The organism is Streptomyces sp. NPDC051963 (genome assembly GCF_044593495.1).
Classification (GTDB): domain Bacteria; phylum Actinomycetota; class Actinomycetes; order Streptomycetales; family Streptomycetaceae; genus Streptomyces.
On the sequence record NZ_JBIUCC010000005.1, the window covers coordinates 41,043 to 98,121 of the forward strand.

Sequence of the window (57,079 nt, forward strand, 5' to 3'; positions counted from 1 at the left end):
CGGTTCCGCCCGGGAGGACGGCATCGCGTCGGTCAGGCACCGCCTGCTGAGCTGAACCGCAACCGCCGCGGCCAGCCGTCCCGCCCGGGAGGACGGGATCGCATCGGTCGTCCAGCGCCCGCTGAGCCGAGCCCGCAACCGCCGTGGGCAGTCGTTCCGCAGGGCGGAACGGGTGGGCACGGCCTGTGGCGCCGCGCACTTACTACGTACCCCGGGCCGGAATAGCGGCCAAGTCCCAGTGACAACGTCTCGCGGAGGATGCACGGATCGAACGTGCGCGGGCTTTCCAGGCCCGACCAGGGCTTAGCAAGCCCGTGCCTTACCACTCGGCCAATCCTCCGGGTGGGCGGCCCACGCGAGAGCGACGTCGCGTGCTCGAAGCGGCCGCCCCGGGCAGCTCCCCGTGCGGAACGGGTTCGACGGTGGCGTAACTACACCGGAACCCGCCGCGGGCTGCCCTGTCGGGAGCTGTGCGTACTGCCGTGCATGGACATCGCTCAGCTCCTCTCCCTGAATGTGGCGCCGGAGTCGCCGTCCGGCGGGGTGGACACAACCATCGTGCCTGTACGACGAGTTGGGCGCCACTGATTAAAGGCGGCCGGGAGTTCGGGCTAGCGTCGCCGCCACCGCCGCCGGCGCTTGCTGAAGAACCACCCCGCGGGCGGCTCGTCGGACCGCCACGGCTGAGGCTCGGGCTCCTCCTTGCGCCAGCGGGCGGCGAGCATCCGGGCGCGGGCGGACGGCTCGGAGGTCTCGGCGGAGCGTATGAAGTCGTCGTCCAGGACCAGCTCGTCCCAGGAGTCGTCCGACTCCGGCTGTCCGCTGCCCTGCTTCGGCTCTCCTGCCATTCTCGTCCTCCCGGCCGTACGTCCCCGTTCTGCCCAGTGTGCCCGGACAGAGATGAAGCCCCTGTCAAGATCAGGGGCTTCTGACCTCCTACTCCTCTCCGGCCAGCGTCAGCGACCGCAGCTTCTGCCCGGCGTACCAGGTGGCGGCCATGGTGACCACCGCCAGCAGCACCGTCGCGGTCGGCAGGGCGACGTCGGACGTCACCATGTCCCCGCCCGCGACCTTCTGGGCCACGGCCAGCGCCCACTGCTGGACACTGAGCGTGCGCGCCCCGGACACCAGGGAGCCGAACAGGGCCTCCCAGACAAGTGCGTAGACGAGTCCGAAGACCACCGCGTGCCGCGACACCGTGCCGAGCAGCAGGAAGAGCGCGGCGTACGCGATGGAGGCGACCAGCGCGGCGATCGTGTAGGCGACGGCGATCTGCTGGCCGTTGCCGTTGAGGATGAAGCCCGCGATCAGCGTCGGCACCGCGGAGAACACCATCGTCACGGCGATGGCGACGATCAGCTTGGTGAAGATGATCGTGGGCCGTTTCACCGGCTTGGACAGCAGATAGACCACGGAGCCGTCGTCGATCTCCGGTCCGATCGCGCCGGTGCCCGCGATGACGCCGATGATCGGCACCATGGTGGCGAGCGCGAGCCCGCCCAGCAGGTCGGCCGCCGTCTGGTCGTCCGCGCCGACCAGGCCGCGCACGATCACGGAGATCACGATGAGCAACAGGGGCAGGGCGCCCAGGATGAGGGCCCTGCGACGGCCGAGCAGGGCTCGGTAGGTGAGTCGGGCGACTGTGGGGTCGTACATCTTTCGGCCTCCTACGCCGCGACCAGATACGAGAACACGGACTCGAGGGACTCGTCGGACGGCGAGACCGTCAGCAGACGGATCCCGTGGTCCCGGGCCACCCGCGGCAACAGGGCGGTGAAGCGGCCGAAGTCGACGGCCTGGATACGCAACGCGCCCTCCGCCAGGTCGACTTCGATGCCGGCCGTCGACGGATCGGAGATCAACGCGGCCGCGAGGCCGCGGTCGTCGCTGGAACGCACCAGGTAGCGGTGCGGACGGTCGGTCATCAGGCGGCGGATCTTGCGGAAGTCGCCGCTGGCCGCATGCCTGCCTGCGACGACGACCTCGATGTGGCGGGCGAGTTGCTCGACCTCTTCGAGGATGTGGGACGAGAACAGCACGGTGCGGCCCTCGTCGCCCATGCGCCGGAGCAGGTCCATGAGCTGCATGCGCTGGCGCGGGTCCATGCCGTTGAAGGGCTCGTCGAGCAGGAGCAGCGAGGGATTGTGGACCAGGGCGCTCGCCATCTTCACGCGCTGGCGCATGCCCTTGGAGTACGTCGAGATCTTGCGGTCCTGTGCGTACTCCATCTCGACCGTGGCCAGGGCCTTCTGGGCGGCCTTGGCGCCCAGGCCGTGCAACTCGGCGTTGGCGACGACGAATTCGCGGCCGGTGAGGAAGTCGTACATCGCCTCGCGCTCGGGGACGATGCCGATCTGCTTGTAGATCTGCTCGTTGCGCCAGGTCGGCCGGCCGTCGAGGGTGACGGTGCCCGTCGAGGGGGCGAGGAAGCCGCCCATCATGTTGATGAGGGTGGACTTTCCGGCGCCGTTGGGGCCGAGGAGGCCGGTGACGCCGGGGCCGATCGTCATGGTGATGTCGTTGACGGCGACCACATTGCCGAACCAGCGCGATACGTGGTCGATGGAGAGCGTGGTCACAGTCCGACCTTTCGGTAGCGGCGCATCAGCAGGCCGTAGGAGGCGGCGATCAGGCCCAGCGTGACGAGGACGTAGACCACGCCCTCCCCGTTGGACGGGCCGATGCCTCCGGGGGAGGCCGAGGAGGCTCCCAGGAACGCCGACTGCACTCCGTCGATGAGCGTGATCGGCGAGAACAGGCCGATCCAGGCGATGGCGTCCGTGGTGGCCTGTGCGTCGGCGATGGCCTGGAGCGTGGAGACGGCGCCGTACGAGATGGTCAGGACGGCGATCACGGCCGCGATGCCGAACCCGCGGCGCGGGGTGACCGAGGCGATGACGAGGCCGATTCCGGCGAAGAGCAGCGACAGCAGAGCCACGGAGACGAGTCCCTGGGCGAATCCCTTGGTCTGGTCGGCGAAATCGAGTTTCGCCAGCAGCGCGCCCACGTAGAGCACGATGAGCGGCGCCGCGGTGAGGATGAACATGGCCGAGGCGAGCGCCGCGTACTTGGCGCGTACGTAGTCGGCGGTCTCGATGGGCCGCGAGAAGTACAGCGGCACGGTCTTGAAGCGCAGGTCGCGCGAGACGGACTGGGGTGCCTGCGAGGCGACGTACAGGCTGATGACGGCCTGCATGATGACCGCGTAGCGGGTGTAGTCGACGGGCAGGTCGTTCGCCTTGGTGGCGACCGCGACGGCCACCATGATGGCCGCGGGCACACACATCACGACGAACAGCAGCATCGGCAGCACCTTGGACTTCACCGAGCGGCCGAGGCCGTAGGAGCCGCGCAGGGACTGCGAGTAGAGCGAGCGGGTGGCGTAGGAGCGGCCGAGGCGGGGGCCGTCGTAGTTGCGGTAGCCGATGTTGTGGATGCGGGTCTGGTCGCCCGGGGGTGCCGCTACGGGGTGCTCAACTGCCATGGCCGACGGCCTCCTTCCGCTGTGCGTCGCTGTCCTGGGAAGCCTCGTCGGTGAAGACCTCGGAGATGTGGTGCCTGCGCTGTTCCATACGGACCAGGCCGAGGCCGAGATCGGCGACGACGTCGCGGACGAGGTCGTACGTCTCCTCGCCCTGGGCGGTCAGCAGCAGGATGTGTCCGGCGCCCGGCAGGCCGCTCGCCGAGTCGAGGATGTCCACCCCGCGCGCGTGCAGCGCCTCGCGCACCGCGCGGGTGCCGTCCGGGTGCTCGTCGGTGTCGGTGACCTCGATCGCGAGCGTCGTCGTGGTCTGGGTGAAGTCGGTGGTGGAGCTGGAGCGCAGCAGCTTGCCGCCGTCGACGACCACGACGTGGTCGCAGGTGCGCTCGAGCTCGCCCAGCAGGTGCGAGGTGACCAGGACGGAGATACCGAAGTCGGTGTGGATGCGGCGGATGAGGCCGAGCATCTCGTCCCGGCCGACCGGGTCGAGGCCGTTGGTCGGCTCGTCCAGGAAGACCAGCTGCGGGTCGTGCACCAGGGCCTGGGCCAGCTTCACGCGCTGCTTCATACCGGTCGAGTAGCCGCCGATGGGGCGGTAGCGCTCCTCGTACAGACCGACATGGCGCAGTGTGTCCGCGGTGCGCTCGCGGGCGGCGGCGGGCGGGAGGCCGGACATGCGTGCCATGTGGACGACGAACTCGGTGGCCGAGACGTCGGGTGGCAGACAGTCGTGCTCCGGCATGTAGCCGACTCGCTCGCGGATCGCGGCGCCCTTGGTGGCGACGTCGAGTCCGAGCACTTCGGCACGGCCTTCGGTGGCAGGGGACAGACCCAGAAGGATCTTGATCAGTGTGGACTTGCCGGCTCCATTGGCTCCGACGAGTCCGGTCACACCGGGCCCGACGTCCACGGAGAGCCGGTCAAGCGCGGTCACCCGGGGGAACCGCTTGCTCAGGCTTTCGGTCGCGATCACAGTCACGAGTAAGACGGTAGTGACGCAAACCACTCCGGTCGTCAGACCGGAGAGCCGTCTTGGCGTCCCTCTCGAGTCGTACGGGGCCCTAAGGGTCACCCTGAGGTCGAACAACGGCCCCGGTGTTTTCCACATCGGCGCGGTTGTCCACAGGCGCACAGGGGCCTATTGACGCAGCCTCTAACAACTGTCACATTCACCAGTGTCAAGTTACGGGCACGTACCGCGGTCAGCGTGGACAGGGTGGGGCGGTGTCGGATGACGACGGCTGTTGCAGATGAACGCGCCGCGGGGCTGCGGAAGTTCCGGAAGGTGCAGCGCCTGGCGTACGAGTGCGCGGAGGCCGTCGCGGCCCGGCTGAAACCGGGGGTGACCGAGCGCGAGGCGGCGCGGATGCAGCGCGAGTGGCTGCGTGAGCGGGGTGTGCGGGACTGGTTCCATCTGCCCTTCGCCTGGTTCGGCGACCGCACGGCGTTCGTGAACTTCCGTGTCCCGCTTCAGTTCTTCCCCACCAACCGCCGGCTCGAGCCCGGGATGCCGTTCATCCTGGACATGGCCCCGGTCTTCGAGGGCTGCACGGCGGACATCGGCTACTCCGGCTCGCTCGGCATCAACCCGGTGCAGGACAAGCTGATGGCCGACCTGGAGGCGCACCGTGAGCTGATCCTGCGCGAGGTGCGCGAGCGCCGCCCGCTGCGGGAGATCTACGAGGACGTGGACCGCCTCATGGTCCGCCAGGGCTACGCCAACCGGCACCGCGCCTACCCGTTCGGGGTGATCGCCCACAAGGTGGACCGGGTCAAGGAGCGCCGCTGGTCACCGCATGTGTTCGGGTTCGGCACCCAGTCCCTGAAGGGTCTGGCGAGCGATGCGCTGCACGGCCACCGCGACGGCTGGTCGCCGCTGTGGTCGCCGTACCGCTTCTCCGACCACCCCCCGCAGCCGGGCCTGTGGGCGGTCGAACCCCACCTCGGCTTCAGGGGTACGGGCGCGAAGTTCGAGGAGATCCTCGTCGTCACCGACTCCGCGGACCCCGAGCAGAGCGCCTTCTGGCTGGACGACGATCTGCCGCACGTGCGGCGCTGGGCGGAGGACAAGTGACGGTGCTGAAGGGGGCGCGGGAGCGCCGGGTGCGGACCGGCGGGGTCGAGCTGTGCGTCGCCGAGCTGGGGGACCCGGACCGTCCGACGGTCGTCCTTGTACACGGCTACCCGGACAGCAAGGAGGTGTGGTCCGAGGTCGCCGCCGGCCTCGCCGACAGCTTCCACGTGGTGCTGTACGACGTCCGGGGCCACGGCAGGTCCACGGCACCGCAGCCGCTGCGCGGCGGTTTCACGCTGGAGAAGCTGACGGACGACTTCCTGGCGGTCGTGGACGCGGTCAGCCCGGACCGGCCGGTGCACCTGGTGGGGCACGACTGGGGCTCGGTGCAGTCCTGGGAGTTCGTCACCGTCAAGCGCACCGAGGGGCGCATCGCGTCCTTCACCTCGATGTCCGGGCCGTCCCTGGACCACTTCGGGCACTGGATCCACGCGCGCGTGAAGCGCCCCACCCCGCGCCGGGTCGGCCAGCTGCTGGGTCAGGGCGCCAAGTCCTGGTACGTGTATCTGCTGCACACACCGGTCCTGCCCGAACTGGCCTGGCGCGGCCCTCTCGGCAAGACCTGGCCGCGCATCCTGGAGCGCGTCGAGCGCGTGCCCGGCGACGGCTACCCGACCTCCTCGCTCCCGACGGACGCCGCGCACGGGGCATGGCTGTACCGGGACAACATCCGGCCGAGGCTGCGCAGGCCCCGCGCGGACGCCTACGCGCACGCGCCCGTGCAGCTCGTCACGCCGCTGGGGGACGCGTTCCTGTCGGAGAAGCTGTACTCCGACCTGGAGCAGTGGGCTCCGCAGCTGACCCGTCGCACGCTCCCCGCCAAGCACTGGATCCCGCGTTCCCGGCCCGACCAACTGACGGCGTGGATCTCCGAGTTCGTCACCGCCGTCGAGGGCGGCCGGTCCGAGGTGAGCGCCAAGGGCAGGCACGCCGACCGGTTCGGCGGGCAGCTCGTCGTGGTCACCGGCGCGGGCAGCGGCATCGGGCGGGCCACGGCGTTCGCGTTCGCCGAGGCGGGCGCGCGCGTGGTGGCCGTCGACCGGGACGCGGAGTCCGCCGCCCGCACCGCCGAGCTGTCCCGTCTGATCGGCGCCCCCGAGGCCTGGGCCGAGACCGTCGACGTCGCGGACGAGCAGGCCATGGAGAAGCTCGCCGAGAAGGTCGCCGCCGAGTACGGCGTGGTGGACGTGCTGGTGAACAACGCCGGGATCGGCCTGTCCGGCTCCTTCCTGGACACCACCCCGGAGGACTGGAAGAAGGTCCTCGACGTCAATCTGTGGGGCGTCATCCACGGCTGCCGGCTGTTCGGGAAGCAGATGGCCGAGCGCGGACAGGGCGGCCACATCGTCAACACCGCGTCGGCGGCGGCGTACCAGCCCTCCAAAGCGCTGCCCGCCTACAGCACCTCCAAGGCGGCGGTGCTGATGCTGAGCGAGTGTCTGCGCGCCGAGCTGGCCGGACAGGGCATCGGCGTGACGGCGATCTGCCCCGGCTTCGTCAACACCAACATCACCTCGACCGCGCGCTTCGCCGGGGTCGACGCCACCGAGGAGAAGCGGCGCCAGAAGAAGTCCGCGCGCCTGTACGGGCTGCGGAACTACCCGCCGGAGAAGGTCGCCGACGCGATCCTGCGGGCGGTGGTGAAGAACCAGGCCGTCGTCCCGGTGACACCCGAGGCGCGCGGCGCCCACCTCATGTCCCGGTTCACGCCCCGCGCGCTGCGGGCCGTCGCCCGGCTGGAGCCGCCGCTGTGACCGATCACGGGTACGCCATCACCCCACGCCGCGTGTCCTTCGACTGGACGCGTACGCCGCTGCACTGGATCCCCGGCGAATCGACCGCGACCCACGTCGTCAATGTGCTGCATCTGCTGCTGCCGGCGGGGGAGCGGTGGTTCGTAAAAGTCTTCAAGGAGGGTCTGCCGCTGGTCCGGGATCCCGAACTCCTGGCGGACGTCAAGGGTTTCATGGGCCAGGAGGCCACGCACAGCGTGCAGCACTCGCACGTGCTCGACCACCTCAAGGCACAGCAGCTGGACACCGCGGAGTTCACCAAGTACGTCGACTTCCTCTTCGAGCGGCTGCTCGGTGAGCGTCCACCGCTCGGCGCGCCGATACCGCAGCCGGAGTGGCTGCGCTGGCGGCTTGCGGTCGTCGCGGCGATCGAGCAGTTCACGGCGGTGCTCGGCGACTGGGTCCTGGCCGCCGACGGCCTGGACCGTGCCGAGGCCGACGAGGTCATGCTCGATCTGCTGCGCTGGCACGGCGCGGAGGAGGTAGAACACCGCGCGGTCGCCTTCGACATGTACGAGCACTGCGGCGGCCCCGGCACGCCCCGCTACGCCCGCCGCCTCGCCGCCATGGCCGTCACGGCACCGGTGCTGCTCTACCTGTGGGTGTGGGGGACGGCCTACCTCATACGTCGCGATCCACAGCTCGGCGGCCGGCTGCGCTACTCCCTCGCCGAGCACAACAGAGCCGTGCACAAAGGTCTGCTGCCGACGTGGCGGCAGCTGGGCGCGGCGATCCCCCGCTATGTCCGGCGGTCGTACCACCCTTCGCAGGAAGGGTCGTTGAGCCGGGCGGTCGAGTATCTGAGGAGGTCACCGGCGGCGAGGACGGTCGCGTGACCACCGAGCAGACCGGCCCCGGCTACCGGATCGAGGACCTCGCGCATCGCAGCGGCGCCACGGTCCGGACCATCCGCGCCTACCAGGACCGCGGCCTGCTCCCCCGCCCCGAGCGCCGCGGCCGGGCCAACGTCTACGGCGACGCCCATCTCGCCCGGCTGCGCCGGATCGCCGGTCTCCTCGACCGCGGCTACACCCTGGCCTCCATCAAGGAACTCCTGGAGGCCTGGGACGCCGGCCGCGGCCTCGGCGGCGTGCTCGGTCTGGTCGCCGAGGTCGGCGGCCCGTGGACCGACGAGGAGGCGGTGCGGATCTCGCGCGCGGAGTTGGACGAGCGGTTCGGCGGCTCCCCCGACGACGCGGCCGTCGCCGACGCGGTCGAACTCGGCGTGCTGGAGCCGGTGCCGGGCGACGACGACTCGTTCCTCGTACCCAGTCCCCAAGAGCTCGCCGTGGCCGTCGAGTTGCACGCGGCCGGAGTCCCCCTGTCCGCGATCTCGGGACATCTACGGGAGTTGAGAGGTCAGGTCGAGCACATCGCGGCCCGTTTCCTGGAGTTCACCACCGAGCATGTCTTCGCCCGCTACCTGGACGGACCGCACCGTCCGACCGACGCGGACGCGGCCGAGGCGGCCTCGCTCGTACGACGGCTGCGACCGCTCGCCCGCCAGTCGGTGGACGCGGAACTCGCGCGGGCGATGCGCCTGTTCGCGGTGCGGCACCTGCGGCAGCACCTCGGCGCGGACGAGGCTCCGCAGGCACGCGAGGAGACTCGCTCCGTGCCGATTCCGGCCGGGACAATGCACGCTGTGGAGAAGCTGGTTGGTCCAGGGAGAGCGGCCGAATTCATCGGACTGGCCGCCGAACGGGAGGTGCGGGCAAGGGCGTTGGACGACCTCGCCTCAAGTCACGCCCCATCAGTTGATCTTGACGAAACCCCTTGAATCGACGGCTCGTTGTCCACAGAATCGCCAATTCCCCTGTGGATAACTGCACTTGGTTGTGGATCAAACATCCGGAGTCAAATCATTCGCGTGATCCAGGTCTCTCGCGGCACCCTGAGGCCATGGATGAAAGACGCACCGTGAAGGTGTCGAAGTACCTCTCGAAGCATCTGCGCCATCAGCCCGAGAGGATCGGGCTCACGCTCGACGAGGGCGGCTGGGTCGAGATCGACACGCTCATGGCCGCGGCGGCCGCGCACGGCTTCCGGTTCACCCGGGACGAGCTGGATCATGTGGTCGCCGCCAACGACAAGAAGCGCTTCGCGATCGACGGCTCGCGGATCCGCGCCAGCCAGGGCCACAGCGTCGAGGTCGACCTCGGACTGCCCCAGGCGACCCCGCCGCCGTACCTCTACCACGGGACCGTGGCCCCGAACCTGGACGCGATCCGCACCGAGGGCCTCCGCCCCATGAACCGGCACGACGTGCACCTCTCGCCCGACCGCGAGACGGCGACCCGCGTCGGCGCCCGCCGCGGCCGACCCGTCGTCCTGTCCGTGGACACCGACGCCATGCACCGCGACGGCCATGTCTTCCACGTCAGCGCGAACGGCGTGTGGCTCACGAAGGCCGTGCCGCCGGAGTACCTGAGGTTTCCCGCAGGGCACTGAGGCCGGACCGTTTTCCCCACCGGCACGGACGCTGGATGATCTGTGCATGGACCACCTCCCCACCACCCAGGCCGCCGTCACCGCCCTCCGAGAGATCGCCGCCGAGTATGCGCTCGAGATCGAGGTGATCGACGACATAGGCGCCGACCAGACCTCGCGCCGCACGGCGGCGGGCATCGGCGTCACCACCGACCCGGACGGCTCCCTGCCCCACGAGGCCCACGTCGAGTTCGGCGGCCTGCCTCGGGTGAGCGTCCGCCTCTACCCCGAGGACGACGCGCTGATCACGGTCGAGGGCGTCGAGTGCCCCGACATCCCGCGCGACGACGTCCCGGCCTTCCTCCGCTCGGTATTCGGCGAGCTCGCGTATGTCACCGCACGCCGTTTCCCGCCCGGCTACCGCCTGGTCGTGCCGTTGCCCGGAGACCGTGCGCACAAGGAGTGGACGGCGATGATCTCCCTCACTCCGTGGCTGAGCAGCCGCGTACGGTGACTGTTTCACGTGAAACCCGATCGGCCGCACCCGCTCGACCCACGAGTCTGCGTCTGAGCACCGTGATCCTCCCCTACCGCCGCCGGCACGAGAGCGCCGGGGATCAAGCCAGCTGCGCCGGGGCCTCCATGGCGATCCGCTCGAAGACCTTCTCGTCGGCGGCGAAGTCGGAGTCCGGGATCGGCCAGTGGATCACGATCTCGGTGAAACCCAGTGCCAGGTGCCGGCCCGCGAAGTCGACGAAGGCACCGAGGGACTCCAGCGGACGCCCGCGATCCGGCGTGAAACCGGTCAGCAGGATCTTGTCGAGCCCGCTCACGTCCCGGCCGATCGTCGCGCAGGCATCTGCGAGCTTCTCGGCCTGTCCACGAATCGCCCGAACGGACTGTTCAGGAGTGCCGTTCTCGTACAGCCTGGGGTCGCCGGTGGTCACCCACGCCTGTCCGTACTGTGCGGCGAGCTTCAGCCCGCGCGGCCCGGTCGCGGCCACCGCGAACGGCAGCCGGGGGCGCTGCACACAACCTGGGATGTTGCGCGCCTCGTGCGCCGCGTAGAAGTCGCCCTCGTACGACACCCCGTCCTTGCCGTCCTCGGTCAGCAGCCGGTCGAGCAACGGGATGAACTCGGCCAACCGGTCGGCACGCTCCCGCGGCGTCCATGGCTCCTGGCCGAGCGCGGTCGCGTCGAAACCGGTGCCGCCCGCCCCGATACCGAGCGTGACCCGCCCGCCCGAGATGTCGTCGAGGGAGATCAGCTCCTTGGCGAGGGTGACCGGGTGCCGGAAATTGGGCGACGTGACGAGGGTGCCCAAGCGGGTGCGCTCGGTCACACCCGCGGCGGCGGTCAGCGTCGGGACCGCGCCGAACCACGGCCCGTCCCGGAAGGAACGCCAGGACAGGTGGTCGTAGGTGTACGCGGTGTGGAAACCGAGATCCTCCGCGCGCTGCCAGGCGGCGCGGCCGCCTTCGTGCCAGCGGCGGTACGGCAGGATCACGGTGCTCAGACGCAGACTCATGCCACCGAGCCTACGGTGACCCGTGAGGTGAGGCTCAGGCGCCGAGCCCCAGGCCGCCGTCGACAGGGATCTCGGCCCCGGTGATGTAGCGGGATTCGTCGGCGGCGAGCCAGAGCACGGTGTCGGCGATCTCATCCGGTTCCGCCGGGCGCTTGAGGAAAGTGCGGTCCAGGAGTTGCCGACGCATGTCCTCGGGCATGTCCTCCAGCATCGCGGTGCGGACGACACCGGGTGAAACGAGGTTCGCCGTGATGCCGTAGCCGGCGTATTCCCGGGCGATGCTGCGGGCGAGTCCGACCAGGCCCGCCTTGGACGCCGCGTAGTTGCCGGCACCCCGTCGGCCCGCCGCGCCGAGGACGGAGGAGATGAAGATCATCCGGCCGCGCCGGATTCTCACCATGCCGCGGCCGGCGCGCTTGGCGACCCGGTAGGCCCCGGTGAGGTTGGTGTCCAGGACGTGGCTGAACTGGTCCTCGGTCATGGCGGCCAGGGGGGCGGAGTGGGTGATCCCGGCGTTCGAGACGAGAACCTCCACCGGGCCGTGGGCCGCCTCCGCGGTGGTGAAGGCGGCGTTGACCTGCTCGGTACTGGTGACGTCGCACCGCAGGTTGAGGGCGCCCGGCAGCTCGTCGGTGCCGCGGTGGGCGACGGCGACGTGGTCGCCCGCCTTGAGGAAGGCTTCCGCGATGGCGCGGCCGATGCCGCGGTTGCCGCCGGTGATCAGAATGGAGCGGTTCATGGGGAGCCTTTCGCGGTCACCAGTGGAAAGCGATCTTGCCGACGACATCGCCTTCCAGGAGGCGTGCGAAGCCTTTGTGGGCGTCGGTGAAGGGAAGCTCGTCGGCGATGTCCGGGCGCAGACCGTGGCGGGTCATGAGGGCCAGGAGTCGGCCGAGTTCATCGAGGGTGCCGGAGGTGGAGCCGACGACTTTCAGTTCGTTCCAGAAGATCCGGTTCAGGTGGGCGATCGGGTCGGCGCCCGAGGTGGCGCCGGTGACGACGATGGTGCCTCCGGGGCGGACGGAGCGCAGGGTGTGGGACCAGGTGGCGCGCCCGACGCTCTCCATGACCGCGTCGACGGGTTCGGGCAGGGGCCTGCCCGAGGGGAAGGCGGCGTGGGCGCCGAGGCGTTCGGCCGCGGCTCGCTTCTCGGCGCTGCGGCTGGTGACCCAGACGCGGAAGCCGGCCACGCGGGCGAGCCGGGTCAGCGCGGTGGACACACCGCCGCCGGCTCCCTGGATGAGGACGGTGTCTCCCGGGGTGAGGCCGGACTTGGTGAACAGCATGCGGTAGGCGGTGAGCCAGGTGCCGGTGACACAGGCGGCTTCGGCGTGGGTGAACTCGGCCGGTTTGGGCGCGAGGACATGGCGGGGGACGGCGACGCGTTCGGCGAAGGTGCCGGGGGCTCCTTCGCTGAGGAGCGTGTGGGCGGGGTCGCGGACGGGCTCGTGGCTCCACCGGGGTGCGGCGATGACGGTGCCGACGATGACCTCGTTGCCTTCTTCGTCGGTGCCGCTGGCCTCGCCCCCGAGGATCATCGGGTAGCGGTCGGCGGGCAGTCCGGCACCGCGCAGGGTCCACAGGTCGTGGTGGTTCAGGCCGGCGGCCTTGACGGTGATGACGGCCCAGGTGTCGTCGGGGGCGGTGGCTTCGGGGCGTTCCCCGAAGCGCAGCACTCCCAGCGGGTCGTCGGACGAGGGATGTTGAGCGTAGACCGCGTGCATGGTCTGCCTCCGGGGTGTGGTCAGGGCCGGGCCGCGAGGCGTCGGCGGCGGATCTGCCGTACGAGCGAGAGCAGCGTCGTGGTGCCGCCGATCTCGGTGAACGTGGTGTCCGGGTCCCCGTCGAGGACGAGTTCGACGGACGGCGCCCAGAGGACGGGGTGGTCGATCTGGCGCGTGAGGTCCGTGACGATGCGCGGGATGCCGTGGGGCCGCGCGGTGTGGTTCGCGATGACCGGCACCGCGGGCTCGTGCCAGTGGGGGACGGCCATGAGGGTGGTGGCGAACTCCTCGGCGGCCCGGCTCATGTAGGGGGTGTGGAAGGGACCGCTCACCTTGAGTGGTGTCACGGCGCGGGCCCCGGCGTCGCGCAGTCGCGGGACGGCTTGGAGAAGTGCCCCTTCCGGGCCGGCGAGTACCACCTGGTGGGGCGTGTTGAGTACGGCGATGTGCAGGCTGGGCGACGCCAGTGGGCACAGCGTCTCCGTCAGCCTGGCGATGTCGATTCCGCTGACGGCGACCATGCCACCAGGGGTGGCGTCCATCAGCCGGGCGCGCTCGGCGACGAGTCGCAGCCCGGTGGGGAAGTCGAACACCCCTGCGGCTTCCAGGGCGTTGTACTCGCCGAGGCTGTGGCCGAGCAACACATCCGCGTGGGTCGAGCCGTCAAGGACATGCTGACGGTAGGCCAGGGCATTGACCGTGTAGACGGCGGGCTGGGTGAAACGCGTATGCCCCAGAACGCCGTCCGGATCCTCCAGGCACAGGCGGCGGAGCGAGTAGCCGAGGATCTCCTCGGCGAGCTCGGTCAGGCCGGGGAACCTCGTGAAGAGGTCCTTGCCCATGCCGATGTGCTGGGTTCCTTGGCCGGGGAAGAGCAGAGCGATGGTCACGGTGGGCCTCCCGCGTCGGGCTGCGGAGGGTGGAGTGGACTGGTCACGTGCTGGGGTAGAGCGTGCCGATACGGCGCCGGGCCTCAGGGGCACTCAAGGTGGCCATGTGGTGGGCGAGTTCTCGTTCCAGGGCCGCCAGCGCCTGGTCCCTCGCGGGTGCGGCGAGTTCCTGCTTGAGCAGCCGGAGCGTCGTACGGGGGGCCTGGGCGATCCGTCGGGCGAGGGCGTAGGCACGGGAGGGGACCTTGTCGTGCGCGACGATGTTCACCGCGGCACCGCGGGCGGCGAGTTCACGGCCGCGATAGGGGCGGCCGGTGTAGAGCATCTCGGTGCCCAGCGCCTGTCCGAGGGTCGCGGGGAGCAGGTGGGTGGAGCCCAGGCAGGGTGTGAAGCCGTAGGTGACGAAGTTGGCGGAGTAGCTGGAGTGATCACTCAGAACCACCGCGTCCGCGTAGAGCGCCAGGAGTAGTCCGCCGCCGATCGCATGGCCCTGTGCCGCGGCGACGACGGGCAGCGGACAGTCGGCGGCGGCCCGTACGAAGTCCCAGCCGGCCGGTGTGCGGGCCTCACCCTCGGCGGTCAGGTCCTCGCGGGTACCGCCGGAGCAGAAGACGTCGGACAGCCCGCTCAGAACGATCACGCGTGTGCCGGGATCCGCCGCCGCCTCCCCCAGAGCGGCGGGCAGGGCGGTACGCGCGGCGGGTGTGATGCGGTTGCCGTGGGCGGCGTCCGTCAAGGTCACATGGGCCAGGGGCGCTTCCAGATGAATCTGCACCGGGGCGGTCATGGCAGGAGCCCCTGTTCTGCGAGCAGGGACATCCGGGCGCGGCTGGCCGGGTCCTCGAGGCGCTCCCGCATGGCTTCTGCCACCTTCTCCAGGCTGCCGGTCTCGGGTTGGAGGGTGTTGCGGTACCGCTTGAGGGCCGCGACGGCCGCCGGGGTGGTGCGTCCCAGCTCGCGCATGATCCGTACCAGCTCGGCTTCCGGGTCCGGGGCCGCGCGGTCGGCGAGGCCGGCGCCGACCGCGGCGGCGGCGTCCAGCTGGTGTGCGGTCAGAGCCAGCGAGAAGGCGCGGTGGTGACCGGTGCGGCGGGCGACGACCGGGAGCAGGACGGCCGGCAGCAGCCCCACCAGCAACTCGGTGATTCTGAACGTGGCCTCGGGACCGGCGACGACCTGGTCGCACGCGGCGACAACGGCGACGCCGCCGCCGGTGACCTGCCCGTTGACGAGGGCCACAGTGGCCAGGGGGCTCCGGGCCAGACCCGTCAGGAGGTCTTGTGCCAGCGCGAGGCCGCCCATGATGTCGCTCGTGGGCCGGTCACCGCTCAGGGGCATCCCGGTGCAGAACGCCGGACCGTCGGAGGCGATCACGAAGGCGCGCACCCGGGGAGTGCGTTCGGCCCGTTCCAGTGCCGCGGTCAGGGCGATGACCACGTCCTCGCCGAGTACGGGACCGGTGAGCGTGGCCCGCAGTTGTCCGGGCCGGTGGGTCACGGCGACGGCGGTCATGACTGCCCTCCGGGGAGCTGGACGTAGTGGCGCTCGTGGCCGTCGACGCGCTCCAGCATCGTCAAGGGGTGGCCCGGGCTCAGGGCCGGCGCCACCTTCTGCGCGAAGGACAGATCGCCCTCGTAGTCCGCCACACCGGCGCACAACGGGTCGCACGCGTCGGCGATCTCGTCGTAGGCGGCGACGTCCAGGCGTGTGCGGGCGGCGAGCGCGTCCGCCACGCCCGAGGTGCCGGTCCGCGTGGTGGGGTTGAGCAGGTAGCTGCAGAACTCCGATGAGCACCCGGACCCGTAGGAGAAGATCCCGACCCGCCGGATGGCCGCAGCCCCGGGGTCGGTCTTGGCGTGGTCGAGGAGGCTGAGCAGGGCGAGGAGGGTGGTTCCGGCGTAGATGTTGCCGACCTGCGCGGGGTAGCGGATGGAGTCCTGGAGACGGCGGTCGAAGTCCTCGGCGATCCGCTGCGGAGGGATGCGCCCCAGGCTGCGCAGCAGGGATCGGTGTGCCCCGCGGACCGCTCCGGGGAAGGGGGTGTGGAAGACGAGGTGGTCGAAGGAGCCGAAGAAATCGGTGTCCGGGCGCCGCCGCACGTAGTCGCCGTAGGCGGTCCTGAGGCACTCGACGTACGACATGAGGGACAGGTCGGGGTCCCAGATGTGATCCGACGGAGTGGGGCGGCGCACGTCGGTCACGTCGAAACTGCTGTATCCGGCAGCACCCAACTCCGCTGTCGCCAGCGTGGGTTCGGGTGCGACGAGGACGGCGACCGCGCCCGCTCCCTGGCTGGGCTCCGCGGTGCTGCCGCGAATCAGACGCGGCACGTCACAGCCGATCACCAGGGCGCGGGCGTCCTCGCGGGATGCGGTCGCGATCTGTGCCGCGGCGAGCTGGAGTGCTGCCACGCCCGCGTAACAGGCTTGCTTGACCTCGAACAGGCGGCAGGTGCGGGGCAGTCCCAGGAGTTCATGGACCCAGGTCGCGGTCGCCTTGGACAGATCGATCCCCGACTCCGTGCCCACCACCAGCAGTTCGATGGTCGCCAATTCGCGTTCGCCGAGACGATCCAGGAGGGGGCGGGCGGCGTTGACCGCGTAGCTGATGACGTCCTCGCAGGGCAGCGCGACCGTCTTGCGCCGCATCATCAGGTTCGCCATGCGGGAGGTGTCCATGCCCCGCGCCCGGAACAGGTCGTCGACTTCGACGCAGGCCAGTCCGAGGTAGGCGCTGATGTCCTCGATGCCGACCGGCTTCATGGGCTGTCCTCCTCCGTCGTTCGCCCCAGGACGAGGCATGCGTTGATCCCGCTGAAGGCGAAGCTGTTGCTCAACCCGGCAGGCAGCGGCACACCCGTGATCGTGTCGGTGACGAACCTCAGGTCCGCCCGCACCGGTTTGGCCAGCCGGGGATTGGCATGGCAGTAGCCGCCGGTGAGTTGGAGCAGGGTCGCGACGGCCTCGACGAGCCCTGCGGCTCCCAGCCCGTGGCCGAGAAGGGCCTTGGTGGAGTTGATCCAGGGTCCTTCGACGGCCGCTTCTTCAGGTGCTGTCGCTTCGGTGACTGCTCGTTCGGCGGCTGTCGCTTCGGTGACTGCGCCTTCACCGGCGCCGAACACCGCGCTGAGGGCCGCGGCCTCGCTGTCGTCGCCGATGGCCGATCCGGTGCCGTGGGCGTTGACGTAGTCGATGTCCGACGGGGCGAGACCGGCGTCGGACAACGCCGTACGCATCGCCCGGATCTGGCCGTCGGTGTCGGGCTGGGTGCCCCGTCGGCCGTCCGTGCCCGTGCCGGAGCCGAGAATCCGGCCCAGCGGCCTGATGCCTCGCCGATACGCCTGGGACGCGGGCTCGATGAGCACGGCCGCCGCGATGTGTGCCGCGGCGAAGCCGTCGTGGCTCTCGTCGAAAGGGCGGCAGGCCGCGGTGGCATCCCCGTCGGCGGCGATGCGGGCCATGGCCCCGGCCTTCGCGAAGGCGCTGATCTCGACCGGGGAGAGGTCGTTGACGGGTGCGACGACCAGACAGCGGGGTGACTGCCCGGTGGCCACCATGCGGGTGGCATGGATCAGTGCGAGAGCGCCGGCGGCCGACGATCCGCCGATCGGCCATCCCTCCCCGCCGCATCCGGTCACTTCTCCTACGGCACCGAGCGCGTCGGTGTCGAAACAGTCGAGCAGATGCCCGGCGCGGATCACGGACGGGTCGGCGGCGTAGGCGGTGGCGGTGCGGGACTGGTGGGTCAGCGCCAGGTTGTTGCCCGCGATCACCACGCTCGTGTCACGGGCTTCGGCGCTGGTCAGCCGGGCGGCGGTACATGCCGACAGGGCGACACAGCAGGCCGTCTGCACGGGGAGGGTGGCCCGTGAGGCGACGCGGCGCAGTCTCCTGCGGCTCGGCAGGTCGTCGCAGTGGTCCTGGGCCCAGGACCGCAGGTCGAAGGCGTCCAGGTGGGCGGCCGGGATCGCAAGTTCCCCACCGGAGCCGGGTACGGAAGTGGCACGCAGCGCGGGCTCTCCACGGCGCAGCACGCGGTCCAGTTCGGCGACGGTGGTGGCGGCGGGGTGCAGCACCCCGGCGGAGGTGACCACGATGTCGGTGCCCCGCCGCTGCTGTACCGCTTGAGAGGGCTTCACGGCTGCTCGCAGTGTGCGTGGAGCCGATCGGCGAGCTCGCCGAGCGTGGGCGTGGCGGCGAGAGCGGCAGTGGGCACTTTCAGGTGCAGTTCGTCCACGGCACCGACCAGGATGTCCATGCGGTCGAGGGAGTTGGCTCCCAGGTCCCGCAGGTTCTGCCCGGGGTGGATCTCGTCGTCCTGGAGGTCGGTCAGTACGTCCAGGACATGTCGGCACAGTACTTCCCAGATCTTGTCGCGCGTCATGGATCCCTCCTCCCGAGTGCCGCGGCGACCGGGTCAGCGTGCCTCTTGCGGCAGGTCGGCGCGGGTCGCCACGTGTTCGGCGAGTTCGGCCAGGGTGGGGTTCTGGTAGAGCGCCTCGACCTTCTCCTCAAGGCCGTAGCGGGAGTTGATGACCGCGGTGACCTCGGCCCCGAGTACGGAGTCCAGGCCCAGGTCCTGGAAAGCGGTGTCGTCACCGATCTCCTCGGGCTCGCAGTACAGGACTTCCGCCAGATGCGTGCGCAGCACTTCGCGGACTTCGTCGGCGGTCACGGGCTGGGAGGTGGGCTGGGACATGGCAGTTCTCCTGTCGTGGTGATCAGTGGGTGACGGCGTGCGGTGCGGTGGTCGGGGTGCGGGGTGCCGGGCCGTTGGCGTCGAACCAGTGCGCGCGGCGCTGGAACGGGTAGCCGGGCAGGTCGGGGCAGCTCGGCTGCGGGTCGGGCCAGTGCTTGGCCCAGTCGACGGACAGTCCGTCGAGCCAGTCGCCGGCGGTGTGGGCCATGTCCGCGGGCAGAGGTCCGAGCGCGCCCTTGTGGTCCGCGTCCACCACGTGCTCGTGCGTCTGCTCCGCCGCCACCGCCGCGAGGGCCCCGGTCAGCTCGGCCAGGTCGGCGGCCACGAGAACCCGTCGTTCCCGTAGCGTCGCCCGGCCGGTCTGGGCCGTCCACGCGAGGGAGTTCAGGTCAGGCGGCTGCGGCCCGCCCAGCGTCCGTAGCAGGCGGGTGGCCAGGGCGGACAGGCCGGCTCGGTTCATGGCGGACAGGGGGACGGCCATCGGAGCGGAACATGTTGCCGCCGTTGTACCGGGCGTGACCTCGGGTGCGTCCTCGATGACGGCGTGCGCCAGCGCACCGCCCACACCGAAGGAGTTGACCCCGATACGGCGTACCGCCGCACCGCGGGGCCAGGTGACCGGGTGGTCGGCGAGCGCGACCGGCATGTCGCCGAACGGCAGGTCGGGGTCGGGCCGGTTCAGACCCGCGATCGGCGGGATGAGCCCGTGCCGCAGGATGAGCACGGCCTTGACGACGCCGAGCAGCCCCGCGGCGGCCTCCAGGTGCCCGATGTTCGACTTGATCGAGCCGATCCACATCTTCCCGTCGGGCCCGGCCGCTTGGGTGCGGGGCGTCGCGAGCGTCGTGCGAAGGGCGTCGGTCACGGCCGTCGCCTCGGCGAGATCGCCTCCCGTGCCGGTTCCGTGGGCCTCGATGTAGCCGACGGAGGAGAGCGGAATTCCGGCGGTGCGGGCCGTCCGCAGGAACAGCTGGGTCTGGGCCGGGGCGTCGCTTCCGGTCAGCCCGCCGGCCCTGCCGTTGTGTGCGACGCCGATACCGCGGATCACCGCGTGCACCGGGTCGCCGTCCCGCTCTGCGTCGGCCAGCCGCTTGAGAAGGAGGCAGGCGCCGCCCTCGCCCCGGTTGTATCCGTCACGTCGCGTGCTGAAGGGGACGGATTCTCCGGTCGGGGAGAGCGCGCCCGCCTGGTAGGCACTGCTGGTGTAGAAGCCGTTGCAGGTGATGTTGGCGGCCATCACGGCGGCCAGGGAGAACTCCCCGCCGCGCAGCCCCTGCACGGCCGGAGCCAGCACCGAGAGGCCGGAAGAACAGGCGGAGTCGATGGCGTAGCTCGGGCCGGTCCAGTCGAACTGGTAGGAGATCTGGTTGGCCGTGAACGTGATCAGTGTGCCCGGGAACGCGGCGCTGTCCACGACGTCCGCCTGGATCATGCGCTCCCGGTAGTCGGCCATGGGGGCCGCGGCGAACACCGCCACGGGCGAGCCGCGCAGCCGTTCCGGTGCGATGGCCGCGTTCTCCAAGGCGTGCCAGGTCAGCTCCAGGAGCATGCGCTGATGCGGGTCCATCCACGCAGCCATACGCCGCGAGATGCCGAAGAAGGCCGCGTCGAAGCCGGTGGCGTCATCAAGGAGTGCCGCCTGCAGGGGCTGAGCCTCAACGGGCCCCGCGTCGACGGCCGGCACCCGCTGCTCCGGCACCGGGCCGATGAGCCGCCGCTCGCCGCGCAGCAACTGCCACAGAGCCTCCGCGTCATCGGCCCCGGCCGTTCGGCAGGACATCCCGATGACGGCGATGGGTTCGGGGACTTGCGGCTCGGGATTCACACGGGCCTCCTTGTGACGTTCGGGCTTCGCCACGCTAAGGACGCCCTGTGACAGGCCGGTGACAGCGATCCCCGCCGCCGGACGAGGCATATGCCGGCTGTCACCGGGCCGTCACCCCGGCCGCGCAAGCTGGCTGTCCGCGGCCGGGGCGGACCCCGGTATCCGTCTGCATGCTGGAGGAGCGGTGCCGGACAAGCCGTCGAAGGCCAGGACCCTGAACCAGTACCTCGACCCGTATCCGTACTTCGGAAGGCTGCGGGAGGCCGGCCGCGTGCTCCGGATCCAGACGGCCTTCGCGGGTGAGGGCTGGCTGATCACGCGCCACGAGGACGCCCAGCGCCTCGCCGGAGACCCACGGCTGAGTGTGGACGACCGCCACGCCGGTCCCGAACTACGGTGCCGTCTGGCCCAGTTCAAGTTCCGGTTCACCGACTGCCTGCCCGAGACCATGGTCATCATGGACCCGCCGGAGCACACGCGGCTGCGTCGGATGGTGGCCAGGGAGTTCACCCCCCGCCGGGTGGCCGCCCTCACCCCCTACATCGAGGAGACGGTCCGCAAGCTGCTGGCCCCGCTTCCGCCGGACGAGACGACCGACCTGGTGCCCGTCCTGGCGGAACCGCTGCCGACCATGGTGATCTGCCGACTCCTGGGACTGAGCGAACAGGACGCCATGCACCTGCGCCCCTTCGTCTCCTCGCTGGCCGAACTGCCGGTGGACCCGGAGGCGGCGGCCCGGGTGGAAGAGGCTCGCGACGCGGTGTGGACGTATCTCGCCCACATGATCGAGGAGAAGCGGCGCAAGCCCGACGAAGGGCTGCTCAGTGCCCTGATCTCCGCCCACGACGACGAGGACCGGCTCACCGACACCGAACTGACCTCGATGGCCGGGGTGTTGTTCGCCGGGGGCGCCGAGACCACCACCCAGATGATCGGCTCCGGTCTGCTGCTGCTCCTGCGCCACCCCGAGCAGCTGGCCCGTCTCGTCGACTCGCCCGCGCTCGTCCCTTCGGCGGTCGACGAACTGCTGAGGTTCGAGAGTCCCGTGACGCTCGGGCTCATCCGCTACGCGGCCGAGGACATCACCATCGCCGACGTGACCATTCCCCGAGGCGATCTCGTCTTCGTCGGGGTCGCCTCCGCCAACCACGACCCCCACCGCTTCCCCGAGCCCGAACACCTGGACGTCGCACGCCGGGACAACCCCCATCTGGCCTTCGGGCACGGCCCGCACTACTGCCTGGGCGCACCCCTGGCCAGGCTCGAACTGCAAGTGGTCCTCTCCGCACTCCTCCAGCACCATCCGCACATGGAACTGGGCTGCCGTCCCGAAGACGTGCCCTGGCGGCCCTCGGCCCTGCGCGGACCGGTGTCACTTCCCGTACGGCTCGGCCCGCGAGTGGCTTCGGCCCGGTGAAGATCAGGCACCCATGCTCCGGCACCGGCAGGTGCCGAGGAGCGTACTGACCACCGCTCGGGTGGCCTGGGGAGCGACGATGCCGTCCAGTGCCCCATCCGCGAGGTCGGTCTGGGCACGCGGCCACGCGTACACGGCGTCCGCACCGGACTCCCGCGCCCCCATGACCATCCGGGACCAGCCTTTCGCCCAGCCCACGATCACGGTGATCCGCGGCACCTGAGCGCCGAGGAAGGCGCGCAGCAGCTCCGAACCCGTCGCTTGCAGCAAGGATCCGGTGCCGGGGAGCTGCGGGGTGTCGACCAGAACCAGCAAGGGGATGTTCCACAACGCGCAGAGGTCGACCATCCGCGTCCCCTTGCTCACCGCCTGCGCAGTGAGCGCGCCGTCGCCCACCGCAGGGTTGTTCGCGATGACGCCGACCCGCCTGCCCCCGACACGGGCCAGACCCGTGAGGAGACTTGGACCGACTTCGGCCATGAGCTCGAGCCAGGTTCCCGAGTCGGCGATGCCGGTGACGACGCCAGGCATGTCGAGGGGCGCCCCGTAGCTCGTGAAGCGTTCGATCGCGGTATGCGGCGGTACGGCGGGAGCGCAGTGCTGGGTCAGGTAGTCGAGCAGGTCCCTTGCGCTCGCCGCCGCTTCGGCCGGGCTCCTCACCTTGATCTCGGCCGTCGGGTGCCCGCCGGTTCCCGCCGGCAGGTCCGGCGGTACGAGGATGCACGCATCCCCCAGTGCAGCTGTGCCGGGGGCCTTCACCAACGTGTCGTCGAAGGAGATCAGCACCCGGGGAACCGCACCTCGCAGTTGCACGAGGGACCGCAGCAGCGTCACCTGGTGAGCGGTCTCGGAACCGACGTCAGGGCGGCGGCCGGGTTCTCCGACGAGCAGGGCCACGGGCAGGCAGGCCCTTCGCGCATACTCCAACGTCCGCAAGACGCCGTGAACATTTGGGGGGCGATGAGCGTTCGCACCGCGGACCACGGCAACCGGGAATCCTCCGACGTTGTAGACGCCTGCTGAAGTGATCGGACCGGGACGGGCAGAAGCCGGCGCTCCGGGAACCTGCGATGGCGCGGGACTGCCGAGCCACACAGGTGATTCACGATCGACCAGCAGCTCCAGCAGCCTGCTTGAGGACAGATCCTGTCGGCCACGGTTGCCGGGGCGGGCGGGTTGCGTGGACCGGGTCACCCGGTTGCCGGGCCGCGACGCCGACTGTTCGGGAACGCGCCACGAGCGTTGCCGCGGCATCGTGCGTGAGCCGCCACCGAGATCATCACTCAGCGCTCCGTGGATGCGCTCCTCCACCCGCTGGGCTTCACGCGATCTGCCTGACCGGGACAGTGCCGTGGCCAGGAGGCGGGCTATGGACTCGTCGTAGGGATTTTCCAGGAGCAGGTCCTCCAGCTCCGTGGCCGCCTGCGCGCACTGCCCGAGGGCCAGGCGGGCCGAGGCCAACCGCTCGGCCGCCTCACGTCGAGCCGCCTCCAGCCGGGTGGCCAGGCGGCTGCCCCCCAGGCCCGTCGACGTGCCCTCGAGTACCGGGCCCCGCCACAGGCTCAGAGCGGGTTCGAGGATCTCAACAGCAGAGTCGGCGTCCGTGCCTGCCAGGGTCCGCGCACGCGTCAGCTCGGCCAGAAACTGCCCGGCATCCGACTCCAGGGACGAGACTTTGAGGGCGTATCCCGTGGCCCTGGTCAGCAGGCGCTCCACGCCGGGCCCTTCGGGTTCCCACTGCCGCAACGCCCGGCGGAGGCGTGATACATGGGCATGCACAGCCCTCAACGGCTGGCGCGGGATGTCCTCACCGTACAGCGCGTCCGCGAGCCGGTCCGTGGAGACGACCGCGGAGTCCGCGGCGAGCAACTCCGTGACGAGCGTGGCCTGAAAGCCCCGTAGATAGGCGACCGTTCCGTCCGACCGCTCCACACCCAGCGAGCCCAGCACCAGCACTCTCACGGCGCACCCGTCCAAGCCCTCGGCCGCCTCCCCCGAGGCGCATCTGCCCCCGGCGCCGTCTCGGCCTCCGCCGTCATGCCGCTGCACCAGACCTTCAGGGCCAGCATCACAGTGGTGGCCGCCGGCTCTTCCGGGGCGGTCGGCGCATGAGGGCCATGGTGGCCGGATCGGGTGGGCGGCTGCGGCCGGGGCCGCCCGTTCGGGGCATCGCGGTCGGTCACTCCGGTCGGCACGGGAACGGCCGGAGGCATTGCAGCGGGGTCGGGACCGGTCTGGGGCGTCGAGGCCGCGCCGGAGTCGTCGGGCCACTGAGGAGACATCGTCACCGTGATCCCTCCACACGGAGATAGTGGAAAGGAGGGCCGGAGTCGGCAGACGCGACGGCCCCGTCGTACAGAGCTCGGACCGGCATGTCCCCAATGCTGGTTCCGTATACCACGACAGCACCCTCGGAGCGGTGCCGTACAGGGGACAAGGCTGTGGTGATGACTCACTGTGTGCAATGTTGTGAACAAGTGAAGGAAGACGGTGGTCGGCCGGAGTGACTTTCGGCCGTCATCGGTCCGACTTCCGAGTCCAGCCGGCGCCGGGGCGGTGGAAATGTGCGCATCGCGTCCGGCTGATTCTGTCTCTTCACGATCGGCTTGTGCCGAAGTGAAGTGGCTTCGGGATCGTCTCCAAAGCAACCGGCAAGCAGATGATGGGGGTTCTTCCGGCGTCGTGGCAACCCCGTGCCCGTGGCTGGATCTCGCCCTCCTGCCACCCTTCCCTGTCTTCTCGTGCAGCGTCTTGTGGGTATGCACTGTTTGGCACCGCCGCCGACCGGGGCCGTCAACTGGCCGCTGCGGTGAGTGCGGGACACAGCGGATTCTCGGGTGCTTGTGGAATCACAGGTGCCACTCGGCAGGAGGATCGGATGTCCCGCATGCCCAACGTGCGGTTGGCGCTGCTGCTGGAAGCGGTCGGCTGGGGCCCCAGCCGATTCGCGCGTGCGCTGCGCAAGCTGGCGGACGAGCGCGGCCTGCCCGTGTCCTGTCACCCCACCACGGTGCGGCGCTGGCTGGAGGGCACTCAGCCCCGGCCTGTCGTTGCCGCACTGATTCTGGAATGTCTCTCCGATCAGCTGGGCCAGCGCATCACGGCACAGGAGGCCGGGCTCACCCGTGCACCCGCCACTGTCGTGGACCCTTCCTGGGAGGCCGACCCGGTGCACAAACTCATCCAGCTCACCCGGAGCGAACTCGACCCGGACCGACGCATCCTGCTCGGGACGGGCGCCATCAGTCTGGCCGCGCCCCTGCCCCCCGACGGGGTGGCCCTTCCTCGCCCTCCTCTGTTACAGGCCCACCCATCGCGTCTCCGCCGGCGGCCAGAGCCGACGGAAGCCGACCAGATGCGCGCCATGGCTTCGGTCTTCGCCGCCATGGCCGACCAGTACGGCGGTCAACGTGTGCGCGCGGCGCTGGCCGCCTACCTCGCACACGACGTCACCCCCCTGTTGCGGGCAGGCGGTTCCGACCGCGTCCAACGCGACATCCTGTCGGCGACCGCGCAGTTGAGTCTGCTGCTCGGCAACACTTGCGCCGACAGCGACCACCAGACGGCTGCTCAGCACTACCACCAGATCGCCGTCCGCCTCGCCGCCGAGGCGGACGACCACACCGTCCTCGCCATCGCGTTGCGCACCATGGCCACCCATGCCCACGACCTGGGCAATCACTCACCGGCCGTCCTCAACCTCGCCGAGCAGGCCGTCCACCACGCCCGGCATGCCACGCCTGTCACCCATGCCTATGCCAGGGCCCAACTGGCAGTACTGCAGGCCCACCACGACCGTCACGCCGCAATGAGGGCGTACGCACTGGCCGAACGGCTCCACAGCCGGGGCGGCACCACTCCGGGACCCTTCACCGCGTACCCACCCGGGGCCCTCTTGTTCCAGCGCGCGCACATGCTGGCCACGCTCGGCGACCTGGGTGGCACCGTCGCCGCCCTGACCACCTCACTGAGGCTGCGCACTCCGGCCGAACGACGAGCCGCCACGCTCACCCGGGCCCGTCTGGCCGAATCGCTCCTGCGCCTCGGTCATCTCGACCAGGCCCTCACGCACTGGCACGGCTTCCTGGAGGCCTTCCCCACCCTCCACTCCGCTCAGGCCGCCCGTCGACTGGGTGCCATGCGACAGCTCCTCCGGCCCCACCTGCGCCACCGCCCGGCCGCCGATCTCCTCGCCCAGGTCGACGGCCTCGCCTGACGCGCCCACGACGGCCACGTCGGCATCCGACCGAGGGGCGTCGGCGCCGCAGGATGCGTCCTGGGCGTCCGGCAGCGGGCGCCGTGCGGGAAGGCTCGTGCCGAGCACGGCATCAAAAGGATCTTGCACGGGTGAAATGGTGCGGCGTCGGAGACGCCATGCATCCCACTTGCGCCGGAAGCGCTCGAACATTCACGCCACCGGCCCTGCATACGGCCCCGATCGGCGTTTTCGGGCCGCTGAATCGCCCGGTTCGAATGGCGACCACGGACTGTCCCGGGTCGGGCGGAGACAGGGGGCCACGGCGAGCTTCCGCTCATCTGCCGATGAGCCGCCTCTACGACATCCCGGGCGGACGGATCACGCTCGGCGCCGGCGGCATCGCTCGACGCGTTCGTGGACTTCGCGGGACGGCACCTGGACTGGCCTCAGCAAGATCGTGATCCATGAGGAAGAGACTGCAGGTGAGAGCCGTCACCACTCACATGTGCGGAGTCCCGCACGACCGTGCGGGCATGTGCGGGAGAATGGCCGGGTGACCTCAGCGACTCGACAGCCCGAGACCCCGGCGCCCACTGTCCCGCCGCGACTGATCGCGACCGACCTCGACGGCACCTTGCTGCGCGACGACAAGTCGGTCTCCTCGCGTACGGTCGCCGCCCTGGCCGCCGCCGAGGAGGCGGGCATCGAGGTCTTCTTCGTCACCGGCCGCCCGGCCCGCTGGATGGACGTCGTCAGCGACCACGTCCACGGGCACGGCCTGGCGATCTGCGGAAACGGCGCCGCGGTCGTCGACCTGCACGGCGGCCCCGGCACCCACCGCTTCGTGAAGGTGCGGGAGCTGGCGCGGCGCAATGCGCTGGACGCCGTACGACTGCTGCGTGAGGCGGCGCCCGGCACGGTGTACGCGGTCGAGCAGACCTACGGCTTCCACCAGGAGCCGGACTACCCGAAGCTGCACATGGAGGTCCCGGACAACCTCGCGCCGGCCGAGCGGCTGCTGGCAGCGGACGCTCCCGGTGCCGACGAGCCGGTCCTCAAGATCCTCGCGTACCACCCCGAGATCGATCCCGACGCCTTCCTCACCCTCGCCCGTCTCGCGGTCGGCGACCGTGCCAATGTCACCCGGTCCAGCCCCAGCGCCCTGCTGGAGCTCAGCGGCCCGGGTGTCTCCAAGGCCAGCACGCTCGCCCTGTGCTGTGCCGAGCGCGGTATCTCGCACGAGGAAGTGGTCGCCTTCGGCGACATGCCGAACGACGTCGAGATGCTCACCTGGGCCGGCCAGTCGTACGCGATGGGCAACGCACACCCGGATGTGATCGCGGCCGCGTCGGGGCGGACGGTCGCCAACAACGAGGACGGGGTGGCGATAGTGATCGAGCGCATGCTGGCGGAGCGGGTGTAACGGGCGCCGTCCTGGAGCACGCCTCTTACCCGAGCCCGCTCACGGCCGGAGCCGGTCCCTCACCCGTACCCGGTCACAGCTGGACCCCACGCTCCGCCAGCCACGGCACCGGATCCACCGACGACCCCAGCTCCGGTGTGACCCGCACCTCGAAGTGCAGATGGGGGCCGGTGGAGTTGCCGGTGCTGCCGGACTGGCCGATCCACTGCCCTGGGGACACCCGCTCGCCCTGGTCGACGGCGACGGAGGCGAGGTGCCCGTACTGCGAGTAGTAGCCGCCGGGGTGCTCGATCACGAGCTGGATGCCGAAGGCACCGCCGCACGACACCTCGACGACGCGTCCGGTGCCGACCGACCGGACCGGCGTGCCGATCGGCACCGCGAAGTCCTGACCGGTGTGCGCGTTCGCCCATCGCTCGCCGCCACTGCCGAAGCTCGCGGACAGCTCGTACGTCTCCACCGGCACGACCCACGCGCCCGCGGCATTGCTCTGCTGCTGCTCGAGACGCACGGCACCGGCGCAGCTGCCCGCCGCGACCGACGCATCCGCCTGGCCCTGCAACCGCCACCGGGCCTCTTCCAGCTTCTGCTCGATGTCCTTCTTCAGGGCGGCGAGTTCGACGTTCCGCCGCTCCAGCGCCTGCCAGGCCGCCGCTGCCTTGGCCTCGTCCGCGGCCAGCCGCGCCGCGGCCCGCCGGCTCTTGTCGATGGCGTTGTCGACGGCCAGACCGGCTCGCGAGAAGACATGCTGAGTGCGCATCAGTTCTTCCGGGCTGTCCGCGAGGATCAGCTGCGCGGTGAGCGGCATCCCGCCGCCGCTGCGGTACTGGGCGCGCGCGATACGGCCCAGGTCCTCGTGCATCACGGCGATCTCCCGCCGCCGGTGGTCGAGAAGTGCCTCGTGCCGCTCGGCCTTCGCCCGCTGCACCTCGGCCTCCTGCCGTCCCGCCTCGTACTGCCGCGTCGCCACCGCCGCGTCCTGGTACAGCCGCGCCACCTGGGCACTGATGCCGGGTCCGTCGCCCGAGACGTTGTCCGCGGCCTCGGTGGGGCGGGCCACGAGGACGGCCAATGCGCACAGCAGCACCGGAACCAGGAGTGGACGGCGGCGAGGTGAGCGCATGTCAGCGATCGTGGCCCGGTGCCGGTGCTCCGGTCCTGTTCAAGTCGTACGCATGGGGGACTTGTTGCTGCGGACGGGTCACACCGGCTCTCAGCGGGGCGCTTCCCACACCACGGTCGTACCGCCGCCGTTCTCCCCGATGCCCGGCCCGTGCCGGCTGTCGCCGCCCAGGGATTCGGCGCGCCGCTTGAGGTTCCTCAGTCCGCTGCGCCGACCGTTCTCCGGGATGCCGACGCCGTCGTCCGCGGCGCTGAGCCGCACGCCCGGTGAGCCGTCCGGCAGTGTCACGGTCGCGTCGACGACGACATCGATGCGGGTGGCTCCGGCGTGCCGGAAGGCGTTGGAGAGGGTCTCCCGCAGGGCGGCGATGAGGTTCTTGCCGGTGTGGTCGCCGACCACGGTGTCGACCGGCCCGACGAAGCGGTGCGAGGGCTTGAAGCCGAGCGGTACGGCCGCCATGTTGATCTCCCGCAGCACGCGCGTGCGCAGGCCCGACGGGGCCTCGGTGGGACTCTGCCGGAGGGCGAAGATCGCGGCACGGATCTCCTGGATGGTGACGTCGAGTTCGTCGACCGCCTTGCCCACGCCCTCATGCACCTCGGGCACGAGCGACCGGCGCTGTGCGCCGTGCAGCATCGTGCCGGTGGCGAACAGCCGCCGGATGACGAGGTCGTGCAGATCGCGGGCGATCCGATCGCGGTCCTCGTACACCGCGAGCCGCTCCCGGTCGCGCTGCGCCTCGGCCATCATCAGCGCGAGCGCGGCCTGCGAGGCGAACTGGACCGCGAGAGTGCGCTCCGTCTCGGTGAACGGCCGCTCCCCACGCGCGCGTGGCGTGACGAGGGACCCCAGGACGCGGCCGTGGCTCTGGAGCGGCAGCAGCATGGCCGGGCCATAGCCATGGATGAGTGAGGTGGCCGTGCGGGGGTCGGTGGACGCGTCGTCGACGAACACGGCCTGTCCCGCGAGGAGTTCGGCCACGATCTCGCTCTCCGGCGGTACGACCGTCCCCAGCTCGTTCGACGGCCGGTCCGAGGCCACCGCGACGATCTCCAGACCGCCCTCGTCTGCGGGCAGCAGCACGATCGCGGCCGCCGATCCGGACAGCCGGCGCGCCTGTTCCGCGACGACCTGGAGGGCGTCGTCGGCGCCGCCGGACAGCAGCGCCGTGGTGACGGCCACCGAACCGTCGATCCAGCGCTCCCGCTGCCGGGCAGCCTCGTACAGCCGGGCCTTGCCGATGGCGATACCGGCCTCCGTGGCGAGCACCTGGACCATGCCCAGGTCGTAGTCGCTGAACGGCCCGCCTCCGCGCTTCTCGGTCAGATACAGATTCCCGAAGATCTCCCCCTGGACTCGGATCGGGACGCCGAGGAAGCCGCGCATCGGTGGATGGTGCGCGGGAAATCCGCACGATCGCGGGTCCTCGGTCAGATCCGGGAGCCGCACGGGTTCGGGGTCGCGGATCAGGGCACCCAGCAGCCCCTGGTGCCCGTCGGGCAGTCGCCCGATCCGCCGGGCGGTCCCTTCGTCGACCCCGTGGTGGACGAAGTCGGCGAGCCCGCGCCTGTACTCGTCGACGACTCCGATGGCCGCGTACCGGGCGTCCGTCAGGGCGGCGGCGGTCTCACAGATCCGGTCCAGCGTGGGATGCAGCTCCAGCCCGCTGCCGACGGACCGCATGGCCTCCAGCAACTGGGGCACCCTCGCGGCCAGCTCCGTGGACTCCCCCTGCGGGGGCGGCAGGGGACCGGGCATCGATGCGGTGGGCATGCCCCGAGAGTAATTTGCCCTATTTATTACGGAAAGCCGGGTGAAGCGGCATGCCGCCGAGTGGGGCCGACGAAGTCCCGTGCGGTTCGGCAGCCCGCGCGGTTCGGCAGCACGGGCGGGGCTGTATCCATGTGCGGCTCAGCCCACGCCGACCAGCACCTCCGACTCCGCCTCCCGCTCCGCCATCCGCCGCAGCGGCCCGTCCACGAGGACCAGCTCCGCGTAGGTGCCCCGCTGCGCCACGCGCCCCTCCTCCAGCACGATCACCTCGTCCACCGTCTCGAGACCGGCCAACCGGTGGGTGATGAGCAGCGTCGTACGACCCTCGGTGGCGGCCAGCAGATCGGTGGTGAGCGCGTCCGCCGTCGGCAGGTCGAGATGCTCGGCGGGCTCGTCGAGCACCAGGACGGGGAAGTCGGCGAGGAGCGCGCGGGCCAGCGCGAGCCGCTGGCGTTGCCCGCCGGACAGCCGCGCCCCGTGCTCGCCGACCAGGGTGTCGAGCCCGTCGGGCAGGCTCTCGGCCCAGTCCAGCAGCCGGGCGCGCCCCAGGGCGTCGCGCAGCTCGTCCTCGCCGGCGTCCTTCCTCGCGAGCAGCAGGTTCTCCCGCACCGAGCTGTCGAAGAGGTGCGCGTCCTGGGCACACAGCCCGACGAACCGCCGTACGTCGTCGCCGTCCAGCGCGCCCGCATCCACACCGCCCAGCGTGTACGAGCCCGCATCCGCGTCCAGGAAGCGCAGCAGCACCTGTGCGAGCGTCGTCTTGCCGGACCCGGACGGGCCGACCACGGCGATCCGGCGGCCCTCCGCCAGCGTCAGGTCGAGGCCGGCGAGAGCGTCCCGCTCCTGGCCCGCGTACCGGGCGGCCAGGCCCTTGAGAACGACCGGGAACGGCGACACGGGAGCCTGCCGGGGCCGCTCCGGCTCCCGTACCGGCTCGGGCGCGTCCAGCACGTCGTACACGCGCTCCGCGCTCTTGCGCACCCGCTGCCGGAACTGCACGGCGAGCGGCATGCCGAGTACGGCCTCGAAAGCGGCCAGCGGGGTGAGGACGACGACGGCCATCGCAACGCCGCTGAGCCGGCCGTCCGCGACCGCCTGGGCGCCCGTGAGGGCGGTGGCGGCGACGGTCAGGCCGGAGACGAGCGCGGTGAGCCCGTCGCCGAGCGCGGTGGCGGTCGCGGCACGCGAGGCGATCCGGGTGAGTGTGCCGTCGGCCCGCCGGGCCTCGGCGGTACGTGCGGGCAGCGCGCCGGCGACGGTCAACTCGGCGGTGCCGGTGAGCAGATCGGCCACGCGGGTCGCCAGCACTCCTCGCGCGGGGGCCAGCCTGCGCTCCGCGCGCCGGGCGACGGCTCCGGTGAGCAGCGGCACACCGGCACCGGCCACCAGCAGCCCCACGGCGAGCACGGCGCCGGCCTCGGGCAGCAGCCAGGCCGTGAATCCGACCGAGGCGGCGGACACGACCACGGCGGCACCGGCGGGCAGCAGCCAGCGCAGCCAGTAGTCCTGGAGGGCGTCCACGTCGGAGACGAGCCGCGACAGCAGGTCGCCCCGTCGGGTCCGGCGCAGCCCGGCGGGCGCCAGCCGCTCCAGCCGCCGGTACACGGCGACCCGCGTATCGGCCAGCATCCGCAGCACGGCGTCGTGCGACACCAGCCGCTCGGCATACCGGAAGACGGCGCGCCCGATCCCGAAGGCCCGCGTCGCCGTGACAGCCACCATCAGATAGAGCACCGGCGGCTGCTGCGAGGCCCTCGAGATGAGCCACCCGGACGTCGCCATGAGCCCGACGGCGCTCCCGAGGGCCAGACTCCCCAGGAGGAGGGCAAGCGCGAGACGTCCACGTTGGTCGCGGGCCATGGCGCGGATGCGGGAGAGCGAGCCGCCCGCGGTCGTCGAGACCTCCGTGTGCGGCTCGGCTGCGGGGTTGTCCGCCTCCGCTTCCTCGATACGGGCGGCCGCCGATCCCTTGGACATGACCTCCACGGGCGCGTCCGCTGCGGCCTCTTCCAGCCGCACCACCCGATCCGCGACACCCAGCAACGCCGGCCGATGCACGACCAGCAGCACCGTCCGGCCCACCGCCAGTCGTCGGACAGCCTCCACGACCTCGCCCTCGGTCTCCCCGTCCAGCGCGGCCGTCGGCTCGTCGAGCAACAGCACGGGCCGGTCCGCGAGGAAGGCCCGGGCGAGCGCGAGCCGCTGCCGCTGTCCGGCGGACAGTCCGGCCCCGTCCTCGCCGAGCACGCTGCCGACGCCCTGGGGCAGTGCGTCCACGAACTCCAGCGCCCCCGCGTCCCGGAGCGCCTGCCGTACGTCGGTGTCGTCCGCGTCGGGACGCGCCAGACGTACGTTCTCCGCGATCGTCCCGGCGTACAGATGAGGCCGCTGCGGCACCCAGGCGATCCGCGACCGCCACTGCTCCAGGTCGACCTCGGTGAGATCGACTCCCCCGAGCGACACGCGCCCCTCGGCGGGCCGTACGAACCCCAGCAGGGTGTGCAGCAGCGTCGACTTGCCCGCGCCGCTCGGCCCGACGAGGGCGACCGTCTCCCCGGGCTCGACGGCGAACGACACCTCGGACACGGCGTCCGCGGACCGCCCGGGGTACCGGACCGTGACGCCTTCGAAGCGAAGCGCCCCGGTCGGCACGGCAGCGGTTCCCGATGCCGGCACCGGCGTCTGAAGCACCGCAAAGATCTCCTCGGCGGCCGAGAGCCCCTCGGCCGCCGCGTGGTACTGCGCCCCCACCTGCCGTAGCGGCAGATACGCCTCGGGCGCGAGAACAAGGATGACCAGGCCGATGTAGAGGTCCATCTCGCCATGGACGAGCCGCATACCGATGGTCACCGCCACCAGGGCCACCGAGATCGTGGCGAGCAACTCCAGCGCGAAGGAGGAGAGGAAGGCGATCCGCAGGGTGCGCATGGTCGCCTGTCGGTACTCGTCGGTGATGCGACGGATCGAGTCGGCCTGCGCCTTGGCCCGACCGAAGACCTTGAGGGTGGGCAGCCCCGCGACGACATCCAGGAAGTGCCCGGACAGCCGGGACAGCAGCCGCCACTGGCGGTCCATCCGGGACTGTGTGGCCCATCCGATGAGCATCATGAAGATCGGGATGAGGGGCAGGGTGCCGACGATGATCACGGCAGAGACCCAGTCCTCGGTCACGATCCGGGCCAGCACGGCTACCGGGACGACGACCGCCAGCCCCAACTGCGGCAGATAGCGCGAGAAGTAGTCGTCGAGGGCATCGACTCCACGTGTGGCGAGGGCGACCAGCGATCCGGTCCGCTGATCGCTCAGCCAGCCCGGACCCAGCGACCCGGCCCGCTCCAGCAACCGTCCACGCAGCTCCGACTTCACCGCGGCGCTGGCCCGGTGGGCTGCGAGTTCGGTGAGCCAGGCGACAGTGGCACGCCCGACTGCAACGGCAGCCAACAGCAGCAGGGGAGTGCCGAGTTCACCGACCGACAGCCCGTGCTGGAACGCACCGACCACCACCTCGGCGATCAGCATCGCCTGGGCGATGACCAGCACTGCTCCGACAACACCCAGGCCCACAACGGCCAGCAGGAAGAGCCGGGTGGCGCGGGCGTACCGGAGCAGTCGCGGGTCGATCGGTTTCACGTGAAACACACCCTCTTCTCACGAGGTCTCATGGGGCATGTTTCACGTGAAACATGCCCCAATGCGGACTCAGTGCGATGCTCCGGCGGCAGCGTCGGCGGCGATGTGCTGCGTACCGATCCGCTTGCGGAACACCCAGTAGGTCCAGGACTGGTAGAGCAGCACGATCGGCGTGGCGATCGCCGCACACCAGGTCATGATCTTCAGCGTGTACGGGCTCGACGAGGCATTGGTGACCGTGAGGCTCCAGTCCTCATTGAGCGAGGACGGCATGACGTCCGGGAAGAGCGACAGGAACAGCATCGCCACCGCGGCCACGATCGTGATGCCGGACAGGGCGAACGACCAGCCCTCGCGCCCCGCCTGATTCGCCGCCAGCGCCGCGACCAGCGAGGCGACCGCCACGACCAGGGCGACCAGGCTCTGACCGTCACCGCTGTCGACCTGCGTCCAGAGCAGGAAGATCAACGCCAACACCGCGGTGACGAGACCGACTTGAAGCGCCAGCTTCCGCGCCCGCACCCGGATGTCCCCGACGGTCTTGAGCGCCGTGAACACCGTGCCGTGGAAGGTGAACAGCGTCAGTGTCACCAGACCGCCGAGCACCGCGTACGGGTTGAGCAGGTCCCAGAGGTTGCCGGCGTAGTTGAAGTCCTGGTCGATCTTCACGCCCCGCACGATGTTGCCGAAGGCCACTCCCCACAGGAACGCCGGGATCAGCGAGGTCCAGAAGATCGCGGTCTCCCAGTTGCGCTGCCAGTTCTCCTCGGGCCGCTTCGCCCGGTACTCGAAGGCGACGCCCCGCACGATCAGGCAGACCAGGATGACCAGCAAGGGCAGATAGAAGCCGGAGAAGAGCGTGGCGTACCACTCGGGGAAGGCGGCGAAGGTCGCGCCGCCCGCCGTGAGCAGCCACACCTCGTTGCCGTCCCAGACCGGGCCGATGGTGTTGATCAGCACCCGCTTCTCGACCCGGTCCCGGGCGAGCAGCTTGGTGAGGATGCCGACCCCGAAGTCGAAGCCCTCCAGGAAGAAGTAGCCGGTCCACAGGACGGCGATGAGGACGAACCAGACATCGTGAAGTTCCATGACTGTGCAGCTCCCTCGGCCTAGTACGAGAAGGCCATCGGCTTGTCGGCGTCACGGGAGTCGCCGCCGATCTTCGTGGGCGGATTCAGGTCGGCCTCGGTGAGCTCGGGCGGGCCGGCCTTGACGTACTTCGCGAGCAGCTTGACCTCGATGACGGCGAGGATGGCGTACAGGGTGGTGAAGACGATCATCGAGGTGAGGATCTCGCCCTGGGAGACACCGGGGGAGACCGCGTCACGGGTCTGGAGGACGCCGTAGACGACCCACGGCTGACGGCCCATCTCGGTGAAGATCCAGCCCCAGGAGTTGGCGATCAGCGGGAAGGCCAGGGTCCAGATGGCAATGCGCCAGTACCACTGGGTGAGCTTCGAACCGAGCGGCTTCTTCCAGAACAGGACGAGATGCGGCACCTCGTCATCACCGACCCGCAGATGCTGCGGCAGCAGGAACTTCTTGCGGGTCAGCCAGAGTCCGACCAGGCCGATGGCGAAGGAGGTCATGCCGAACCCGATCATCCAGCGGAAACCCCAGTAGGCGACCGGGATGTTGGGCCGGTAGTCGCCGGGCCCGAACCGCTCCTGCTCGGCCTTCTGGACGTCGTTGATGCCGGGGACGTACGAGGTGAAGTCATCCTTGGCCAGGAAGGACAGCAGGCCCGGAATTTCTATGGCGACCTTGTTGTGGCCCTTTTCCACATCGCCGTAGGCGAAGACCGAGAAGGGCGCCGGTGCCTCGCCGTCCCAGAGCGCCTCGGCCGCGGCCATCTTCATCGGCTGCTGCTCATACATGATCTTGCCGAGCGTGTCGCCGCTGACGGCGGTGAGCAGGCCGCCGAAGGCGACGGTGACCAGGCCGAGCCGGAGTGAGGTCTTCATCTCACGGATGTGCTTCTTGCGGAGCAGATGGAAGGCGGAGATGCCGACCATGAAGGCGCCGCCGGTGAGGAAGGCGGCGGACAGCGTGTGGAAAGCCTGGGCGAGCGCGGTGTTCTGGGTGAGAACCAGCCAGAAGTCGGTGAGTTCGGCCCGCCCCTTCGCTTCGTTGATCTTGTAGCCGACCGGGTGCTGCATCCAGGAGTTGGCCGCGAGGATGAAGTACGCCGACAGGATCGTGCCGATCGAGACCATCCACATACATGCCAGGTGGATCTTCTTGGGCAGCTTGTCCCAGCCGAAGATCCACAGGCCGATGAAGGTCGACTCGAAGAAGAACGCGATCAGGGCCTCGAAGGCGAGCGGGGCGCCGAAGATGTCGCCGACGAAGCGCGAGTAGTCGGACCAGTTCATGCCGAACTGGAACTCCTGCACGATGCCGGTGACCACACCCATCGCGATGTTGATCAGAAAGAGCTTGCCCCAGAACTTGGTCGCCCTGAGGTACTTCTCCTTCTCCGTGCGCACCCAGGCGGTCTGCAGTCCGGCCGTGAGGGCGGCCAGCGAGATCGTCAGGGGGACGAACAGGAAGTGGTAGACGGTGGTGATGCCGAACTGCCATCGCGCCAAAGTCTCCGGCGCCAGAGCCAGGTCCACGTCGTCAGTCTCCTTACGTCGCCGTGGTGACAGCGGCAGTTTGCCCCTCTTGTTCCGTACATCTCGGGAGCAACTGGGACACGCTTGTGAACGCGTTCACATTCACAAGGAATTATGACCTACTGGTTTTCGACGCCCGCACGGGGGTCCCCCCTTCCGTCATCACCCTGGCGGATGTCAACCCCTCTGCAAGCACTTCAACGCCTTGTCGAACCCGTCGCGTGCGGGAGGCGTCGTTTCGACACCGGCGTCCGTGTTCCACGTGAAACATCCGCCCAGCAGGTCGTCGCCCCCGGCGCGGTCGCTTTCCGGACCCCGTCGACCGCGCGGGACGGTGACACCGTATGGGTGGAACTGGCCGACGAACAGCAGTCGTTGGCCTCCGCGTTTGCCCCACCCACCGGCCTCACGCTTGGATGGCGCCGGTCAAAGCGAGGCCGCTCGAGCCTCGAACGAGGAGGTCCGGGGGCATGCTCGATCGGCGGTTCGGGTGGCTCTGGGCGTCATACGCAGTGAGCACCTTCGGCACCTTTTTCGCCTTCGACGCCTTCCGGCTGATCGCGATCCTCGTCCTGGACGCCGGTCCGACGCAGGTGGCGTTGCTGGCCGCCGCGGGGCTGGCCGTGGGGGCGGTCGTGGCGGTGCCGCTCGGCCCGTGGGTGGAGTTCCGCCGCAAACGGCCGGTGATGATCGCGATGGATCTGGTGCGGTTCACAGCGCTGCTGTCCATCCCCGCCGCGTATGCGCTCGGTCTGCTCTCCTTCGCCCAGCTCGTGGTGGTGTCGGTCGTCGTCGCGGCGGCCGACATCACCTTCATCGCCGCGAGCGGGGCCTTCCTGAAGAGCCTCGTACAGCCGCAGGACCTGCTCGTCGCGAACGGCCGCTTCGAGTCCACGACCTGGACCGCCACCATGCTCGGACCACCGCTCGGCGGGGCCGCGGTCGGCCTGTTCGGTCCGGTGACGACCGTGACGGCCGATGCGGTGAGCTACCTGCTCTCCGCGTTGGGCATCCGTGCCGTGGGCGGCAAAGAACCCCGCCCGGTGCGCGAGGAGGGACCGCGGCTGCGCGCCGGCGACCTGCTCGACGGCTGGCGCCACATCCTCGGCCACCCGATGCTGCGCCCGCTGTTCCTCAACTCGCTCCTGGTCAACGCGCTGATCATGGCGCCTGCGCCGCTGCTCGCCGTCCTCATGCTCGGCCCGCTCGGTTTCGCACCGTGGCAGTACGCCCTCGCCTTCGCGGTGCCCTGCACCGGCGGCCTGATCGGCTCACGGCTGGCCCGACCGCTGGTCGCCCGGTTCGGCCGGCACCGGATGCTGCTCACCACCGGGGTGCTGCGCGCCTGCTGGCCGATCGGACTGGCCTTCGTCGGCCCCGGCACGGCCGGGCTCGTCCTCGTCATGGTCGTGGAATTCGGGCTGATCATCTGCATCGGCGCGTTCAACCCGGTCCTCGCCACCTACCGGCTGGAACACACCCCCAAGGAACGCGTCGCCCGCACCCTGTCGGCCTGGTCGATCACCAGCAAGGCCACCACCGCCACCATGACCGCCCTATGGGGCCTGCTGGCCGCCGTCACCGGCACCCGTAGCGCGATCGCGATCGCCGGTGTCCTCATGCTGGCCACCCCGCTCCTGCTCCCACGACGCGACCACGCACCGCAGCTCGAGCCCGGGGAGGCGGCCAGCACCCCCATCTGACGCGCCTACAGCTCCTTGCGGAACGCTTCGGCCACCTTGAGGAAGATGTCGTTCCCCTCGGTCTCCCCGACGGTCACCCGCACGCCCTCACCCGGGAACGGCCGGACGACCACGCCCGCCTGCTCGCACGCCGCCGCGAACGCGACCGTGCGCTCCCCCAGCCGCAGCCACACGAAGTTGGCCTGGGTCTCGGGCACCGTCCAGCCCTGGGCGCGCAGCCCGTCGACCACACGCGCGCGCTCGCACACCAGTGAGCCGACCCGGCCGAGCAGTTCGTCCTCGGCCCGCAGCGAGGCGATCGCCGCTTCCTGCGCGAGCTGGCTCACACCGAACGGCACCGCCGTCTTGCGCAGCGCCGCCGCGACCGGATCATGGGCGATCGCGAATCCGACGCGCAGTCCGGCCAGGCCGTACGCCTTCGAGAACGTCCGCAGGACACAGACGTTCGGCCGGTCCCGGTACAGCGCCACGCCGTCCGGCACCTCGGCGTCACGAATGAACTCCCGGTACGCCTCGTCCAGCACCACCAGCACATCGCCGGGCACCCGGTCGAGGAAGCGCTCCAGCTCGGCCCGTCGTACGACCGTGCCCGTCGGGTTGTTGGGGTTGCAGACGAAGATCAGCCGGGTCCGGTCGGTGATCGCATCCGCCATCGCGTCCAGATCGTGCACATCGCCCGGCGTCAGCGGCACCTGCACCGAGGTGGCGCCGCTGATCTGGGCGATGATCGGGTACGCCTCGAAGGACCGCCAGGCGTAGATCACCTCGTCACCGGGGCCGGCGGTGGACTGGATCAGCTGCTGGGCGACCCCGACCGAGCCCGTGCCGGTGGCCAGATGGGTCACGGGGACGGCGAACCGCTCGGCCAGCTCGTTCATCAGGCCCGTGCAGGCCATGTCCGGGTAGCGGTTGAACGACGAGGCAGCGGCCGTCACGCTCTCCATCACACCGGGCAGCGGCGGATAGGGGTTCTCATTGGAGGACAGCTTGTACGCCACCGGACCGCCGGCGGCAGCGGGCCGCCCCGGCTTGTAGGTGGGGATACCCTCCAGCTCGGCGCGCAGCTTGGGGCTGGTCTCGCTCACCGCAGTCCTCCTCGCGACCACCGGCGGACCCTGACCGGCGCCGGTTTCCAATGCTTCTCACCTTATGAGGATTCGGCGCCGCTGCGTCAGGGCGGTGGCTCCCTCATGTGCCCGGGAGCGACAGATCCCACTCGCCCCACTGACATCAGGGGCATCACCGTACGAAGGTGTGCGAATTGTGGGGCGCGCCCACATATATCTATGCGCCGGTGGCTCGCGCCGTAGCGCGCATCACCCGTGCAGGTGAGTTGAGACCTCTTCGAAACATGGGCGACTTGGCAGGTGTGCACACGCCGACAAGTTACGTGTTGGCGTGGAAGCGCCCAACTCCCTTAGTTTCCAAGGAAATTGACGGCATGTGACCTTGCAGAAACGTGCCTGTCAACGGGTGCATATGCGTCCGCACTACCCCACCACATGAGCCCTACTATCGGCTCGCCATGACAGCAGCAGGGAAGCACCAGGTGAGCCGCGCGGAAACCTCACGTCGAGGCAGTCGGCCGGGCCGGGCAGGCATCAGAGACGTCGCCGCCGCCGCCGGAGTCTCCATCACGACCGTCTCCGACGCCCTCAACGGCAAGGGCCGGCTCCCGGACGCCACCCGACGCCATGTCCGCGAAGTCGCCGACCGACTGGGTTATCGCCCGTCGGCCGCGGCCCGAACCCTCCGTACCGGCAAGTCCGGACTGATCGGCCTGACCGTGACGACATACGGGGATGAACCTTTCACCTTCACCGAGTTCGCGTACTTCGCCGAGATGGCCAGAGCCGCCACCTCGGCCGCGCTCGCCCGCGGCTACGCCCTCGTCATCCTCCCCGCGACCTCCCGCCACGACGTGTGGTCGAACGTCGCCCTGGACGGCACGGTCGTCATCGACCCGTCCGACCAGGACCCGGTGGTCAGCGAACTGGTCCGGCAGGGTTTACCGGTCGTCTCCGACGGCCGCCCGGCCGGGTCGCTGCCGGTCACCGCCTGGGTCGACAACGACCACGAGGCCGCGGTCATGGGCATCCTCGACCACCTGGCCGACGCCGGCGCCCGCCGCATCGGCCTGCTGACCGGGACGACGACGGACACGTACACCCATCTGTCGACCACCGCATATCTGCGCTGGTGTGAGCGAGTGGGCCAGGATCCGGTGTACGAGTCCTACCCGGCGCACGATCCGTGCGCGGGCGCCGTCGCCGCCGACCGACTGCTCGCCCGCCCCGACCGGCCCGACGCCGTCTACGGCCTGTTCGATCCGAACGGCACCGACCTGCTCGCCGCCGCCCGCCGCTACGGGCTGCGCGTACCGGACGACCTGCTTCTGGTCTGTTGCAGCGAGTCCACCGTGTACGCCAACACCGAGCCGCCCATCACCACGCTCTCCCTGAAGCCGCGCCGCATCGGCACGGCGGTGGTCCAACTCCTCATCGACGCCATCGAGGGGGTCGAATCGGACCAACCGGTCGAGCAGGTGATACCGACCGAGCTGATCGTGCGCACCTCGTCCCAGCGACGGCCGCCGCGGACGACCGTCAGCCCGCCTCGATCGCCCAAGAAGGAATAGAACAGGGTCGGCAGCTGGGTGGCAAAGCCCGGCCCAATCGGGGCGAAAGCCGCGATGAACTGGAGTCTTGCGCTGATTCACCACCCCTGGGTCATCACATGGCGCGATCCGCATTCCTATGATGGGCCCACGACACCGCGGGCCGCTGCGACCAGGCAGTCCGATGCGGTGCAGCTGCGGCGCGATGGTGGAGGGGTCGATGACTCAGGGGGCCGGTCAGGGACCCGAGGTGGAGCGGACGGCGACGTTGCGCGACTTCCGGGTGCCCGCGTACGTCCACGAGACCGGTCCGTACGTCCACAACGCGCACCCCGGCGAGGCCGTCAGCCCCGTCGAGGAGCCGGTGGACCACCCGGACGGCTACACGCCCACCCAGCGCGATCTGCCCGTCGTCAACCGCGGTGACACGCTTCAGGCGACCGTCGACCCCGCGGCCGCGACGATCCCGCAGTCCAATGCCGGGCCGGGTCCGCTGTACGTCGTCGGAGACGTGCACGGCTATCTGGACGAGTTGGTGGCCGCCCTCCAGGAGAAGGGCCTCATCGACACCGCGGGCAACTGGTGCGCGGGCACCACCCGGCTGTGGTTCCTCGGCGACTTCACCGACCGCGGCCCCGACGGCATCGGCGTCATCGACCTCGTGATGCGCCTGTCCGCCGAGGCAGCCGCGGCCGGCGGCTACTGCAAGGCACTCATGGGCAACCACGAGCTGCTCCTCCTCGGCGCCAAGCGGTTCGGCGACACCCCCGTCAACTCCGGCGCGGGCACCGCCACCTTCCAGGCCGCCTGGCTGCTCAACGGCGGCCAGAAGACCGACATGGACCGTCTCCAGGACCACCACCTCCAGTGGATGGCCCGGCTGGACGCCGTGGAGGAAGTCGACGGCCATCTGCTCGTGCACTCCGACACCACCGCCTATCTCGACTACGGCGACTCCATCGAGGCGGTCAACGACACCGTCCACGAGGCGCTCACCCGCAACGACGCGGACGAAGTGTGGGATCTGTTCCGCAAGTTCACCAAGCGGTTCTCCTTCCGCGACGAGGGCGGCGCCGACGCCGTGCGCTCACTGCTCGATACGTACGGCGGCACCCGCATCGTTCACGGCCACAGCCCCATTCCGTACCTGCTGGGCGAAGTCGGCTCCGAGGACGACGAGGACGACGACGGTCCCCAGGTCGCGGGACCGCACGTCTACGCCGACGGGCTCGCCATCGCCATGGACGGCGGAGTGACCATGGCCGGAAAGCTGCTGGTCCAGCAACTTCCCCTGGATATCTGAACGTCCACCGGGCAGGCGCCCCCCACGGAGGTACCACCGGAGAGGGCCCGGGCCAGGGGGCAATTTTTGGAAACCCCCTGTCACCGTGTGCCGTCACCGCTCTACCATCGGCTTATCCGTAGCAGGCTCCCCTCCGTTTCTGCCATACGGCTCGTCAGCGTGCGAGCCCCAAGCCCTACGGAGCATCGGGGGATGCAGATGAACAGCGTTCCGCAGCACCTGCTGAGCGAGGACCGCCAGGAATACGAGCGGATCCTCGATGAGGCGCTGCGCTCCGCCCCACACCGCCCTGAACTGGCCGCTGTCGGACAGCGGCTCAACCCGGAACAGCTGCGCACCATGGCTCTCAACGCCTCCGCACTCATCACCGCGGCGGCAGCCACCGAGTACCAGCACTACGTGAAGGTCCGCGAGGAACTGCGCCAACCGGCGCCGTCCACCCCGTCGTCCGTCCGTGAATCCGGCTCCACGGAGCCGGGCACGAACGCGGTGGGGCTCGCCGCCACCATGGGTGAGGTCGCCGAGACCGCCGGCGCGGGCGCCGTCGCCGTCGTCGCGGTCCTGGCACCTGTCCTCGCCGGAACAGCCGCGGCGATCTTCCTGCTCGTGGGCTACATCCTGAAGATGCTGGACCCCGCGCCGGAGTTCGCCCAGACCATGCTGACCACCGGATGGGTGTTCGGCGCCATGACCGCGGCCGCGATCCTTGTCGCCGCTGTCGGGCTGCTGATCACCGCCCTGCGCAACAGGCCCTCGCTCGACACAGGCCCCTACGGGGAGCTGAGCGGGGAGGTGGCCAGGGCCAGGGAAGCCTGGCGCGAGGCCGTGCTGGAGCGCGGCATCCTGCCGTTCCTGCGAGACGCACTGGCCCAACCCGGCACCGCCGCGGCACTGCACCACACGGCACCGCCGGCAACGACCAACCGCATGCCGCACCTCGGCTACAACCGCCCGGGTTTCAGCAGCCCCGACGAAGGCCCCGCCCCGGGCCACCGCCCGAGCTTCAGCAGCCCGGACTACACCAGCCCGGACTTCGGAGGCCCGGAGCACCAGCCGGAGTAGACCCACCTCGGCCCGACACCGCTCGGCTTGCGCCCCCACCCAGGGGAGCGCAAGCCGAACACGGGGCCGAGGACGGTCTGTTCCGGCCGTCATCCCAGCAAGACTCCGACGACCTGGCTCGCGGACCGCCCCGACGCCGCCTCAACCGACGGCCGACGTCGGCCCCTGCACGCTGCCGTCAGTTCGCAATCGGCAGATACACGCGACCACCCGCCTCCGCGAACTCCTTCGACTTCTGAGCCATGCCCTCTTCGATCTCCGCCGTGCGGACTCGACGCGGGCCCACGTCACCGCTCCAGCCGAGCTCCACGGCTCCGCCTGGGCTGAGAGCGCAAGGCCGCCAGCCGCTCGTGATCATCGGGGCCGGCCAGGCACTCGCCCAAGGCCAAGAGCGACAGGAGCTGGACGGGACGTCCCGCCGATGCTGCCGCCGCCAGCTTGTGATGGCCGTCGAGGAGGAAGTGCGTCAGCCCCCAGTGCTCGTATTCGTCGGTCGAGTGGATGCTCACCGCAGGCCGGCACAGATCCAGAGTCGAGACCGCGACCGCTGTCGGCACAGACCCTCGCGCCATCCGCTCGGCATACTCCTCCACCCGCCCCTGTTCGTTCCAGGACGGAGGAACCATCGGTACGACGAACTCATAGAAATGCGCGGTGTCGTCGACCACCGTCTCGAACGTGCGGTAATACGGCGTACGAGGGTGCTCCGGAAGTCCCCAGAACTGGTTGGGTCCCCAGGTGGCCACCTGCTCACCGCTGAAGTAGTCACCCTCCTGTCCCGGAAGGACCAGCCGCGGCTCGACACGGAGCAGCAAAGGAAGGTAGTCGCCTTCCGGCAGCAAGGAGCCGAACGCATCCAGGATGTCGGCGTCCAGATCGGAGATCCGGCCGGCGAGACGCTCCTGCATGGCGTCCAAGGACAACGTCTGGTTTGCACCCTCGAGCCGCTGGAACAGGAACTGGCACGTCCCGCACCACATGGAGAGCTCGAACGCGGGCTTCCCATCGAGCACCAGCAGCCTGCGTCGCGGCCCCGACCCCAGTTCCTGGAGCTCTGTCTCGAACCGCAGCCTCGCCTCAGGTCCGGGAACTCCGAGTCTGCGCGGCTCGCCGACGATGTTCATCACGCCCCCGACCGTACGAGCTCCGGCACCGCACACCAAACGCATTCCTCAGGACGAGCCCGTCCCGCTGTCCTGCGGAGAAGCCGCAGGGGCCCGTGCAGGCCGGGCTGGGCAGCGCCCGTTCAGCACAGGCGCCACCCAGCCGCTCACCTCAGTCCGCAAGGGGCAGGTACACCCGGTTCCCGCTCGCCGCGAACTCCTTCGACTTCTGAGCCATGCCCTCTTCGATCTCCGCCTTGGTGTCGCCGTGTTCGGCGCGGATGTCGTGGGAGATCTTCATGCTGGACAAATTCAGCCCGGAGTCAGCCTCACCCGTAAGGAACGCACCAGGTCGACGGCCTTGAGAAGGATGACGGAGCTCTGCTGAGCGACGTGCATTGTCATACCCGGGTGGCACAGTGCAGCACCATGGACATAGACCGGTTCTGGAACATCATCGAATCCGCACGTTCTTCAGCAACCATCTCCGGCGTGCTCTTCGACGCGGCGCTGGTGGAACTCCTCGCCGGTGGCACTCCGCAGGAGATCCTTGAGTACGCCGAACGGTTCGATGAGGTACATGACGCTCTGTACCGCTGGGATGTCTGGGCGGCGGCCTACCTCATAGGCGGCGGCTGCTCCGACGACAGCTTCATGGACTTCCGAGCAGGGGTGATCGCACTGGGGCGGGACTGGTACGAGCGCACGGCTCTGGACCCGGACAACCTCGCCGAGCACCCTGCTGTCATCAAAGCCGCGAGCGCCCACGTCGACGAAGCGCTGTTCTACGAGGACGTGAACTACATTGCCAGCGGCGCCTTCGAGCGCCTTACGGGAAACCCGCATGCCTTCTACGAGGCCTGGGCTGAGCACCGGTCAGCTGATGAGCAGGACAGCGATGCAACGGACATGGGGGAAGACTTCGACTTCGACGACGCAGACGAGATGCATCGGCGACTGCCCCGTCTGGCAAGGCTTTACCTCGGAGCTCTCGACTAGATGAACTCGAAATACCGATCCATGGGTCGGCTCCGAGGAATCGCGCGGCACACAGCCAGCGGACTCACGGCCTCGTACGGGCGCGTCAGCGGACGCTTTGCCGTGAACACGTAGGCCAGATCCGTCCTTGCCAAGCAGGACGGGACGGCCCGCGACTCCTTCATGAGGCGCGGGCCGTTCACAGGGCTACGACTATTCCGCAAGGGGCAGGTACACCCGGTTCCCGCTAGCCGCGAACTCCTTCGACTTCTGCAGCATCCCCTCAGCGACCTCCTCAGCCGTCGCCCCCGCAGCCGCCGTACCACCGAACCGCTCTGTGATGCTTTGGCTAATCTTCATGCTGCAGAACTTCGGCCCGCACATCGAGCAGAAGTGAGCGGTCTTGGCGGGCTCGGCCGGCAGTGTCTCGTCGTGGAACTCGCGGGCCGTGTCCGGGTCGAGGGCGAGGTTGAACTGGTCCTCCCACCGGAACTCGAAGCGGGCGTCGGACAGCGCGTCGTCCCACTCCTGCGCACCTGGGTGCCCCTTGGCGAGGTCGGCTGCGTGGGCGGCGATCTTGTAGGTGATGACGCCGGTCTTGACGTCGTCACGGTTGGGCAGGCCCAAGTGCTCCTTGGGCGTGACGTAGCAGAGCATGGCCGTGCCCCACCAGGCGATCATCGCGGCACCGATGCCGGAAGTGATGTGGTCGTACGCCGGCGCGACGTCCGTCGTCAGCGGGCCGAGCGTATAGAACGGAGCTTCATCGCAGATCTCCTGCTGAAGGTCGATGTTCTCCTTGATCTTGTGCATCGGGACATGTCCCGGGCCCTCGATCATGGTCTGTACGTTGAAACGCTTCGCGATCGTGTTGAGTTCCCCGAGCGTCCGCAACTCCGCGAACTGGGCCTCGTCGTTGGCGTCCGCGATCGAGCCGGGCCGCAGACCGTCGCCCAGCGAGTACGTGACGTCGTAGGCGGCGAGGATCTCGCAGAGTTCCTCGAAGTTCTCGTAGAGGAACGATTCCTTGTGGTGTGCCAGGCACCAGGCCGCCATGATCGAGCCGCCGCGCGAGACGATGCCGGTCTTGCGGTTCGCCGTCAGCGGCACATACGGCAGGCGCACGCCCGCGTGGACCGTCATGTAGTCCACGCCCTGCTCGGCCTGCTCGATGACCGTGTCCTTGTAGATCTCCCAGGTCAGCTCCTCGGCCCTGCCGTCGACCTTCTCCAGGGCCTGGTAGAGGGGGACCGTGCCGATGGGGACGGGGGAGTTGCGCAGCACCCACTCGCGGGTGGTGTGGATGTTGCGGCCGGTGGACAGGTCCATGACCGTGTCGGCGCCCCAGCGAGTCGCCCAGGTCATCTTCTCGACCTCCTCCTCGATGGAGGAAGTGACCGCGGAGTTGCCGATGTTGGCGTTGACCTTCACCAGGAACCGCTTGCCGATGATCATCGGCTCGATCTCCGGGTGGTTGACGTTCGCGGGCAGTACGGCCCTGCCTGCCGCGATCTCCTCACGGACCACCTCGGGCGAAACGTTCTCCCGGACGGCCACGAACTCCATCTCGGGTGTGATCTCGTCACGGCGCGCGTACGCGAGCTGCGTGACCGCCTTGTCGTCCCGACTGCGGCGTGGTTGTCGCGGCCGCCCGGGGAAGACCGCGTCGAGGTTGCGCAGGCCGCCACGCGGCGAGGTGTGCTTGATTCCGTCGTCCTCGGGGCGGACGGGACGGCCCGCGTACTCCTCGGTGTCGCCGCGGGCGATGATCCAGTTCTCGCGCAGCGGGGCGAGGCCCCGGCGGACATCGGTGTCGGTGTGCGGATCGGTGTACGGGCCCGACGTGTCGTAGAGCGTGACCGACTGCCCGTTGGTGAGATGCACCTGACGGACCGGCACGCGCAGATCGGGTCGTGAGCCCGCGATGTACGCCTTGTGCCAGCCGATGGACTTCCCGGCCTCCCCGTCGGTCCGGTTCTGCGACGAAATATCCGTCGCGTTCTCCGTGGAGGCAGGCGTGCGTGCGTCCTTGATGGTCATGAGACCTACTCCCTACGCCGGCATTACCCGGTAACAGGTTCGGCGGTCGACGCAGCGATTTCCGTCCGCCGACGTTTCATGGGGAACATCACGTGTTCCACGTGAAACATCGCGTAGACGGAGGTCAGCGCCCTCTCAGCCCGGTGCTCCGAGCTCCCGCGTGTACAAACGTGCCCCCACGCTAGCGTCAATTCGGGCGCGCTGAACAGTGGGCCCCCGTCGTTCTTGCGATGATCGGGCGGTGACCACGACACGTCAGTCTCCGTATCCACCGCCCGAGCCGCCCCGCGGCCCCGGCCCCGGTAGCGGCCCTGGAAACGGCAACAGCCGTGGAAACGGGCCGAGTTCCGGCGGCGGTCACGAGGCTGGGGCCGGCACCAGACCCGGAGCGTGGCACGAGCACGGGCCCGTCTCCGGCGGCGGCCCCGAACATGGATCGGGTGCCGGTGGCGGTCACGATCACGGCGGCGGGGACGGACACGGGCCGGGCGGCGGTGGCGGGCACGGCCACTCACACAGTCACGGCCCCGCGGCGCCCGTCTCCAAGCATCTCCGCAAGATCATCGCGGCGATCCTCATCCCGTTCGCCGTGGCGGTGGTCGTCGGGCTCGCGGTGCTGTGGCCGGGCGGCGCCCCGTCGCACGAGCGCACCGGGGTCGGCTTCGACCGGCAGACCCAGCAGGCCACGGTCACCAAGGTGGTCGAGGTCAGCTGCAAGGACGTCAACGCGTCGGGGGAGACGCCGACCGGCGACACCTCCACCGCGGAGGGTTCCTCGGCGCAGCAGCAGGAGAACGGCACCTGCAAGAAGGCGACGATCCGGGTCGACACGGGCAACGACAAGGGCCGTACGTTCACGGAGATCGTGCAGCCGGACCAGTCGCGGCAACTGGACGAGGGCGAGAAGGTCGTGGTCGCCTACGAGCCCTCCGCACCGAAGGATCTTCAGTACTCGGTGACCGACGTCAACCGTCGTGTCCCGATGATGGTGCTCGCCGGCATCTTCGCGCTCGCCGTCGTGATCGTCGGACGCCTGCGCGGTGTCATGGCGCTGGTCGCGCTGGCCATCAGCTTCCTGGTGCTGAACTTCTTCATCCTGCCCGCCATCCTTCAGGGCTCGAACCCGCTGGTCGTGGCGGTGATCGGGGCGAGTGCCATCATGCTGGCAGCCCTGTATCTGTGCCACGGTCTGTCCGCCAGAACCTCGGTGGCCGTACTCGGCACCCTCATCTCGCTGTTGCTGATCGGCATCCTCGGCTCGGTCTTCATCGACTGGGCCTCGCTCACCGGCAACACGGACGACAACACCGGTCTGATCCACGGCCTGTATCCGTCGATCGACATGAGTGGCCTGCTGCTCGCCGGCATCATCATCGGTTCGCTCGGTGTCCTCGACGACGTGACGGTCACGCAGACGTCGGCCGTCTGGGAGCTGCACGAGGCCAACCCGACGATGGGCTGGCGCGGGCTGTACCGTGCCGGCATCCGCATCGGTCGCGACCACATCGCGTCGGTCGTCAACACGCTCGTCCTCGCGTATGCGGGCGCCGCGCTGCCGCTGCTGCTGCTCTTCTCGATCGCCCAGAGCAGCGTCGGTACCGTCGCCAACAGTGAGCTGGTGGCGGAGGAGATCGTGCGCACGCTGGTGGGCTCGATCGGCCTGGTCGCGTCCGTGCCGGTCACGACGGCGCTGGCGGCACTGATGGTCTCAGCCGATCGCCCCGGCGGGGAGCTGACGGCCAACGCTGACGTGGCACCCACGGCTCCGGCACGCGGCGGGAAGGGGCGACGGCGCAAGCGGTGAGGGGAGCGGGCGCCGCGGCCAGGTCACGCCGCTCGCCCTCAGCGGTACGGGGCCGCCAGGTCAAGCGCCCCGCCCCCCACCTCACCCGCCTCACATCGCAGAAGCGTTCCTGCCTGGCTCCACAACCCCGCCGAACCGTTGCATCACCACCGCCCACAGGCGTCCACAGCCACTCCCCTCAGCCCGCGCTCTGCTCCTCCGCGAGGATGCGGTCCAGCGCCTCGTCGAGGTGGGCGTCGAAGTCGGCGAGGGCGCCCTCCTGGCCCAGCGGCACCAGCTTGTCGGTGCGGTCGAGAAAGGCCACGAGCGGCGCCGCCGAGGAACGGAACACGGCCTGGTCGCCGCCCACCTGAAGCCGGATCAGAACGTCACCGAGCGTGTCGAGTTCGGCGGGTGAGACGCGGACATCCCCCTCACCGCACGGCCGGCCCACCCCGTCGATCAGCAGCTCCCGCCCGAACGCCCAGGTCACCGGGGCGTCACCGGGCAGATGGAAGGTCAGCCGCACGGCATAGGGATCACCGGTCTCGTAGCGCAACTCCACCGGGATCCGGAAGGAGAGCTCCTCGGACACGAGAAAGCTCATCATGACTTCTGCCTGTACGGACTCGCGCATCGCCTGTCCCGTCATTTGCCGTCGTCTGGCCGGGAATGAACCCCTTGGCACTGAAGGCATCTTGCTGAACGTACACGACAGATCACAAGGAGTGAGTTTTCAGATGCTGATAGAGATCGCGAGTGACCCCAGGAGACGCCCGACCTCGTCCTGCAACTGCCGCACCGCGGGCAGCAGCCGATCGGCTTGATGGACGGGCAGGGAAATGGCCATGGTCGCCGCCGTGGTGCCCACGGTGATGGGAATCGCCGCACACACGGTGCCGAGCGCGTACTCCTGCCGCTCTGTCACCGGGTCCATCCGCCGCGTCCGTTCCAGGCGCCGCAACAGCGCGTGGTCGTCGCGCACCGTGTACGGGGTGATGGACTGCACGGGATAGCGGTCGAGGTGGTCCCGGCGGGCGTCCTCGTCGAGTTGGGACAGCAGACACTGACCGATGGCGTGCGCATGCCCGGTCTCGCGGAAGTCGGCCCACTCCTCGACCGCCGGATTGCCCGGGGTGTCCGAGACGCACATGACCTCGATCTCGCCGTCCTGGTACATCGCGTAGTACACGGGAACGCCGATGGCGTCGCGCCACTGGGCGAGCGTGTCGACCACCGTGCTGCGACGTTTCTGCCCGGCTCCGCTGCTGCTCAGCCGCTCAGCTGCCTCCCCCAGGAAGAACAGCCCTTTGTCGCGGCGCAGATAGCCCTCGTGCACGAGGGTGCGCAGCAGGTGGTACGCCGTGGGCAGCGCCAGGCCGGTCTCACGGGCCAACTGCTTGGCGGGGGCGCCGTACGCATGCCCGGCGACCGATTCCAGGAGGCGCATGGCGCGCTGGACCGATCCGATGAGCGTCGCGGAGTGCGACTGTTCGTCGGGGGCCGGTGTCTGCCGGGACTGCCGCTCGCGGGAGCCGCGTTGTTCCGGGGCTCTGATGCGGGTTCCCGATGCCAGGACGGCTGCGGGGGGTGCGTGGGGGTCTGCTTGTGCGGTGTCAGCCGTGGCCAAGGGGCACTCCCGATACGCGAGGGGCGGCCCGTGTGGGGGGAACACGGGTGGGGGGTACGCCGCGCGCGGGGGTCGTGCAACCCGCGCCGAATTCCGGACTTTAACCGTCTGCCACCGCTCGCAGTCGGCCCGTACGGAAAACTTCCCTCGCCCGAGGGAACCGGTGGTTCCTGTTACCGCTCACCGGCTCCCGCTGTGCTCACCAGTCGCTGCGTGAGGACGAGCTCGAGGTGAACTTCCGTACGACGTAGATGAGTCCACCGACCAGTGCCACGAAGACCAGCAGCTTGAAGAGCAGTCCGATGACGAAGCCGACGACGCTGGCTATCAGCCCGCCGAAGACGACCAGAGCGATGACGGGCACCGCGATCCACTTCACCCACCACGGCAGTCCCGTGAAGATCTCTCGCATCGGCCTTGTCCTTACTTCTCCGCCCGTTACTGTGCCGGGTCCGTCGATGTCCGGCCCTGTCGGCGCCGGATCCTTCTGATGTCCTGCACTCGATGCTAGGGCCGCGAAGGGGCTCCGCGGGGGCCTCGCGCCCCTTGTCCTCCCCTGATCGATCCCCTAGGGAATCCCGGGGTGGCAGGTCACCTCTCGGGCGGAGAGAACACCACCAGGACCCGCAGGTCCTCGCTGATGTGGTGGAACTTGTGGGCGACCCCGGCCGGAACGTACACCACGCTGCCCCGCGCCACCTGTGTGGTCTCCATGCCGACGGTGATCGCGGCGCGGCCGCTCACAACGAAGTAGACCTCGTCCTGGTTGTGGGGCTTTTGTGGATCATGCTCGCCCTTGTCGAGCGCGTACAGGCCGACCGACATGTTCCGCTCCCGCAGAAACTGCAGGTAGGCGCCCTCGTTGGCGGCGCGCTCCGCCTCCAGTTCATCCAGCCGGAATGCCTTCATCGCCCTTGTCCGCCCTTGTCCCACTGCTCGTTGCCGATCTCGTCTGCCACGATCAGACACATGAAGAATTTCGTAGTCAAGACGATCGCCAATGCGGGTGCCCTGGCAGTCGCCGTATGGCTTCTCGACAAGATCACCCTGACCGGTGACAGCACGGGCAAGAAGGCCTGGACGCTCATTCTCGTCGCTCTGGTCTTCGGCCTGGTGAACTTCCTGGTCAAGCCCATAGTGAGCCTGCTGAGCCTGCCGCTCCTCATCCTGACGCTCGGCCTGTTCACCCTGGTGGTCAACGCGCTGATGCTGCTGCTCACCTCATGGCTCGCCGACAAGCTCGATCTGAGCTTCCACGTCGACGGCTTCTGGACCGCGGTCCTGGGCGGCCTGATCATCTCGATCGTCTCCTGGGCACTCCACATGGTCCTGCCCGACGGCAAGGACTGAGTACGGCCATGGCCTACCGCGTCTGCTTCGTCTGCACCGGCAACATCTGCCGCTCCCCGATGGCCGAGGCCGTCTTCCACGCGCGCGTGGCGGAAGCGGGGCTCGACGGGCTCGTCGAGGTCGACAGCGCCGGCACGGGCGGCTGGCACGACGGCGACGGTGCCGACCCGCGCACCGTCGCCGTCCTCGAGGAGCACGGCTACGAAAGCGACCACACGGCCCGGCAGTTCCAGGGGTCCTGGTTCTCCCGCCTCGACCTAGTCGTCGCCCTGGACAGGGGCCACCTCAAGGCCCTGCGGCGCCTCGCGCCCACCGAGCGGGACGCAGAAAAGGTACGGCTGCTGCGCTCGTACGACCCCTCCGCGGGCGAAGACCTCGATGTCCCGGACCCGTACTACGGGGGGATGGACGGCTTCGAGGAGTGCCTTGAGATGGTGGAGGCGGCGAGCGCAGGTCTGCTCGCCGCGATTCATCAGCACGTGGAAGGACAGACGGCATGAGCGATTCCGCATCGGATGGGGACCGTAGGGGTACCGGCGACGGCACGCGCGCGGTCCGGGCCGGGCTGCCCGAGCCGGTCAGGCACGAGCCGACGCTGCCCGGCCCCACCTTCGCCGCCCACTACCACCTGCCGGGCGACCCCACGGGCCCGTACACGTACGGCCGCGACGACAACCCGACGTGGACGCATCTGGAGCGCGCGATCGGCGAGTTGGAGGCACCGGGACAGGACGACGTCGAAACGCTGACCTTCGCCTCCGGCATGGCGGCCATCTCGTCCGTCGTCTTCTCCCAGCTGCGCTCCGGGGACACGGTCGTCCTACCCAGCGACGGCTACCAGGTGCTGCCTCTGGTGCGCACGCAACTGGAGTCGTACGGCATCGAGGTGCGCACCGCGCCGACCGGCGGCGACGCCCAGCTGGACGTCCTGGACGACGCGAAGCTGCTGTGGATCGAGACCCCGTCGAACCCGGGGCTCGACGTGTGCGACGTCCGGCGGCTCGTCGAGGCGGCACACGCGCGTGGCGCCCTGGTCGCCGTCGACAACACGCTCGCCACGCCGCTCGGTCAGCGCCCGCTGGAGCTGGGTGCCGACTTCTCCGTGGCGAGCGGCACCAAGCAGCTCACCGGGCACGGGGACGTCCTGCTGGGCTACGTCGTCGGCCGTGACGCCGAGGCCATGGCGGGCGTCCGCCGTTGGCGCAAGATCGTCGGGGCGATTCCGGGGCCCATGGAGGCCTGGCTCGCACACCGATCCATCGCCACGCTCCAGCTGCGGGTGGACCGCCAGAACACCAGTGCCCTCGCGGTTGCCGAAGCGCTGCGCGACTGGCCCGAGGAGCTCGGAGTGCGCTACCCGGGACTGATGAGCGACCCCTCGCACAAGATCGCCTCGCAGCAGATGCGCCGCTACGGGTGCATCGTCTCCTTCACGCTGCCCACGCGCGCGCGTGCCGACCGCTTCCTCGACGCGCTGCGCCTCGTCGACGACGCGACGAGTTTCGGCGGGGTGCGCTCCACGGCCGAGCGCCGCGGACGCTGGGGCGGGGATGCGGTGCCGGAGGGCTTCATCCGCCTCTCCGTCGGCGCCGAGGACCCCGAGGACCTGGTGGCCGATGTGCTCCGTGCACTCGGCGAGTCGGCGGACTGACCGCTTCTCGCTGCCCGGGACGGTGTGCGGCTAGAACAACGGGCGGTCCGAGCCTCCCCCCTCGTGGCTCGGACCGCCCTCGGTTCTGCGCGCGAAGAACCGCGCGACCAAGGCTAGTTGACTCTGTGTCAGTGTCCAATCACAGTAGCGACAGCGACCTATCGACTTATTTATAGTTGGGCGCGACCGGGGGGTCAGGGGAAAGCAAAGAAGGGGAGGGTGCGCCATGGATCTGGCCTTGCTGCGCACCTTTGTGACCGTGCACAGGGCCGGCTCCTTCACTCGCGCCGCCGCGCTGCTCGGACTCTCGCAGCCGGCCGTCACCTCTCAGATCCGCACCCTGGAGCGACAGCTGGGCCGCCCCCTGTTCCTGCGACAGGCCCGCGGTGTGACACCGACGACCATCGGCGACGAGCTGGCGCACAAGGCCGCACCGCATCTCGACGCGCTGGTCGAGATCACCGAGACCGGCCTCGACGAAGAGTCCTCCGTACGCACCCTGCATCTCGCGGGGCCCCCTGAGTTCACCGCCGAGCGGGCGCTGCCCGTGCTCACCGAACTGACCGGTGAGGACGGCCAGGGCTTCGCGCTGCGCGCCTCCTTCGGGAACGCCGAGGAGACCTTGGAGGGGCTCGCCGCAGGGCATCACGATCTGGCCATCAGTACGGCCCGTCCGCGGGGCGCTCTGCTCACGGCGACTGCGCTCTGCGACGAAGAGCACGTCCTGGTCGCCGCCCCGCGCTGGGCCGAGCAGATCGGCTCCTGGAAGGTGCGCCGCACCGGGGCACCCGTGCTGGAGAACCTGCCTGTCGTCGAGGTACACGAGTCACTGCCCTTCGTCTCCCGCTACTGGGCCTCTGTTTTCGACTCACGCCCCGCGGCCTCCGGCGCCGTCGTCGTTCCCGACCTGCGCGCGGTGCTCGCCTGTGCGTCCGCGGGCGCCGGGCTCGCGGTGCTGCCCCGCTATCTCTGTGCGCCCGCCCTGGAGCGCGGGGAGGTCGTGGCCTTGCACGAGCCCGCGGTGCCGCCCCTGCGGACGTACTTCCTGGTGGTGCGTACCGGCACACTGGCGATGCCGCACATTGCGCGGGCCCATGAGTGGCTGCAGCGGGCGGCCACCGACTGGAGTTGAGCCACCGACCAAGCGCCATCGCGCCCTGAACCCGTACGAAGGCCTGCCGCAATGTTTCACGTGGAACATGGCGGGCCACATTTCTCCCATGACCGTCCGACCCGTGGTCAAGCGCACCGCCCGAGCCGTTCTCCTGGACGGTGACGACCTGATCCTCATCAAGCGCACCAAGCCCGGCATCGATCCCTACTGGATCACCCCCGGTGGCGGGGTGGAACCGGATGACACGACCGTCGTCGATGCCCTGCACCGTGAGGTCTACGAGGAACTCGGCGCCAAGATCATCGATGTGGTGCCCTGTTTCGTGGACACCGTCGAGCACATCGGCGAGGACGCCGGCACGACCGGGGTGAAGGTGCAGCACTTCTTCGTCTGCCACCTGGAGTCCATGGACACGGCCCTGCGGCACGGACCCGAGGTGGACGAACCCGCGGGCGAGTACGAGATCGTACGAGTGCCGTTCACGCGCGTGGGCATCGCCTCCGTACACCTCGTCCCGCTGTCGCTACGGCACTACCTGGACGGGAACATCGAGGGTGTACGTGCGATGCACGCCCCGGACCTGGGCTGATACCGCGCCGGGGAGTCACTCTCCGGTGGCGACGAGTTCCTCCACCGAGTCGTGCCGTATGCGCTCCGACGGGATACCGATGTCCCTCAGGGTGTCGACTCCGCTGCGGATCATTCCGGGTGGGCCCGAGAGATAGGCGTCGTACTCGACCCAGGGCCCGTACTCGCGTATGGCGTCGGGGAGCTGGAGATGCGCCTGCTGGTCGACGATCGCGCGGACCGAGAGCCAGGGGTGGGACTGCTGGAGCCTGAGCATGGTGTCGATGTCGTACAGGTCATGGCCGGTGCGGGCGCCGTAGAAGACCTCGACCGGTCGTCGCTCGCCATGCTCGGCGACGTCCTCGACGAGCGCCTTGATGGGCGCTATCCCCGTGCCGCCGCCCAGACAGAGCAGCCCGCTGGTGGTCGTGTGGTCCACCGTCATCGAACCGGCGGGCGGGCCGAGCCGGATGATGTCGCCGGGCCGGGCTCGGTGCACCAGGGCGTTGGAGACCCAGCCGGCGGGGACGGCCTTCACGTGGAACGACAGCAGGCCGTCGGAGCGAGGTGCCGAAGCGAAGGAGTAGTGCCTCCATATTCGTGGCCACCACGGTGTCTCCACGCTCGCGTACTGCCCCGCGAGGAACGGATAGGGCTGGTCCGGGCGGACGGTGATCACCGCCACGTCCGGCGTCCTGAGATCGTGCGACACGACCTCCGCGTACCACCAGGCCGGGGCACGCAGCTCGTCCACGGCCGCCGCGTCGATCATCACCTGCGAGATCGTCGTGTACGCCCGGACCCAGGCCGCCTCCGTCTCCGCGTCCCAGATGGGTTCGGCGTATCGGCTCAAGGCGCCGATGAGGCACTCACCGACGGCCGGGTAGTGCTCGGGGCGGGTGCCGTACTTGCGGTGGCCGCGGCCGAGGTTCTGCAAGTAATCGACGAGGACCGGGGTGTTGTCGATGTGCTCGGCCGCGGTCAGCAGCGCCTTGAGCAGCCGGTCCCGCTGGGTGTCCATGGCGGCCGGGAACAGGGACCGCAGGTCGGGGTGGCGTACGAAGAGCAACGCGTAGAAGTACGAGGTGACTTTGTCGGCCACCGGGCCGACCTCGGCCATGGTCCGGCGGATGAGAACGGCGTCCGGGGATGCCTCGGCCTCGGGCCTGTCTGACGGCTGGACGGGCACACGCTGCTCGGCAGGCGGAGGGGCAGGAGCGGCCGGGGCGGGGGCCGGGGGCGCTGCTGTGTGCTCCTGTGCGGCGAAACCGGCGCTCGCGGTGGGGCGGGTGTCACCGGCGTCCGGTGCGGGTCGTCGGTCGGTGACGGGCGATGTCGGGGCTTCGGGCCTGAAGGCCTGCGGCGGCGTGGGACTTGACGGGCTGCCAGGCGGAGAGGGGTGCGGTGCGGCGGGACCTGCCGGATAGCCCGCCGGGGAGGAGTGCGGTGCGGTGGGGCCTGTCGGATAGCCCACCGGGGACGGCTCCGCAGCGGGAACTACCGGGCTGCCGGCGGGGAATGAGGGAGCGGGTCCTGCCATGACATCACCGGG

Annotated in this window: 51 protein-coding genes, 1 tRNA gene, 2 pseudogenes and 1 riboswitch (1 of these 55 running past the window's edge); of the genes and pseudogenes, 20 read left to right on the forward strand and 34 right to left on the reverse strand. The window is 69.8% G+C overall.

Annotated features, from left to right (window positions below; translation table 11 throughout):
- The 7 genes from ACIHFB_RS20915 to ACIHFB_RS20945 all read right to left on the reverse strand — a co-directional run.
- Positions 1-180: hypothetical protein (locus ACIHFB_RS20915; protein WP_400127577.1), on the reverse strand; the 180-nt coding region annotated here is incomplete at its 3' end.
- A gap of 72 nt (positions 181-252) precedes the next feature.
- A tRNA-Ser gene (locus ACIHFB_RS20920) sits at positions 253-340 on the reverse strand.
- Between the two features lie 271 nt (positions 341-611).
- Positions 612-848, reverse strand: coding sequence for a hypothetical protein (locus ACIHFB_RS20925; RefSeq protein WP_365271479.1), 237 nt, complete (start codon positions 846-848; stop codon positions 612-614).
- An 88-nt stretch (positions 849-936) separates the two neighbouring features.
- Entirely contained in the window at positions 937-1,656 is a 720-nt protein-coding gene (locus ACIHFB_RS20930) for an ABC transporter permease subunit (protein ID WP_400127578.1), read from the reverse strand.
- 11 nt (positions 1,657-1,667) lie between these two features.
- Complete coding sequence (locus ACIHFB_RS20935) at positions 1,668-2,579, reverse strand: ABC transporter ATP-binding protein (RefSeq protein ID WP_365271484.1); 912 nt, start codon at positions 2,577-2,579, stop codon at positions 1,668-1,670.
- The gene (locus ACIHFB_RS20940; RefSeq protein ID WP_400127581.1) at positions 2,576-3,484 is read right to left on the reverse strand and encodes an ABC transporter permease; all 909 of its coding nucleotides are present in this window, start codon (positions 3,482-3,484) and stop codon (positions 2,576-2,578) included. The genes ACIHFB_RS20935 and ACIHFB_RS20940 overlap by 4 nt, the downstream gene beginning before the upstream one ends.
- Positions 3,474-4,454 (reverse strand): ABC transporter ATP-binding protein, encoded by a 981-nt coding sequence (locus tag ACIHFB_RS20945; RefSeq protein ID WP_400127869.1) that lies wholly within the window; start codon positions 4,452-4,454, stop codon positions 3,474-3,476. The genes ACIHFB_RS20940 and ACIHFB_RS20945 overlap by 11 nt, the downstream gene beginning before the upstream one ends.
- A gap of 258 nt (positions 4,455-4,712) precedes the next feature.
- On the opposite strand from ACIHFB_RS20945, the gene ACIHFB_RS20950 reads away from it, so the two are divergent.
- The 6 genes from ACIHFB_RS20950 to ACIHFB_RS20975 all read left to right on the forward strand — a co-directional run bounded on the left by ACIHFB_RS20950 (position 4,713) and on the right by ACIHFB_RS20975 (position 10,292).
- The gene (locus tag ACIHFB_RS20950; RefSeq protein WP_365271489.1) at positions 4,713-5,555 is read left to right on the forward strand and encodes a M24 family metallopeptidase; all 843 of its coding nucleotides are present in this window, start codon (positions 4,713-4,715) and stop codon (positions 5,553-5,555) included.
- Positions 5,552-7,309, forward strand: a complete 1,758-nt coding sequence (locus ACIHFB_RS20955; protein WP_400127582.1) for an SDR family oxidoreductase — start codon at positions 5,552-5,554, stop codon at positions 7,307-7,309. The genes ACIHFB_RS20950 and ACIHFB_RS20955 overlap by 4 nt, the downstream gene beginning before the upstream one ends.
- Entirely contained in the window at positions 7,306-8,184 is an 879-nt protein-coding gene (locus ACIHFB_RS20960) for a metal-dependent hydrolase (RefSeq protein WP_400127583.1), read from the forward strand. Before ACIHFB_RS20955 ends, ACIHFB_RS20960 begins: the two co-directional genes overlap by 4 nt.
- Positions 8,181-9,128, forward strand: a complete 948-nt coding sequence (locus ACIHFB_RS20965) for a MerR family transcriptional regulator (protein ID WP_365271497.1) — start codon at positions 8,181-8,183, stop codon at positions 9,126-9,128. Before ACIHFB_RS20960 ends, ACIHFB_RS20965 begins: the two co-directional genes overlap by 4 nt.
- Positions 9,129-9,250: 122 nt before the next feature.
- Entirely contained in the window at positions 9,251-9,799 is a 549-nt protein-coding gene (locus ACIHFB_RS20970; RefSeq protein ID WP_365271500.1) for an RNA 2'-phosphotransferase, read from the forward strand.
- Positions 9,800-9,845: 46 nt separating this feature from the next.
- The gene (locus tag ACIHFB_RS20975; protein ID WP_365271503.1) at positions 9,846-10,292 is read left to right on the forward strand and encodes a hypothetical protein; all 447 of its coding nucleotides are present in this window, start codon (positions 9,846-9,848) and stop codon (positions 10,290-10,292) included.
- Between the two features lie 103 nt (positions 10,293-10,395).
- On the opposite strand, the gene ACIHFB_RS20980 is transcribed toward ACIHFB_RS20975, so the two are convergent.
- Genes ACIHFB_RS20980 through ACIHFB_RS21030 form a run of 11 tightly spaced genes read right to left on the reverse strand, consistent with a single transcriptional unit; the run spans position 10,396 to position 20,444 of the window.
- Positions 10,396-11,307, reverse strand: a complete 912-nt coding sequence (locus ACIHFB_RS20980) for an LLM class flavin-dependent oxidoreductase (RefSeq protein ID WP_365271506.1) — start codon at positions 11,305-11,307, stop codon at positions 10,396-10,398.
- A gap of 34 nt (positions 11,308-11,341) precedes the next feature.
- Positions 11,342-12,046, reverse strand: a complete 705-nt coding sequence (fabG, locus tag ACIHFB_RS20985) for a 3-oxoacyl-ACP reductase FabG (RefSeq protein ID WP_365271509.1) — start codon at positions 12,044-12,046, stop codon at positions 11,342-11,344.
- Positions 12,047-12,062: 16 nt separating this feature from the next.
- On the reverse strand, positions 12,063-13,031 hold the full coding sequence (locus ACIHFB_RS20990; protein ID WP_365271512.1) for a zinc-binding dehydrogenase: 969 nt from the start codon (positions 13,029-13,031) through the stop codon (positions 12,063-12,065).
- A 20-nt stretch (positions 13,032-13,051) separates the two neighbouring features.
- Positions 13,052-13,921: an acyltransferase domain-containing protein gene (locus tag ACIHFB_RS20995; RefSeq protein ID WP_365271515.1), complete on the reverse strand. Its 870-nt coding sequence runs from the start codon at positions 13,919-13,921 to the stop codon at positions 13,052-13,054.
- Between the two features lie 43 nt (positions 13,922-13,964).
- Entirely contained in the window at positions 13,965-14,708 is a 744-nt protein-coding gene (locus ACIHFB_RS21000; protein ID WP_365271518.1) for a polyketide synthase, read from the reverse strand.
- A complete protein-coding gene (locus ACIHFB_RS21005; RefSeq protein ID WP_365271521.1) occupies positions 14,705-15,433 on the reverse strand; it encodes an enoyl-CoA hydratase-related protein in 729 nt (242 codons plus the stop codon). The genes ACIHFB_RS21000 and ACIHFB_RS21005 overlap by 4 nt, the downstream gene beginning before the upstream one ends.
- Positions 15,430-16,683, reverse strand: a complete 1,254-nt coding sequence (locus ACIHFB_RS21010) for a hydroxymethylglutaryl-CoA synthase (RefSeq protein ID WP_365271524.1) — start codon at positions 16,681-16,683, stop codon at positions 15,430-15,432. The genes ACIHFB_RS21005 and ACIHFB_RS21010 overlap by 4 nt, the downstream gene beginning before the upstream one ends.
- Positions 16,680-18,059 carry a beta-ketoacyl synthase N-terminal-like domain-containing protein gene (locus ACIHFB_RS21015; RefSeq protein WP_400127584.1) on the reverse strand — a complete coding sequence of 460 codons (1,380 nt, stop codon included), beginning with the start codon at positions 18,057-18,059 and terminating at the stop codon, positions 16,680-16,682. Before ACIHFB_RS21015 ends, ACIHFB_RS21010 begins: the two co-directional genes overlap by 4 nt.
- A complete protein-coding gene (locus tag ACIHFB_RS21020; protein ID WP_400127585.1) occupies positions 18,056-18,304 on the reverse strand; it encodes a phosphopantetheine-binding protein in 249 nt (82 codons plus the stop codon). Before ACIHFB_RS21020 ends, ACIHFB_RS21015 begins: the two co-directional genes overlap by 4 nt.
- Before the next feature lie 33 nt (positions 18,305-18,337).
- Positions 18,338-18,619, reverse strand: coding sequence for an acyl carrier protein (locus ACIHFB_RS21025; RefSeq protein WP_365271532.1), 282 nt, complete (start codon positions 18,617-18,619; stop codon positions 18,338-18,340).
- A 22-nt stretch (positions 18,620-18,641) separates the two neighbouring features.
- On the reverse strand, positions 18,642-20,444 hold the full coding sequence (locus ACIHFB_RS21030) for a beta-ketoacyl synthase N-terminal-like domain-containing protein (RefSeq protein WP_400127586.1): 1,803 nt from the start codon (positions 20,442-20,444) through the stop codon (positions 18,642-18,644).
- A gap of 184 nt (positions 20,445-20,628) precedes the next feature.
- Between ACIHFB_RS21030 and ACIHFB_RS21035 the strand changes: the two genes are divergently transcribed.
- Positions 20,629-21,861, forward strand: coding sequence for a cytochrome P450 (locus ACIHFB_RS21035; protein WP_400127587.1), 1,233 nt, complete (start codon positions 20,629-20,631; stop codon positions 21,859-21,861).
- 3 nt (positions 21,862-21,864) lie between these two features.
- Here the strand turns inward: ACIHFB_RS21035 and ACIHFB_RS21040 are convergent, their stop codons facing one another.
- Positions 21,865-23,823, reverse strand: a complete 1,959-nt coding sequence (locus tag ACIHFB_RS21040) for a carboxyl transferase domain-containing protein (RefSeq protein WP_400127588.1) — start codon at positions 23,821-23,823, stop codon at positions 21,865-21,867.
- 916 nt (positions 23,824-24,739) lie between these two features.
- Here ACIHFB_RS21040 and ACIHFB_RS21045 point away from each other — a divergent pair.
- Positions 24,740-26,077 (forward strand): hypothetical protein, encoded by a 1,338-nt coding sequence (locus ACIHFB_RS21045; RefSeq protein ID WP_400127589.1) that lies wholly within the window; start codon positions 24,740-24,742, stop codon positions 26,075-26,077.
- A 535-nt stretch (positions 26,078-26,612) separates the two neighbouring features.
- Positions 26,613-27,482, forward strand: a complete 870-nt coding sequence (locus tag ACIHFB_RS21050; protein WP_365271546.1) for an HAD-IIB family hydrolase — start codon at positions 26,613-26,615, stop codon at positions 27,480-27,482.
- Positions 27,483-27,555: 73 nt separating this feature from the next.
- Here ACIHFB_RS21050 and ACIHFB_RS21055 read toward each other — a convergent pair whose 3' ends face one another.
- The 5 genes from ACIHFB_RS21055 to ACIHFB_RS21075 all read right to left on the reverse strand — a co-directional run bounded on the left by ACIHFB_RS21055 (position 27,556) and on the right by ACIHFB_RS21075 (position 36,626).
- The gene (locus ACIHFB_RS21055; RefSeq protein WP_400127590.1) at positions 27,556-28,605 is read right to left on the reverse strand and encodes a M23 family metallopeptidase; all 1,050 of its coding nucleotides are present in this window, start codon (positions 28,603-28,605) and stop codon (positions 27,556-27,558) included.
- Positions 28,606-28,695: 90 nt separating this feature from the next.
- Complete coding sequence (locus ACIHFB_RS21060; protein ID WP_400127591.1) at positions 28,696-30,378, reverse strand: GAF domain-containing protein; 1,683 nt, start codon at positions 30,376-30,378, stop codon at positions 28,696-28,698.
- 138 nt (positions 30,379-30,516) lie between these two features.
- Positions 30,517-34,008, reverse strand: coding sequence for a thiol reductant ABC exporter subunit CydD (gene cydD, locus ACIHFB_RS21065; protein ID WP_400127592.1), 3,492 nt, complete (start codon positions 34,006-34,008; stop codon positions 30,517-30,519).
- Between the two features lie 69 nt (positions 34,009-34,077).
- On the reverse strand, positions 34,078-35,097 hold the full coding sequence (gene cydB / locus ACIHFB_RS21070) for a cytochrome d ubiquinol oxidase subunit II (protein ID WP_365271559.1): 1,020 nt from the start codon (positions 35,095-35,097) through the stop codon (positions 34,078-34,080).
- Between the two features lie 20 nt (positions 35,098-35,117).
- Positions 35,118-36,626 (reverse strand): cytochrome ubiquinol oxidase subunit I, encoded by a 1,509-nt coding sequence (locus ACIHFB_RS21075; RefSeq protein ID WP_400127593.1) that lies wholly within the window; start codon positions 36,624-36,626, stop codon positions 35,118-35,120.
- 470 nt (positions 36,627-37,096) lie between these two features.
- Here ACIHFB_RS21075 and ACIHFB_RS21080 point away from each other — a divergent pair, with 470 nt between their 5' ends.
- Positions 37,097-38,329: an MFS transporter gene (locus ACIHFB_RS21080; RefSeq protein ID WP_365271564.1), complete on the forward strand. Its 1,233-nt coding sequence runs from the start codon at positions 37,097-37,099 to the stop codon at positions 38,327-38,329.
- A 5-nt stretch (positions 38,330-38,334) separates the two neighbouring features.
- Here the strand turns inward: ACIHFB_RS21080 and hisC are convergent, their stop codons facing one another.
- Positions 38,335-39,414 carry a histidinol-phosphate transaminase gene (hisC, locus tag ACIHFB_RS21085; RefSeq protein WP_400127594.1) on the reverse strand — a complete coding sequence of 360 codons (1,080 nt, stop codon included), beginning with the start codon at positions 39,412-39,414 and terminating at the stop codon, positions 38,335-38,337.
- Positions 39,415-39,854: 440 nt separating this feature from the next.
- Here hisC and ACIHFB_RS21090 point away from each other — a divergent pair, with 440 nt between their 5' ends.
- From ACIHFB_RS21090 to ACIHFB_RS21100, 3 genes are all read left to right on the forward strand, one after another.
- Positions 39,855-40,967 carry a LacI family DNA-binding transcriptional regulator gene (locus ACIHFB_RS21090; protein ID WP_365271569.1) on the forward strand — a complete coding sequence of 371 codons (1,113 nt, stop codon included), beginning with the start codon at positions 39,855-39,857 and terminating at the stop codon, positions 40,965-40,967.
- A 184-nt stretch (positions 40,968-41,151) separates the two neighbouring features.
- Positions 41,152-42,249, forward strand: a complete 1,098-nt coding sequence (locus tag ACIHFB_RS21095; RefSeq protein ID WP_365271572.1) for a metallophosphoesterase — start codon at positions 41,152-41,154, stop codon at positions 42,247-42,249.
- 192 nt (positions 42,250-42,441) lie between these two features.
- Complete coding sequence (locus ACIHFB_RS21100; RefSeq protein WP_365271575.1) at positions 42,442-43,311, forward strand: hypothetical protein; 870 nt, start codon at positions 42,442-42,444, stop codon at positions 43,309-43,311.
- Positions 43,312-43,489: 178 nt separating this feature from the next.
- Here the strand turns inward: ACIHFB_RS21100 and ACIHFB_RS21105 are convergent.
- The 3 genes and pseudogenes from ACIHFB_RS21105 to ACIHFB_RS21115 form a co-directional block, all read right to left on the reverse strand.
- Positions 43,490-43,570, reverse strand: a pseudogene (locus ACIHFB_RS21105) (thiamine biosynthesis protein ThiC); the annotation flags it as partial.
- Between the two features lie 28 nt (positions 43,571-43,598).
- Positions 43,599-44,435, reverse strand: coding sequence for a hypothetical protein (locus ACIHFB_RS21110; RefSeq protein ID WP_400127870.1), 837 nt, complete (start codon positions 44,433-44,435; stop codon positions 43,599-43,601).
- A gap of 151 nt (positions 44,436-44,586) precedes the next feature.
- Positions 44,587-44,733, reverse strand: a pseudogene (locus ACIHFB_RS21115) (thiamine biosynthesis protein ThiC); the annotation flags it as partial.
- A gap of 110 nt (positions 44,734-44,843) precedes the next feature.
- On the opposite strand from ACIHFB_RS21115, the gene ACIHFB_RS21120 reads away from it, so the two are divergent.
- Positions 44,844-45,413, forward strand: coding sequence for a DUF4240 domain-containing protein (locus ACIHFB_RS21120; protein WP_400127595.1), 570 nt, complete (start codon positions 44,844-44,846; stop codon positions 45,411-45,413).
- 192 nt (positions 45,414-45,605) lie between these two features.
- Here ACIHFB_RS21120 and thiC read toward each other — a convergent pair whose 3' ends face one another.
- Positions 45,606-47,432 carry a phosphomethylpyrimidine synthase ThiC gene (gene thiC / locus ACIHFB_RS21125; protein WP_400127596.1) on the reverse strand — a complete coding sequence of 609 codons (1,827 nt, stop codon included), beginning with the start codon at positions 47,430-47,432 and terminating at the stop codon, positions 45,606-45,608.
- Positions 47,425-47,602: riboswitch (TPP riboswitch) on the reverse strand. (Overlaps the previous gene by 8 nt.)
- Before the next feature lie 71 nt (positions 47,603-47,673).
- Here thiC and ACIHFB_RS21130 point away from each other — a divergent pair.
- The gene (locus tag ACIHFB_RS21130; RefSeq protein ID WP_400127597.1) at positions 47,674-49,236 is read left to right on the forward strand and encodes a YibE/F family protein; all 1,563 of its coding nucleotides are present in this window, start codon (positions 47,674-47,676) and stop codon (positions 49,234-49,236) included.
- Positions 49,237-49,414: 178 nt separating this feature from the next.
- On the opposite strand, the gene ACIHFB_RS21135 is transcribed toward ACIHFB_RS21130, so the two are convergent.
- The 4 genes from ACIHFB_RS21135 to ACIHFB_RS21150 all read right to left on the reverse strand — a co-directional run bounded on the left by ACIHFB_RS21135 (position 49,415) and on the right by ACIHFB_RS21150 (position 51,754).
- On the reverse strand, positions 49,415-49,852 hold the full coding sequence (locus ACIHFB_RS21135; protein ID WP_400127871.1) for an SsgA family sporulation/cell division regulator: 438 nt from the start codon (positions 49,850-49,852) through the stop codon (positions 49,415-49,417).
- A 99-nt stretch (positions 49,853-49,951) separates the two neighbouring features.
- Positions 49,952-50,686 (reverse strand): IclR family transcriptional regulator C-terminal domain-containing protein, encoded by a 735-nt coding sequence (locus ACIHFB_RS21140; RefSeq protein ID WP_365273359.1) that lies wholly within the window; start codon positions 50,684-50,686, stop codon positions 49,952-49,954.
- Between the two features lie 358 nt (positions 50,687-51,044).
- Complete coding sequence (locus tag ACIHFB_RS21145; RefSeq protein WP_030189024.1) at positions 51,045-51,257, reverse strand: DUF5326 family protein; 213 nt, start codon at positions 51,255-51,257, stop codon at positions 51,045-51,047.
- A 179-nt stretch (positions 51,258-51,436) separates the two neighbouring features.
- A complete protein-coding gene (locus tag ACIHFB_RS21150) occupies positions 51,437-51,754 on the reverse strand; it encodes a cupin domain-containing protein (RefSeq protein WP_365271584.1) in 318 nt (105 codons plus the stop codon).
- 60 nt (positions 51,755-51,814) lie between these two features.
- Between ACIHFB_RS21150 and ACIHFB_RS21155 the strand changes: the two genes are divergently transcribed.
- The 5 genes from ACIHFB_RS21155 to ACIHFB_RS21175 all read left to right on the forward strand — a co-directional run bounded on the left by ACIHFB_RS21155 (position 51,815) and on the right by ACIHFB_RS21175 (position 55,549).
- Positions 51,815-52,195, forward strand: coding sequence for a phage holin family protein (locus ACIHFB_RS21155; RefSeq protein ID WP_365271586.1), 381 nt, complete (start codon positions 51,815-51,817; stop codon positions 52,193-52,195).
- An 8-nt stretch (positions 52,196-52,203) separates the two neighbouring features.
- A complete protein-coding gene (locus tag ACIHFB_RS21160) occupies positions 52,204-52,695 on the forward strand; it encodes a low molecular weight protein-tyrosine-phosphatase (RefSeq protein WP_400127598.1) in 492 nt (163 codons plus the stop codon).
- The gene (locus ACIHFB_RS21165; protein ID WP_400127599.1) at positions 52,692-53,846 is read left to right on the forward strand and encodes a cystathionine gamma-lyase; all 1,155 of its coding nucleotides are present in this window, start codon (positions 52,692-52,694) and stop codon (positions 53,844-53,846) included. The genes ACIHFB_RS21160 and ACIHFB_RS21165 overlap by 4 nt, the downstream gene beginning before the upstream one ends.
- Positions 53,847-54,072: 226 nt before the next feature.
- A complete protein-coding gene (locus ACIHFB_RS21170) occupies positions 54,073-54,978 on the forward strand; it encodes a LysR family transcriptional regulator (protein WP_365271594.1) in 906 nt (301 codons plus the stop codon).
- 88 nt (positions 54,979-55,066) lie between these two features.
- Positions 55,067-55,549, forward strand: coding sequence for an NUDIX hydrolase (locus ACIHFB_RS21175; RefSeq protein ID WP_365271597.1), 483 nt, complete (start codon positions 55,067-55,069; stop codon positions 55,547-55,549).
- A 15-nt stretch (positions 55,550-55,564) separates the two neighbouring features.
- Here ACIHFB_RS21175 and ACIHFB_RS21180 read toward each other — a convergent pair whose 3' ends face one another.
- Positions 55,565-57,079 carry the 3' portion of a globin domain-containing protein gene (locus ACIHFB_RS21180; RefSeq protein ID WP_400127600.1) on the reverse strand. 243 nt of this gene lie beyond the right edge of the window, so 1,515 of the gene's 1,758 nt are visible here — the last part of the coding sequence; its start codon lies beyond the right edge, outside the window; the stop codon is at positions 55,565-55,567.

Coding starts and splice junctions, on each gene's coding strand:
- ACIHFB_RS21080 (WP_365271564.1), top strand. CDS start 37,097: ATGCTCGATCGGCGGTTCGGGTGGCTCTGGGCGTCATACGCAGTGAGC.
- ACIHFB_RS21120 (WP_400127595.1), top strand. CDS start 44,844: ATGGACATAGACCGGTTCTGGAACATCATCGAATCCGCACGTTCTTCA.
- cydB (WP_365271559.1), bottom strand. CDS start 35,097: ATGGAACTTCACGATGTCTGGTTCGTCCTCATCGCCGTCCTGTGGACC.
- ACIHFB_RS20975 (WP_365271503.1), top strand. CDS start 9,846: ATGGACCACCTCCCCACCACCCAGGCCGCCGTCACCGCCCTCCGAGAG.
- ACIHFB_RS21150 (WP_365271584.1), bottom strand. CDS start 51,754: ATGAAGGCATTCCGGCTGGATGAACTGGAGGCGGAGCGCGCCGCCAAC.
- fabG (WP_365271509.1), bottom strand. CDS start 12,046: ATGAACCGCTCCATTCTGATCACCGGCGGCAACCGCGGCATCGGCCGC.
- ACIHFB_RS21160 (WP_400127598.1), top strand. CDS start 52,204: ATGGCCTACCGCGTCTGCTTCGTCTGCACCGGCAACATCTGCCGCTCC.
- ACIHFB_RS21090 (WP_365271569.1), top strand. CDS start 39,855: ATGACAGCAGCAGGGAAGCACCAGGTGAGCCGCGCGGAAACCTCACGT.
- ACIHFB_RS20970 (WP_365271500.1), top strand. CDS start 9,251: ATGGATGAAAGACGCACCGTGAAGGTGTCGAAGTACCTCTCGAAGCAT.
- ACIHFB_RS21165 (WP_400127599.1), top strand. CDS start 52,692: ATGAGCGATTCCGCATCGGATGGGGACCGTAGGGGTACCGGCGACGGC.
- ACIHFB_RS21110 (WP_400127870.1), bottom strand. CDS start 44,435: ATGAACATCGTCGGCGAGCCGCGCAGACTCGGAGTTCCCGGACCTGAG.
- ACIHFB_RS20930 (WP_400127578.1), bottom strand. CDS start 1,656: ATGTACGACCCCACAGTCGCCCGACTCACCTACCGAGCCCTGCTCGGC.
- ACIHFB_RS21100 (WP_365271575.1), top strand. CDS start 42,442: ATGCAGATGAACAGCGTTCCGCAGCACCTGCTGAGCGAGGACCGCCAG.
- ACIHFB_RS21170 (WP_365271594.1), top strand. CDS start 54,073: ATGGATCTGGCCTTGCTGCGCACCTTTGTGACCGTGCACAGGGCCGGC.
- ACIHFB_RS20950 (WP_365271489.1), top strand. CDS start 4,713: ATGACGACGGCTGTTGCAGATGAACGCGCCGCGGGGCTGCGGAAGTTC.
- ACIHFB_RS21145 (WP_030189024.1), bottom strand. CDS start 51,257: ATGCGAGAGATCTTCACGGGACTGCCGTGGTGGGTGAAGTGGATCGCG.
- ACIHFB_RS21005 (WP_365271521.1), bottom strand. CDS start 15,433: ATGACCGCCGTCGCCGTGACCCACCGGCCCGGACAACTGCGGGCCACG.
- ACIHFB_RS20990 (WP_365271512.1), bottom strand. CDS start 13,031: ATGCACGCGGTCTACGCTCAACATCCCTCGTCCGACGACCCGCTGGGA.
- ACIHFB_RS21155 (WP_365271586.1), top strand. CDS start 51,815: ATGAAGAATTTCGTAGTCAAGACGATCGCCAATGCGGGTGCCCTGGCA.
- ACIHFB_RS21045 (WP_400127589.1), top strand. CDS start 24,740: ATGTCCCGCATGCCCAACGTGCGGTTGGCGCTGCTGCTGGAAGCGGTC.
- ACIHFB_RS21025 (WP_365271532.1), bottom strand. CDS start 18,619: ATGTCCCAGCCCACCTCCCAGCCCGTGACCGCCGACGAAGTCCGCGAA.
- ACIHFB_RS21135 (WP_400127871.1), bottom strand. CDS start 49,852: ATGCGCGAGTCCGTACAGGCAGAAGTCATGATGAGCTTTCTCGTGTCC.
- ACIHFB_RS20980 (WP_365271506.1), bottom strand. CDS start 11,307: ATGAGTCTGCGTCTGAGCACCGTGATCCTGCCGTACCGCCGCTGGCAC.
- ACIHFB_RS20940 (WP_400127581.1), bottom strand. CDS start 3,484: ATGGCAGTTGAGCACCCCGTAGCGGCACCCCCGGGCGACCAGACCCGC.
- ACIHFB_RS21095 (WP_365271572.1), top strand. CDS start 41,152: ATGGTGGAGGGGTCGATGACTCAGGGGGCCGGTCAGGGACCCGAGGTG.
- thiC (WP_400127596.1), bottom strand. CDS start 47,432: ATGACCATCAAGGACGCACGCACGCCTGCCTCCACGGAGAACGCGACG.
- ACIHFB_RS21060 (WP_400127591.1), bottom strand. CDS start 30,378: ATGCCCACCGCATCGATGCCCGGTCCCCTGCCGCCCCCGCAGGGGGAG.
- ACIHFB_RS21175 (WP_365271597.1), top strand. CDS start 55,067: ATGACCGTCCGACCCGTGGTCAAGCGCACCGCCCGAGCCGTTCTCCTG.
- ACIHFB_RS20925 (WP_365271479.1), bottom strand. CDS start 848: ATGGCAGGAGAGCCGAAGCAGGGCAGCGGACAGCCGGAGTCGGACGAC.
- ACIHFB_RS21000 (WP_365271518.1), bottom strand. CDS start 14,708: ATGACCGCCCCGGTGCAGATTCATCTGGAAGCGCCCCTGGCCCATGTG.
- ACIHFB_RS21020 (WP_400127585.1), bottom strand. CDS start 18,304: ATGACGCGCGACAAGATCTGGGAAGTACTGTGCCGACATGTCCTGGAC.
- ACIHFB_RS21055 (WP_400127590.1), bottom strand. CDS start 28,605: ATGCGCTCACCTCGCCGCCGTCCACTCCTGGTTCCGGTGCTGCTGTGC.
- ACIHFB_RS21010 (WP_365271524.1), bottom strand. CDS start 16,683: ATGAAGCCGGTCGGCATCGAGGACATCAGCGCCTACCTCGGACTGGCC.